General features: G+C 38.2%; 51 protein-coding genes, 1 tRNA gene, 3 pseudogenes, 1 riboswitch and 1 other annotated feature (1 of these 57 running past the window's edge). Of the genes and pseudogenes, 6 read left to right on the top strand and 49 right to left on the bottom strand.

Features of this window, described 5'->3' with window-relative positions:
- From cpoA to HT711_RS01675, 15 genes and pseudogenes are all read right to left on the bottom strand, one after another.
- On the bottom strand, positions 1 to 770 hold the 5' portion of the coding sequence (gene cpoA / locus HT711_RS01740; protein ID WP_173249710.1) for an alpha-galactosylglucosyldiacylglycerol synthase. It extends 274 nt beyond the left edge of the window; only the first 770 of its 1044 coding nucleotides appear in the window; its start codon is at positions 768 to 770; its stop codon lies beyond the left edge, outside the window.
- A 115-nt stretch (positions 771 to 885) separates the two neighbouring features.
- Positions 886 to 1215: a metal-sulfur cluster assembly factor gene (locus HT711_RS01735; protein WP_173234024.1), complete on the bottom strand. Its 330-nt coding sequence runs from the start codon at positions 1213 to 1215 to the stop codon at positions 886 to 888.
- A 13-nt stretch (positions 1216 to 1228) separates the two neighbouring features.
- Positions 1229 to 2338 carry an RNA polymerase sigma factor RpoD gene (gene rpoD, locus HT711_RS01730; protein ID WP_000201900.1) on the bottom strand — a complete coding sequence of 370 codons (1110 nt, stop codon included), beginning with the start codon at positions 2336 to 2338 and terminating at the stop codon, positions 1229 to 1231.
- A gap of 2 nt (positions 2339 to 2340) precedes the next feature.
- Positions 2341 to 4101 (bottom strand): DNA primase, encoded by a 1761-nt coding sequence (dnaG, locus tag HT711_RS01725; RefSeq protein ID WP_173249709.1) that lies wholly within the window; start codon positions 4099 to 4101, stop codon positions 2341 to 2343.
- 89 nt (positions 4102 to 4190) lie between these two features.
- Positions 4191 to 4949 (bottom strand): ABC transporter ATP-binding protein, encoded by a 759-nt coding sequence (locus HT711_RS01720; protein WP_173234020.1) that lies wholly within the window; start codon positions 4947 to 4949, stop codon positions 4191 to 4193.
- Positions 4946 to 5812 carry an ABC transporter permease gene (locus HT711_RS01715; RefSeq protein WP_173234018.1) on the bottom strand — a complete coding sequence of 289 codons (867 nt, stop codon included), beginning with the start codon at positions 5810 to 5812 and terminating at the stop codon, positions 4946 to 4948. The genes HT711_RS01720 and HT711_RS01715 overlap by 4 nt, the downstream gene beginning before the upstream one ends.
- Positions 5813 to 5880: 68 nt before the next feature.
- Entirely contained in the window at positions 5881 to 6885 is a 1005-nt protein-coding gene (gene trpX, locus HT711_RS01710; RefSeq protein WP_173234016.1) for a tryptophan ABC transporter substrate-binding protein, read from the bottom strand.
- 263 nt (positions 6886 to 7148) lie between these two features.
- Positions 7149 to 7367: a binding site (T-box leader), on the bottom strand.
- Between the two features lie 96 nt (positions 7368 to 7463).
- A complete protein-coding gene (gene ppc / locus HT711_RS01705) occupies positions 7464 to 10160 on the bottom strand; it encodes a phosphoenolpyruvate carboxylase (protein WP_173234014.1) in 2697 nt (898 codons plus the stop codon).
- Positions 10161 to 10184: 24 nt separating this feature from the next.
- Entirely contained in the window at positions 10185 to 11408 is a 1224-nt protein-coding gene (locus HT711_RS01700; RefSeq protein WP_050242906.1) for an FtsW/RodA/SpoVE family cell cycle protein, read from the bottom strand.
- A 143-nt stretch (positions 11409 to 11551) separates the two neighbouring features.
- Positions 11552 to 11866: pseudogene (locus HT711_RS01695) on the bottom strand (transposase family protein); the annotation flags it as partial.
- Between the two features lie 182 nt (positions 11867 to 12048).
- Entirely contained in the window at positions 12049 to 13218 is a 1170-nt protein-coding gene (locus tag HT711_RS01690) for a hypothetical protein (RefSeq protein ID WP_173218370.1), read from the bottom strand.
- Between the two features lie 23 nt (positions 13219 to 13241).
- Entirely contained in the window at positions 13242 to 14312 is a 1071-nt protein-coding gene (locus HT711_RS01685; RefSeq protein WP_173218368.1) for a hypothetical protein, read from the bottom strand.
- A gap of 346 nt (positions 14313 to 14658) precedes the next feature.
- Entirely contained in the window at positions 14659 to 15093 is a 435-nt protein-coding gene (locus tag HT711_RS11190; protein WP_240147173.1) for a hypothetical protein, read from the bottom strand.
- Positions 15086 to 15943: a hypothetical protein gene (locus HT711_RS01680; protein ID WP_240147172.1), complete on the bottom strand. Its 858-nt coding sequence runs from the start codon at positions 15941 to 15943 to the stop codon at positions 15086 to 15088. The genes HT711_RS11190 and HT711_RS01680 overlap by 8 nt, the downstream gene beginning before the upstream one ends.
- Positions 15944 to 16018: 75 nt before the next feature.
- Positions 16019 to 16363, bottom strand: a complete 345-nt coding sequence (locus HT711_RS01675; protein ID WP_001127479.1) for a hypothetical protein — start codon at positions 16361 to 16363, stop codon at positions 16019 to 16021.
- A 184-nt stretch (positions 16364 to 16547) separates the two neighbouring features.
- On the opposite strand from HT711_RS01675, the gene HT711_RS01670 reads away from it, so the two are divergent.
- Entirely contained in the window at positions 16548 to 16919 is a 372-nt protein-coding gene (locus HT711_RS01670; protein WP_173218366.1) for an AbiH family protein, read from the top strand.
- Between the two features lie 609 nt (positions 16920 to 17528).
- Here HT711_RS01670 and HT711_RS01665 read toward each other — a convergent pair.
- The 21 genes and pseudogenes from HT711_RS01665 to HT711_RS01565 form a co-directional block, all read right to left on the bottom strand.
- Positions 17529 to 18293: an ATP-grasp domain-containing protein gene (locus tag HT711_RS01665; RefSeq protein WP_050252851.1), complete on the bottom strand. Its 765-nt coding sequence runs from the start codon at positions 18291 to 18293 to the stop codon at positions 17529 to 17531.
- 62 nt (positions 18294 to 18355) lie between these two features.
- Positions 18356 to 18544, bottom strand: a complete 189-nt coding sequence (locus HT711_RS01660) for a hypothetical protein (protein ID WP_000179769.1) — start codon at positions 18542 to 18544, stop codon at positions 18356 to 18358.
- 321 nt (positions 18545 to 18865) lie between these two features.
- Positions 18866 to 19432 (bottom strand): hypothetical protein, encoded by a 567-nt coding sequence (locus tag HT711_RS01655; protein WP_050971352.1) that lies wholly within the window; start codon positions 19430 to 19432, stop codon positions 18866 to 18868.
- Between the two features lie 464 nt (positions 19433 to 19896).
- Entirely contained in the window at positions 19897 to 20640 is a 744-nt protein-coding gene (locus HT711_RS01650; protein ID WP_050971353.1) for a CPBP family intramembrane glutamic endopeptidase, read from the bottom strand.
- Between the two features lie 261 nt (positions 20641 to 20901).
- Positions 20902 to 22350, bottom strand: a pseudogene (gene gtfA / locus HT711_RS01645) (sucrose phosphorylase).
- An 8-nt stretch (positions 22351 to 22358) separates the two neighbouring features.
- Complete coding sequence (locus HT711_RS01640) at positions 22359 to 22679, bottom strand: PTS lactose/cellobiose transporter subunit IIA (RefSeq protein ID WP_173218364.1); 321 nt, start codon at positions 22677 to 22679, stop codon at positions 22359 to 22361.
- 13 nt (positions 22680 to 22692) lie between these two features.
- A complete protein-coding gene (locus HT711_RS01635; RefSeq protein ID WP_173234012.1) occupies positions 22693 to 24006 on the bottom strand; it encodes a PTS sugar transporter subunit IIC in 1314 nt (437 codons plus the stop codon).
- 10 nt (positions 24007 to 24016) lie between these two features.
- Positions 24017 to 24319: a PTS sugar transporter subunit IIB gene (locus tag HT711_RS01630; RefSeq protein WP_001020606.1), complete on the bottom strand. Its 303-nt coding sequence runs from the start codon at positions 24317 to 24319 to the stop codon at positions 24017 to 24019.
- A gap of 12 nt (positions 24320 to 24331) precedes the next feature.
- Positions 24332 to 25762 carry a 6-phospho-beta-glucosidase gene (locus HT711_RS01625; RefSeq protein ID WP_173218360.1) on the bottom strand — a complete coding sequence of 477 codons (1431 nt, stop codon included), beginning with the start codon at positions 25760 to 25762 and terminating at the stop codon, positions 24332 to 24334.
- 148 nt (positions 25763 to 25910) lie between these two features.
- Complete coding sequence (locus HT711_RS01620) at positions 25911 to 26663, bottom strand: MurR/RpiR family transcriptional regulator (RefSeq protein ID WP_023932686.1); 753 nt, start codon at positions 26661 to 26663, stop codon at positions 25911 to 25913.
- Between the two features lie 8 nt (positions 26664 to 26671).
- Positions 26672 to 27394: a MurR/RpiR family transcriptional regulator gene (locus HT711_RS01615; protein WP_173218358.1), complete on the bottom strand. Its 723-nt coding sequence runs from the start codon at positions 27392 to 27394 to the stop codon at positions 26672 to 26674.
- A gap of 528 nt (positions 27395 to 27922) precedes the next feature.
- Positions 27923 to 29278: a 23S rRNA (uracil(1939)-C(5))-methyltransferase RlmD gene (gene rlmD / locus HT711_RS01610; RefSeq protein WP_173218356.1), complete on the bottom strand. Its 1356-nt coding sequence runs from the start codon at positions 29276 to 29278 to the stop codon at positions 27923 to 27925.
- Between the two features lie 73 nt (positions 29279 to 29351).
- Positions 29352 to 30326: a DUF1002 domain-containing protein gene (locus HT711_RS01605; RefSeq protein WP_042751122.1), complete on the bottom strand. Its 975-nt coding sequence runs from the start codon at positions 30324 to 30326 to the stop codon at positions 29352 to 29354.
- 73 nt (positions 30327 to 30399) lie between these two features.
- Positions 30400 to 31014 (bottom strand): cell wall hydrolase Pmp23, encoded by a 615-nt coding sequence (gene pmp23 / locus HT711_RS01600; protein WP_173249708.1) that lies wholly within the window; start codon positions 31012 to 31014, stop codon positions 30400 to 30402.
- Positions 31014 to 31988 (bottom strand): nucleoid-associated protein, encoded by a 975-nt coding sequence (locus HT711_RS01595; protein ID WP_173249707.1) that lies wholly within the window; start codon positions 31986 to 31988, stop codon positions 31014 to 31016. The genes pmp23 and HT711_RS01595 overlap by 1 nt, the downstream gene beginning before the upstream one ends.
- Before the next feature lie 7 nt (positions 31989 to 31995).
- On the bottom strand, positions 31996 to 33252 hold the full coding sequence (gene glyA / locus HT711_RS01590; protein WP_173249706.1) for a serine hydroxymethyltransferase: 1257 nt from the start codon (positions 33250 to 33252) through the stop codon (positions 31996 to 31998).
- Positions 33253 to 33312: 60 nt separating this feature from the next.
- Positions 33313 to 33744: a GNAT family N-acetyltransferase gene (locus tag HT711_RS01585; protein WP_173234003.1), complete on the bottom strand. Its 432-nt coding sequence runs from the start codon at positions 33742 to 33744 to the stop codon at positions 33313 to 33315.
- A 1-nt stretch (position 33745) separates the two neighbouring features.
- Complete coding sequence (locus tag HT711_RS01580) at positions 33746 to 34348, bottom strand: L-threonylcarbamoyladenylate synthase (protein ID WP_173234001.1); 603 nt, start codon at positions 34346 to 34348, stop codon at positions 33746 to 33748.
- The gene (prmC, locus tag HT711_RS01575) at positions 34332 to 35168 is read right to left on the bottom strand and encodes a peptide chain release factor N(5)-glutamine methyltransferase (protein WP_173233999.1); all 837 of its coding nucleotides are present in this window, start codon (positions 35166 to 35168) and stop codon (positions 34332 to 34334) included. The genes HT711_RS01580 and prmC overlap by 17 nt, the downstream gene beginning before the upstream one ends.
- Positions 35168 to 36247: a peptide chain release factor 1 gene (gene prfA / locus HT711_RS01570; RefSeq protein WP_173233997.1), complete on the bottom strand. Its 1080-nt coding sequence runs from the start codon at positions 36245 to 36247 to the stop codon at positions 35168 to 35170. Before prfA ends, prmC begins: the two co-directional genes overlap by 1 nt.
- On the bottom strand, positions 36244 to 36834 hold the full coding sequence (locus HT711_RS01565) for a thymidine kinase (RefSeq protein ID WP_173233995.1): 591 nt from the start codon (positions 36832 to 36834) through the stop codon (positions 36244 to 36246). Before HT711_RS01565 ends, prfA begins: the two co-directional genes overlap by 4 nt.
- Positions 36835 to 36956: 122 nt before the next feature.
- Here HT711_RS01565 and HT711_RS01560 point away from each other — a divergent pair, with 122 nt between their 5' ends.
- Positions 36957 to 37139, top strand: a complete 183-nt coding sequence (locus tag HT711_RS01560) for a 4-oxalocrotonate tautomerase (RefSeq protein ID WP_001117401.1) — start codon at positions 36957 to 36959, stop codon at positions 37137 to 37139.
- 137 nt (positions 37140 to 37276) lie between these two features.
- Complete coding sequence (gene mnmE, locus HT711_RS01555; protein ID WP_173233993.1) at positions 37277 to 38650, top strand: tRNA uridine-5-carboxymethylaminomethyl(34) synthesis GTPase MnmE; 1374 nt, start codon at positions 37277 to 37279, stop codon at positions 38648 to 38650.
- A 46-nt stretch (positions 38651 to 38696) separates the two neighbouring features.
- On the opposite strand, the gene dapA is transcribed toward mnmE, so the two are convergent.
- From dapA to HT711_RS01535, 4 genes are all read right to left on the bottom strand, one after another.
- Entirely contained in the window at positions 38697 to 39632 is a 936-nt protein-coding gene (dapA, locus tag HT711_RS01550; protein ID WP_173233991.1) for a 4-hydroxy-tetrahydrodipicolinate synthase, read from the bottom strand.
- Positions 39633 to 39687: 55 nt separating this feature from the next.
- Positions 39688 to 40764 (bottom strand): aspartate-semialdehyde dehydrogenase, encoded by a 1077-nt coding sequence (locus tag HT711_RS01545; RefSeq protein ID WP_119947698.1) that lies wholly within the window; start codon positions 40762 to 40764, stop codon positions 39688 to 39690.
- Between the two features lie 354 nt (positions 40765 to 41118).
- A tRNA-Thr gene (locus HT711_RS01540) sits at positions 41119 to 41191 on the bottom strand.
- Positions 41192 to 41290: 99 nt separating this feature from the next.
- A complete protein-coding gene (locus tag HT711_RS01535; RefSeq protein WP_000737071.1) occupies positions 41291 to 41800 on the bottom strand; it encodes a QueT transporter family protein in 510 nt (169 codons plus the stop codon).
- A riboswitch (PreQ1 riboswitch) is annotated at positions 41798 to 41894 on the bottom strand. It overlaps the preceding gene by 3 nt.
- 28 nt (positions 41895 to 41922) lie before the next feature.
- Here HT711_RS01535 and HT711_RS01530 point away from each other — a divergent pair.
- Together HT711_RS01530 and mscL are read left to right on the top strand one after the other, a co-directional pair.
- Positions 41923 to 42354, top strand: coding sequence for a GtrA family protein (locus HT711_RS01530; RefSeq protein WP_173233989.1), 432 nt, complete (start codon positions 41923 to 41925; stop codon positions 42352 to 42354).
- Positions 42355 to 42435: 81 nt separating this feature from the next.
- Positions 42436 to 42813, top strand: a complete 378-nt coding sequence (gene mscL / locus HT711_RS01525) for a large conductance mechanosensitive channel protein MscL (RefSeq protein ID WP_000916792.1) — start codon at positions 42436 to 42438, stop codon at positions 42811 to 42813.
- 40 nt (positions 42814 to 42853) lie between these two features.
- On the opposite strand, the gene hemH is transcribed toward mscL, so the two are convergent.
- Positions 42854 to 43948 (bottom strand): ferrochelatase, encoded by a 1095-nt coding sequence (hemH, locus tag HT711_RS01520; protein WP_173233987.1) that lies wholly within the window; start codon positions 43946 to 43948, stop codon positions 42854 to 42856.
- A 154-nt stretch (positions 43949 to 44102) separates the two neighbouring features.
- Here hemH and pepT point away from each other — a divergent pair, with 154 nt between their 5' ends.
- The gene (gene pepT / locus HT711_RS01515) at positions 44103 to 45326 is read left to right on the top strand and encodes a peptidase T (RefSeq protein ID WP_173249705.1); all 1224 of its coding nucleotides are present in this window, start codon (positions 44103 to 44105) and stop codon (positions 45324 to 45326) included.
- A gap of 53 nt (positions 45327 to 45379) precedes the next feature.
- On the opposite strand, the gene HT711_RS01510 is transcribed toward pepT, so the two are convergent.
- The 8 genes and pseudogenes from HT711_RS01510 to HT711_RS11030 form a co-directional block, all read right to left on the bottom strand.
- Positions 45380 to 48910 carry a pneumococcal-type histidine triad protein gene (locus HT711_RS01510; RefSeq protein WP_173233985.1) on the bottom strand — a complete coding sequence of 1177 codons (3531 nt, stop codon included), beginning with the start codon at positions 48908 to 48910 and terminating at the stop codon, positions 45380 to 45382.
- 210 nt (positions 48911 to 49120) lie between these two features.
- Positions 49121 to 52213, bottom strand: a complete 3093-nt coding sequence (locus tag HT711_RS01505; RefSeq protein ID WP_173233983.1) for a pneumococcal-type histidine triad protein — start codon at positions 52211 to 52213, stop codon at positions 49121 to 49123.
- Between the two features lie 7 nt (positions 52214 to 52220).
- Positions 52221 to 53138, bottom strand: coding sequence for a zinc-binding lipoprotein AdcAII (gene adcAII, locus HT711_RS01500; protein WP_173233981.1), 918 nt, complete (start codon positions 53136 to 53138; stop codon positions 52221 to 52223).
- 142 nt (positions 53139 to 53280) lie between these two features.
- On the bottom strand, positions 53281 to 54672 hold the full coding sequence (locus tag HT711_RS01495; protein ID WP_173233979.1) for an amino acid permease: 1392 nt from the start codon (positions 54670 to 54672) through the stop codon (positions 53281 to 53283).
- Between the two features lie 120 nt (positions 54673 to 54792).
- On the bottom strand, positions 54793 to 55359 hold the full coding sequence (gene sdbB / locus HT711_RS01490; protein ID WP_173233977.1) for a thiol-disulfide oxidoreductase-associated lipoprotein SdbB: 567 nt from the start codon (positions 55357 to 55359) through the stop codon (positions 54793 to 54795).
- An 11-nt stretch (positions 55360 to 55370) separates the two neighbouring features.
- Positions 55371 to 56078, bottom strand: a complete 708-nt coding sequence (gene ccdA2 / locus HT711_RS01485; RefSeq protein ID WP_173233975.1) for a thiol-disulfide oxidoreductase-associated membrane protein CcdA2 — start codon at positions 56076 to 56078, stop codon at positions 55371 to 55373.
- Between the two features lie 229 nt (positions 56079 to 56307).
- On the bottom strand, positions 56308 to 56724 hold the full coding sequence (locus tag HT711_RS11035) for a transmembrane domain-containing protein (RefSeq protein WP_345890033.1): 417 nt from the start codon (positions 56722 to 56724) through the stop codon (positions 56308 to 56310).
- A 480-nt stretch (positions 56725 to 57204) separates the two neighbouring features.
- Positions 57205 to 57546, bottom strand: a pseudogene (locus tag HT711_RS11030) (DUF1542 domain-containing protein); the annotation flags it as partial.
- Positions 57547 to 57671: the final 125 nt, after the last annotated feature.

Here is a 57671-nt window from a genome sequence, read left to right as displayed (position 1 = left end):
AGTTCATTGTAACTAGGCAACAAGAAAAGATCCGCCAAGGCATACAATTCACGCATTCGCTCTGGCGACACAATGCCTGGAAAAATCAAATTTTTAGGGGGATTCTCCATGATTTTCTTGTAGCGCTCATAACCATCTGTCATGCCACCAAAAGAGAAACCACCTGCCCAGATAAAGGTAATTTGCGGCAATTCCTCAGCCAGACGGATAAAGTCATCAATCCCTTTGCGTTTCTGAACTTGACCAGCACCTACTACGATAAACTGATTGTCACTAAGACCTAGCTCTGTTCGCAGTCTCACTACCTCTTCTGGTGGAAGGGGATGCCATTTTTCCTTGTTGACAAAGTTAGGGATATAGGTCACTTTCTCACGTGGAATACCAGCTGCCACCAAATCCTCGATAAACATCGGATTGACCACAACCAAGTGCTCCATCCGGTTGTAAAAAGAAAATACATAGCGTTTCACAATCCCCTTTAAGAAAAATGGAATTTTCAAACTCCCCTCAAGTGTATCAGGCAAGAAATGCACATAGCCAATTTTCCTTCCTGAGCGTTTCTTTTGAAATGTTGATAAATAATAGGGAAAATCAATGGTATGAAAGTGAGTCACATCTGCCTCGATTGGAAGATTTTCTGTAACAATCAATTGGTCCTTGGCATCACGATGAAGAAGACGAACTAATTCACGGTAGGCACCTGAAACTCCTTGTCCTGCTACTTTCTCACTTGAACTCAACATATTGATGCGTAATTTCTTTTTTTCCATAACTACTATTATATCATTTTCTTTGAATAAAATCAGCAAAAGAAAGGAGAGACTAGAGGAAAAGAAGGAGAAATTTCCTCACTTTTCCAACGGTCTCTCACATGCTTTTATATGTTTACTTAATGCCTAGGGCAATGCGGGCATAGCGACTCATTTTTTCAACTGTCCAGGCTGGATACCAGACTAATTTAACCTCAGTATCCGTTACTTCTGGAACCTCTGTCATGGCATCATAAATCTGATCCGTCAAAAGGTCTGCTAGGGGACAACCCATGGTTGTCAAAGTCATATCAATCTCTGCTTGCCCTGTGTCGCCGTCAAAACGAATCTCATAAATCAAACCAAGATTGACAATATCGATTCCCAACTCAGGGTCGATGACTTCTTCTAAGGCTGATAAAATTCGTGTTTTGATGTTTTCAATTTGCTCTTCTGTATAAGCCATATTTTCCTCACTCTTAGTCTTCAATAAAATCACGAAGCGGTTTGCTGCGACTTGGTTGGCGTAGTTTTCTCAAAGCCTTTGCTTCAATCTGACGGATACGCTCGCGAGTCACGTTAAAGACTTTACCCACATCTTCAAGGGTACGCATTTTTCCATCATCTAGCCCGAAACGGAGACGTAGAACATTTTCTTCACGGTCTGTAAGAGTATCCAAGACCTCATCCAACTGCTCACGCAAGACGATACGAGTTGTGTAGTCCACTGGATTTTCAATCACTTCATCTTCGATAAAGTCCCCAAGGTGGCTATCATCCTCTTCACCGATTGGAGTTTCAAGAGATACTGGTTCTTGGGCAATCTTCAAGATTTCACGAACCTTATCAGGTGTCATATCCATACGTTCAGCAATCTGTTCTGGTGTTGGATCTTGACCTAATTCTTGAAGGAGATTACGCTGTTCACGAACCAGTTTGTTAATCGTTTCAACCATGTGGACTGGGATACGGATGGTACGAGCTTGATCCGCAATAGCACGAGTGATAGCCTGACGGATCCACCAAGTTGCGTAAGTTGAGAACTTGAATCCTTTAGAATAATCAAACTTGTCAACCGCCTTCATCAAGCCCATGTTCCCTTCTTGAATCAAGTCAAGGAACTGCATACCACGGCCGACATAGCGTTTGGCAATAGAAACAACCAAACGAAGGTTGGCTTCCGCAAGACGTTGTTTGGCTTCAATATCACCAGCTTCAACAGCCAGTGCCAATTCTTTTTCCTCTTCATTGGTCAAGAGAGGTACGACTCCAATTTCTTTCAAGTACATACGGACAGGGTCATTGACCTTAGCCGAAGTTGACCCAATCAAATCCTCATCGCTGAGTTCTGGTTCTTCTTCATTACTAAGAACACGCGCACTTGGATTTCCTTCGTTATCTGTGATCGAAATTCCTGCATCCTGAATTCGTTGCAAGAGATCTTCAATCCCATCAGCGTCCAAGGTAAAAGGAATGACAAGACTAGCATTGATTTCATCATCTGTTGCTGTCCCTTTTTGCTTATGATTACGGATAAATTCTGCTACTTGTACGTCAAATGTTGTTACTTCTTTTTGTTTTGTTGCCATTATTACTCCATTCTTCTCTTTTGGGAAATTAAACGTTCCAATTCTTCTAGGGCTGTATCTGTATCTCCTACATGGCTAGCTTCCTGCACCTTCTTTTTGATTCTCATATTGTCCTGATTCAAGAGAGCCTTGTTTCGAGTCATTTCTACTTCACTTAGTTCCTGCGGTGACATCTCAGCAGGTAAATCCTGAGCTAAAATTTGGTACCAAGCTCTTTCAACTTCCTCTGTCTGTTCTGCTAAAACTTCTGGAGGAAGATTGCCATACTGACCAAGCAAGTCATATAAGACCTGAAATTCAGGTGTATCAAATGCAAAGTCTTCTCGCAAGCGGTAATCGTTCAAAACAAGAGGAGATTCCATCATTCGATAAAGTAGATGGGCTTCTGCCCTCATAATAGCCGATAACTGCTTGGTGACAGGCATAGTGATTGGCATCGGTCTGGAAATTCCTTCCATGCGATTCTGCCTTTGTGCCTGACGACTCTCATTAACAATCTGCTCAATCTGAGCATAATCAAAGGACGCCAGACTGTCAGCTAAAATATGAATATAGCTGTTTTGAGCAGTGATAGACTTTTCTTGAACAATCAAAGGAGCTATTTTTTCAATAAACTCAATCTGAGCCTGTAGATTTTCACTATTTTCAGGCTTGTACTGGTGAATGTAAAACTCAATCGGACTAATACGAGTTTTCGTTAATAGATAGGCCAAGTCTTCTGGTCCATTTTTTTGTAGATATTCATCAGGATCCAAGTTATCAGGCATGCTGACGATTTGCACAGGCATACCACCAATTTCATCCAATGCTTTCAAAGTCGCGGCTTGCCCAGCCTTATCGCCATCGTAAACAAGGACTAACTTCTTGGTTAACCTTTTCAGATGCTCAACATGCTCTCGACTCAAGGCCGTTCCCATGGACGCCACAGCATTTTCGATTCCAGCCCGATAGGCTGCAATGACATCCATGAATCCTTCCATGAGGTAAATCTCACTGGCTTTACCAGAAGATTTTTTTGCCCTATCCATATGATATAATTCGTAACTTTTGTTAAAAATTGCAGTCGATCGGCTATTTTTATACTTAGAAGTTTGTGAATCCGTTTTCTGCCAGATACGACCTGAGTAGGCAATAACCTTTCCCTGATCATTGGTCAGGGGAAACATAATGCGATTGTGAAAGGTGTCTACAAATTGATTGGCATCTGAGAGGTAAAATAGTCCCGAATCCAAGAAATCCTCTTCACGATACTGACCAGCCAAACGTTGATAGAGATAGTTTCGTTCTGGAGGTGCTAAACCAATCCGAAAATGCTTGAGCACTTCATCTGTCAAACCACGCTGATAAAGGTAGTTTCTGGCCTCCTCCCCCATGGTCGTTGTCATGAGAATAGCATGATAAAATTTGGCAGCATCTTCGTGCATATCATAAAGAGCTTGGTGGGGTGAAGCTGGCTTCTGTTCACTATAAAGCGGTTTTTCCACCTCTATACCGACACGCTGACCTAAGATTTGGACAGCCTCCATAAAGGGAACCCCTTGGTACTCCTCAATGAATTTAAAGACATCACCTGAGCGACCACAACCAAAACAGTGGTAAAACTGCTTGTCCTCTACAACGTTGAAAGAAGGTGTTTTTTCACCATGAAAAGGACAGAGCCCTAGATAGTTCCGTCCTGCCTTTTGTAAAGAAATCACATCTCCTATGACTTCCACAATGTTGGCATTGTTTTTGATTTCTTCAATGACTTGTTTGTCAACCATACACAATACCTCCATGTTATCATAGTTTACTTTATATAGTATACTTTATTTCAGAAAAAAAGTAAACCATTTCACTCATTTTCCCTACTTTATTCAAAGAGTTGATAATAATCAGAGATTTTCATTTTTGCTTTATCTTCTTGTTTCAAATCTTGGATAATTCGTCCTTCTTTCATGACAATTAAACGATTGCCATATTTGAGAGCATCTTCCATATGGTGGGTAATCATAAGCGCTGTCAGCTGGTCTTTCTTGACAAATTCATCCGTCAATTCCATGAGGGAAACACTGGTCTTTGGATCAAGAGCTGCAGTATGCTCGTCTAGCAAGAGTAATTCAGGTCGCTTCAAGGTTGCCATCAAGAGACTCAAGGCCTGTCTTTGTCCACCTGATAAGAACTCAATCGGTGTATTCAAGTGTTTCTCAAGACCGTTTCCCACTTTTTCAATAGTTGTCTGAAATTCATCCTTGTAGCTAGCCAGACGTCTCGGAAATAGTCCACGCTTTTCACCACGAAACTTGGCAATCAAGAGATTCTCTGCCACTGTCATACGAGGAGCTGTCCCCATCTTTGGATCTTGGAAGACACGAGACAGATACTTAGCGCGCTTTTCTGGTGAAAACTTGGTAACATCCTCACCTAAAATACGGATAGTTCCACTGGTTAGTGATAAGGTTCCTGCAATAGTGTTAAAGAGGGTTGATTTACCAGCACCATTTCCACCCAAAATCGTGATAAAATCCTGTTCAAAAATTTCTAAGGAAACATCATTTAAAATAATCTTTTCTTCATCAAAGCCATTTTTAACGACTTTGGTTGCATTTTTTAATTCTACAATGGCTGTCATTTGCTTAACTTGGCTCCTTTCAAGATTGTTTGCTTAAATGTTGGAATCATGAGGCAGACTGCTAAAATCACTGCACTATATAGACGAAGGTAACTTGTATTAAAGCCAAATGCGATAACTGCCCACACTAAGAATTGATAAGAAATAGAACCTACAACGATGGTAACCAAACGTTCTGCCAAGCTCAAACTCTTAAAAATAACTTCCCCAATAATCAAACTTGCAAGCCCCACAACGATAACCCCGATTCCTCGAGACACATCAGCATAACCTTCTTGCTGTGCAATGAGAGCGCCTGCAAGAGCAATCACACCATTTGATAAGACCAAGCCCATAAGCTCCATGCGCCCAGTATGAATCCCGAAACTTCTAGCCATATCAGGATTGTCACCTGTAGCAATATAGGCTTGTCCGAGTTTGGTGTCTAAGAAAAAGAGCATGAGAGCAATAACAATACTCACAAAGATGAGACCTGTCAAGAGTTGATTCAAATCCGAATCAAAAGGTAGAACATCCTGAATTTGCTTGGTTCCAAGCAGGCCTAAATTGGCACGTCCCATAATCAAGAGCATGATTGAGTGACAGGAAGTCATCACCAAAATCCCTGATAGCAAGGTTGGAATCTTCCCTTTTGTATAAAGAAGTCCTGCTACCATTCCAGCCAAACACCCTGCTCCTACAGCAAGCAGTGTCGCTAAAAAAGGGTTCACGCCTTTAGTTATCAAAGTGACAGCAACAGCTCCCCCAAGAGGAAAGGAACCTTCTGTCGTCATATCTGGAAAGTTCAAAATCCTAAATGTCATAAAGATCCCCAGACCTAAAATAGCCCAGACAAATCCTTGAGAAATAATGGAAACAATCATATTTTATTTAATCCTTTCTATATTCATCTTTTTAAAAAATGGGAAGAGTCTCCTCCTCCCTACCTTATTTATTCGATGACTTGCCCTGCTTCTTTTAGAACAGAATCAGGAATCGTAATACCTAGTTCTTGTGCTATTTTTTTATTGATGACTGACTTACCAGTTGAAAAGACATTGACTGGGGTATCAGCTGGTTTTGCACCTTTCAGAACTTGGGCAATCATTTTTCCAGTTGCCACACCAAGGTCATGTTGATCAACTACAACTGATGCCAAACCACCTACTTCTACCATAGCTGTCGCACTTGGATAAATCGGTTTCTTAGAACTTTGATTGCTAGAGACAACCGTTGGAAATCCTGATGCAATGGTGTTATCAATTGGAACCCAAATAGCATCTACCTTGCTAGTCATAACAGTGACAGTTGAGGCAATTTCATTTGTTGAAGGAACTGCAAATGTTTCCACTGTCAGACCTGCTTTTTCAGCATAAGCCTTAAATTCTTCGACCTGTGTTTTTGAATTGTCTTCGCTACTTGAGTAAAGAGCTCCGATTGTTTTCACATTCGGTGTCAGAGCTTTGATGAGTTCAACTTGTTGTTGAGCTGGATTGTGGTCAGATACCCCTGTAACGTTGCCACCTGGTCTTTTCAAATCTTTAACCAAGTTAGCACCAATTGGGTCTGTAATAGCGGCCATGATAACAGGTAGGTCTTTTGTGGCACTAGCCAAACCTTGGGCTGCTGGTGTTGCGATACCAACCACAAGGTCATTCCCATTTGCAACCAATTGTTTACTCATTGTCGCAACCTTACTTTGGTCACCTTCTGAGTTCATAAAATCGATTTTAACTTGATCATCTTTATATCCTTCTTCTGCAAGTCCATCTTGGATCCCTTTATAAATCAAGTCAAGGGATGGATGGCTCACAAATTGAAGCACACCAATCTTGGCTATTTTCTTCTCATCCTTATTATTCTGAGCTTCTGATTTATTCATTGAAGAATAAATTAAGCTTCCTGCTACTAAGACTGCTAATGCAGCGATAATTCCAATTAAACGTTTATTTTTCATTCTATTTCCCCTTTTATTCCTTTAAAATACTTCACTTATCTAATACTCTTCGAAAATCTCTTCAAACCACGTCAGCGTCGCCTTACCGTAGATATATGATACTGACTCTGTCAGTTCTATCCACAACCTCAAAACAGTGTTTTGAGCAGCTTGCGGCTAGCTTCCTAGTTTGCTTTTTGATTTTCATTGAGTATAAACAAGCGACGCCATCGTTTTCTTTCCATACTAACCTCCATCAAAAAAGTCCTCACACAAAAAACTTGTGTGAGGACGTCGATGCGCGGTACCACCTCAATTATAGGGAATTTCCCTATCGCTCTGTCTCGCAATAACGAGATGCACTGTAAGGTGTGCTCACCGAATTTTTATGATTTCAAATTCTAAATAACATTCAGCCCAATTTTCATCATCATCACTTATCTGTTTTCAGCTACCACAGACTCTCTAAAAAGTTTATTATGATTACTTTTCTGAATGTTTAAATTATATCATTTTTCAACTACTTGTCAAGACTCTTTTAGCATTTTTTTGAAAGATTCAAAAACTTCCCCTATAGAAAAGAGGAAGTTTGATAGGTATCAACCTGAATTACGCAATCCTGTCGCAATTCCGTTGATGGTGATATGAATCAATCGTTCTTGATCACTGGACAATTCTCCACGACGTTGGCGTTTAATCAACTCTAACTGAATATAGTTGAGAATATTAAAGTAAGGCATACGGTAATCCAGACTAGCTTTTAGATATGGATTGTCAGCTAAGAGTTCGTCATGTCCTTCAATAGCCAAGATAACGTTCTTAGTAACTTGCCATTCATTTAAAATAGTCTCATAGATGGCCTTAACTTGCTCGTCTTCACAAAGTTTAGCATATTCAAAAGCAATATTCATATTTGATTTTGACAAAACCATATCAACATTTGAAAGAAGCGATTGGAAGAAAGGCCAATTTTGGTACATATCTCGTAAAATAGCAATATTATCTGGATTTTTATCGATAAATTCCTTGAAGCTTGAACCAACCCCGTACCATCCAGGGAACATAACACGACTTTGTGACCATGAGAATACCCAAGGGATGGCACGCAAACCACCGATTTCAGTAATCGTCTTACGAGCGGCTGGACGAGAACCGATATTAAAACTTGAAATAGCCTTGATTGGACTTGACTCAAAGAAATAGTCATAGAAATGCTCATTACCAAAGACCAAATCACGGTAGATATCGTAACTACGGTCCACTACTTGATCCATAATAGCTTCATAACGATTTGAGGTATTGGTATCGCTCTTCTTCTGCGTAATCATACGGTTAATGGCTGCAGATACTAGCATTTCAAGGTTATAGTAAGCGGCGTCTTTGTTACCGTATTTATTGCCAATTACTTCACCCTGCTCCGTCAAGCGGATACGATCCTTGATAGACTTGAGCGGTTGAGATGTGATGGCTTCATAGGTTGGCCCACCACCACGACCGACAGTCCCACCACGGCCATGGAAGAAGGTAACCTTAACGCCAAATTCATCTCCAATAGCAGTCAATTGTTGTTGAGCCTTGTAAAGGGTCCAACATGATGACAAGTAACCGCCATCTTTGTTACTGTCAGAGTAGCCAAGCATGATTTCTTGGTAGTTATTACGTGAAGCAATCCATTTTTTGGCAAGGCTAAGAGAAAGATATTGTCTCATTGTTTCCTCTGAATGATCCAAGTCTTCAATTGTTTCAAAAAGGGGAACAATCTGAACACGCGCCCTTTCCGTATCCACCAGTCCTACTTCTTTTAATAGAATAGCTAATTCTAGCATATCAGAAAGGCTGGTTGCATGTGAAATGATGGTCTGACGGATGACATCATCTCCCAACTTATCTTTCAAAACACGAGCCGTCTTAAAAATAGCTAGTTCTTTTGCTAATAATTCTGATTTCTCTGCGTGAGTCGCAGAAAGAATTCGGGGATCTTCTTCTAACTCTTTCAAGAGAAGGTCACATTTTTCTTCTTCGCTCAACTCGCTATATCGAGAATGAATTCCTGCTGATTTCAAGAGTTCTGCCACACAGGCTTCATAGACGCTAGAGTCTTGTCGCATATCAATTGATGCTAGGTAAAAACCAAATATCTCTACTGCCTGCAATAATTCCACAAAATCACCTGAAATCAAGGACTCGCCCTTATTTTCTAGTAGAGAATCTCGAATGGCAATCAAATCCTTGTAGAAATCATTGGCGGTTTCATAACGAGTCCCAACTTCCTTATCCTCAATCAGATAGGTTTTAGTTGCCTGGATTTTTGATTGAATATCAAACAAGGCACGACGGTAAAGCTCTTTTTCGCGGTAAATCGAATTATCCTTAGACTGACGAGCCATTTCTCTGACTTGCTTACTTACATTGACAATACTAGTTGAAAGAGAAAATTCACGATAAAGTTGGTAAATCTTTTCATCATAATAGTTCATGATGACTTCACACTGAGTGAGTGCAGACTGCTTCAAGGTCTCTGCTGTAACAAAGGGATTCCCATCACGGTCTCCACCAATCCACATTCCCATCGTGATCGGTTTAGCCTGTTTTAAATTCAGCCCATGGGCTTGCGCTAAGCGCTTATACTCCGTCGTCAAGTGAGGTACAGCTTTCAAAAAGGAGCTGTTGTAATATTCCATAGCATTCGTGATTTCGTTAGTCACTTTTAATTTTTTCTCACGAATCATGTCTGTCTGCATGATAATTTCGATATAACGGCGCAAATCATTGTGCCATTTTTCTTTATTGATCAACCCCAACTTAACATCACGGTATTTACGCAAAAGACTATGAATATGATTTGTTAAATCCAACATACTTTTGCGTTGCACTTGTGTTGGATGGGCTGTCAAAACAGGGACAACATTCAAGTGTTCTAGGATCTCAACGGCATTTTCTTTTTCAGCAACCATTTTGATCGTTGTAGATAATTTACCTAAATAGTCCTGATCAATATTATTTTGATGATTGATTTCATAAGCTAAATCCACATCCTCTGAAATATTAATCAAAAGAGGTAAGATTGAAAAATAGCGTGAAATATAGACCATTTCATCATTTGATAAGCTAGTCACTAGACGGTTTAGACCTTGATAATCTTCCTGCGTTGATAATTCTTTCAACTGCATGATTTTTTCAAAGGTCTCTGGGGCAAGCATGTTTTTAGTGATATCTTCCAGCAATTCTGTTAGAATCAATACTTCTTCTTGCACAACACTTTTATTACTATAATTTTCTAATTTTTGAAGAGACATAGACTATCCTTTCTTTATTCTACTTCACAGAAGGTTCATTGGTTGATTTTCCAATTCTCGGTACAACTTAGCGCGTTTTTCACTGGCATCAATATTTAAGACAAAGGCTACTGCCACTGATAAGACTAGAAGACTATTTCCACCCTGGGATAAGAAGGGGAAAGTCACTCCTGTAGATGGAATCAAGCCCGAAATCCCTCCGATATTGACAAATACCTGAACCAACATCATCCCTCCGACACCGAGTGCAACCATAGCATTGAAAGGATTCTCCGCTCGGATACCGACCAAGATAATCCGCAAAATCATGAAAAACAAGAGAGCTAAAATAAGACTGGCACCAACAAAGCCAAATTCTTCAATCACGATAGAAAAGACAAAGTCTGTATGAGCTTCTGGTAAATAACCTCGTTTTTCAATCGAATTCCCAAGACCTAGACCAAACCAACCGCCATTGACCATGGCAAAATAAGAATTAGATAACTGGTGACCCGCATCCGCACGATCGGCAAAAGGATTAAAAAAGGCACTAAAGCGCTTGGCCACATAGCCAAATACTGGAATTTTTGAAAAGGTCTCAACACCGATTAGGCTGATAGTGGTCAAGACAAAGACAGAAGCGGCAGATACGAGCGCCAGAATGGTTGAAAACCAGCGATAAGCGATTCCACTAACTGTATACATAATCAAGGAAACCAAGACTAAAATAGTCGCATTTCCTAAATCAGGGAAAATTCCCAAACTTCCAATCAGAACCAGGAGAACGAATCGCCAATCATTAAAAGCACGGGGAAGCCATTGATTTTGAGTCAAAACTTGAAAATCATAAATAGCTATTTCTTCTTGCTGTTTGGAGAATCGGTGAGCCAAATACCAAATAATAATGATTTTTAAGTACTCAGCTGGCTGAATAGTTACTCCTGCAACCGAAATCCAACCGTATGCCCCATTTACGGAAATACCAATAAAACGAGCCAAGAACAATAAAAGCATTTCTATCAATATAACTAAAATGATTAGTCGCTCATTTCTCAAAAAATCTAGTCTCAATTTATAAATTAAGGCAATCAGTATCAAACTAACAATCCAAAAGATTCCTTGGTTTCGAACCAATTGCAAGGCGCTCTTGCCTTCTTCGATTAAAATAGCGCTGGTGGTCGAATAGACCACAATCAAGCCCAAAATAGATAAAAGCAAGTAAGGAATCAAGATGGAATAATTTAATAAGTGCCTCTTACTAATCTTCATAGTATCACCACTCTACTAGGATACAGATAAATCTGTTCCAAATTCCGTTTTATTTTCTAGTTTTGATTGCTATTATACCATTTTTTCAGAAAGAAAAAAACTCTTACCTTACAATCCTTCGAATTTTACTGTTTTTACAGAATTAAGGCAGAATTTGAAATCGTAAAACCATTTTGAATAAGAGTTGCTTCAATCCATTGACTCCGACTAATTATGTTGCTTTCGTGAATGCCAAAATCAGCCGAAATTTGTTCATAAGTGCGCTATTCTCGCATGTATTGAATAGTTACCTTGAGGAGATCGTCTAGGCTTAATTTGGATTTTCGTCCACCTTTTGCGCGTTTACGTTGATAAGCTGTTTTTAACACAGATAACATCTCTTCAAAAGTCGTGCGCTGAACACCTACAAGGCTCTTGAAACGGATATCGCTTAATTGTTTACTTGCTTCATCATCCATAGTTTTATTGTCTTGTATTTTTGTTTCGCAGAAAGTCTATTATCCCTTTCGTTCCAAGGTTTTTACGCTTTTTCAAGCAATCCTACACACTCCACGTGTGGTGCTAGCAAACTTCTATATTATAGAACGAAAGTATGTAAAAGTGATTTTGGAATAATACTATAGAACGGAACTATTAAAATTTATTTAGTAAGGAAATCCCCTAACTCACTGACCAATCCTTGCTTTATAGAACAGAAATCAATACTCTGAACTTTCGTCTCACGTAATGTAATTTTTTCTGCAGTAGTATAAAAATCTAATTCATCTTGAGTGAAGAAATCTAGTGCATCATATCGACGTATAGGTATAAGTTTTTCATTATAATAAACCAGCATTTTAATCGGATTGACTCGTAATACCTCAGCCACTCCAGAATCCGCAGTTGCGAAATAATGGAGATAAATCACATCTGAATTTTCAATACAATTGAATAAAGTACTTTGTTCCAATAGTCTTATATGAAAAATATCCCATGCTGTATTATGTATTTTATCAATTAACTTCTTAGCCCCTAGCTGTAACTTTTTAAATATTTCTTGAACAGCACTATCATTTTTCAAAAAAAGTATTAATAAAGTCATTTCCAATTCTAAAAATACGCATAAATCCTCAAAACAATAGCGTTTAAACTCAGCTACTTTAGCTTTTGTAGAAAGATTTTTTGTATTTTTCAAAACGAATGCTTTCAATATATAGCAACATACTGCCTCATACTGTTGTATCACCTCATCATTGCTTAGGTAGTTTTCTGCATCTTCCCAGATTTCTTTCATCCAAATATATTTATCTGGTTTTAGAGTCTGAGGCACATTAGATTGAAATACTTCAAAATTAGTGCTATCAAAATAAACATAACTTTCAATCATTTTGGCTAATAATTCACGATTTATTGGGGTGGTATATCTTTCCATTAAAGCATTTGAAATATTATTTGTTAGACGCAACGATTTAATTTCGTGTAAAAATTTAATTAAATTCTCCTTATCTGGGACATTTCTTCCTCTATATAAATCATGTATGTAGGTAAAAATGTTTAAGTCATAATTGATAATTCTGGCAACGGGTAAGAAATTATCCTTAGCATTCACAGTATTTTTATCAATAACCCAAATTTTTTGGTAATCTCCCAAACCAATCAGATTAAACTTTCCATAGCTAAATGATTTGCCTATATTACCAAAATTTGACTTTTCTTCATCAAATAGAAAAACTCTACACTCATGAAGGTTCCATCTATTGAAAACTTCTATTTTCTGTATGGTCGTTTCACACTTAACTAGCTCCTGAATAAAAGGATATATTTCAAGCATAGGTGTTTAACCTCCAAAAATATTTAGTTGTCTTGTTCATAACGAATAACTTCTTCCCAATAATCATACTCATCACAAATATACAACATTGCATTAAATAACTTCAAAAACTCTTGTTCTTCGATTTCTTTCTCCCACCGACCATGACTAATCATATGTCGATTTGGTTCATCAAGTGTAAATCTATTAGTATCTTTGAAGAAACTATACAGCCAGTGCATCAGTCCTACATCGCTAAACGACTTATCAATAAATATATTATCAATTTCTTTAATCGCTCGGTGACCTACTGGTATTTTTTTCTCTAATGAAGTCATTTCTGAAATTCTATTTAGTGCACCATCAATTGCCAAACTTCCCAGAGTGTATGCTGCATAAAAGTTTCGATTAAAGTAGCAATCAACCATTGATCTTACAAGAGGAGCTGAATAACACGCTGAATTTTGTAAGTCAATAATAAAATCCTCATTTTTTAGTTTATCCCTAAGCAGCTCTAACCATTCGTCCTCCAAGGTATTCCATTCCTCAGCAAGTAAACGTTGATAAACATTTCTATCACGAAAATAAATAACCCATCCATTTTCTGCCAGCAGTTGAACTCGAGAAATAATCTGCTCAATTTCTTCTTGTGTGTAAATCGAAGGCAGTGACTTTAAAAGTTCATTAATGCCACTAAAAGTCTTTGAATAATCAATTTGATAGCTAGCAATTAAATTTTTAGCAGACTCTGCAATGTTTTGAATTGCTTGCAAGTGTGTGCTTGACAACATCTTATTGTACGAATCAATCACTTCTAACATAACATTAATAACGCTTTTGTCCACTTGAATTGATGAAGGCAGACTTAGTAAAGAAGTTGTCAAATTAGTAATATTCACTAATTTAGCTGAACTTAATACATTTGAAGTTGCAGTTAATTCTGAAATAATGTTAGCATTTACAGTTGCTTGAAAGCTACTAAAGGTATCAGCCAAAACAGAAATAGGTGTAGTATTTTGTCCCAATTTTATCTTTTCAGAGAGGTTTGTTGAGCTGTCTATGGGAATTTTTTTAGAGTCTATTTCAACTTTCTTCACTTTAATACTATCAATCATTTTGTCCCCCAAAAACAGCTTATTCATATTGTTTATTATACCACTAAAACTATAAAAAGACCTTAGCCATTAAGAAGTTCAACTTGAACAACCACTTTGATACAAATTGTTCCTGAACAATAAAAATTTTGTTTTCAAAAAATCTTACTATTTTAATTTATAGAAATAACAAGCAGTGATAGTGACTAAACATAGTGCAAGAAAACTTCTAAATTATAGAACGAAAGTATATACTATCTTGTATTAAAGACCTATTTATAATAAATGTGTAAAATGATTTATTATTAGTTTAGTTAATCATTTACTCTAATAACACTACACTCTGTGAAAAACTAAAAACACAAATTTACCAGTAGTACCTTTTCTCACTTAGATATTGTTCTTTTTCTTCTCTAGAATTTTCATGATTTCTGATTCCTAATAATTCATCTGATGAAGAAACTATTGGGTCGATCCAGTCAGCCTTGGATCTAATCCAATCAATTTCCTCTTTACTAAGTTTCCCTACTATCTCCAGTTTATCAGCCATCAGTCTTAAATCATTTGCTGTTTGAAAATCTTCTAGCATATTCAGAAGAGACATTGTCCGCTTCTTCTCTTCTTCGATTCTATTTTGTAATTTTCTTTTTCGCTCTTGCTCCTCTTCGTATAGTCTTGCTTTCTCTTCACGTTCAAGGCGTAAGTTCTTAACTTTATAATGCTCTTGGTAAATTAAAACAATTATTTCTGGGATTGATTGTTCAAGTGTGAATTCTTTAGTATCTTTAATGTATTTACCCATCTATTATCTTAAATCGGAATTTTCCATTTGGTATATAGTCATACTTCTTTATTCTTGGTTTAAAAGCATATCCATTAAACTTAACGCTATCATTGTACTCTGCTAGTTCTTTAGCTTCTTCTTTTGTTAATTCATGACTTACTTTGTCTGTTGATTCTATAACTTCAAAACGAACAATATCCTTATCAATTTGAATATCCCAATTTGAAGTTACATTATCACCAATTCTTTCAATTACAGTAACTAGTGTATCTAAAAAGCGATATAAACGTGGAAGAGAATTGAGTGAAATATTTTTTACAAATTTAGGTTCTTTTAAATCATTATATCTGTGCCTAGAATCAAAGTAGAGATAGGAAGCAGCTGTTTCCCTCTTATTCCACTCTGCGATTTTATCTCTTAGATTAGCTACAGATTTATGTAATCTCTTATTTGGAGCCTGGTTTAGGTTTAAAACTGCTTCAATAATACGTTCTATTTTATCGTCCTCTATAAATGATAATGAACTTCTTATACTAGTTGTATCAAGTTTAACAGTATCTTCGTTTTTATCCTCCGTACTATCTTCTTTATGTTTACTAGGTTTTATTCTATTGTTCTTTAGACTTTTTCTATCAATATGAACCTCATTTACGTCATTTTGTGGTAATGGAATAATAAGTTCACTTAAATCTTGTCCAGTATTCTTACGATACCAATAACTACCATTTGGAATTGGGATTTCAAATTCTTTGCATTTCTTGAGTAAGTCTGAATAGCTTAAATCATATTTCAATGAAACTTGTTTTGCACTTATTTCCCAGATTACTTCATAGAGTTCTTCTCTAGAAAAGGTCTTTATCATCTTCATTTGAAACACCTTTACCCTTATATTTCACATCACCATTTTTATATTTACCAAGCGAAAACGCAAATTCAAAAACTTCTAATTCTTCACTTCTGCATTTTCGCTTAATATAAAAAGTAAATCTTGTTTTAAACCGTTAAATTCCTCTATAATTTTATCTAAACTAGTTTCAATATTTTCAACACGGATCTCAGATAGCTTACCGTGATTGTATGAAATCATTCTTTCAGCAATAATATGATATGACCAACTCTCAGTGAAACGTCTGTCTCTTTCTTCGTTATGAATAGCAAAACCAATTGGAAGAAGATTATTTCTAAGACCTATCGCAACTGCTTGTGAACTTATACCTAAATAATCACCAGCAATTTTTAATGTGATTTTATTTAATTTTCTAATATCTTCATCGGTATATTTCGGCATGTTAGTACTCCTTTGTTATAATTGCAAATGCAATATTATCTAATTTAAAATATCTTGATGGGCTACTTCTAGTTGTTTTCGCTACCAATCAAATTAATAAGTTCCACATCTTAAAATATGTAATATAAGTCTACTACTATTTATCTCAATAAGTTGGTATAATATATTTCAGGAGGTAGAAAACTTGAATACACTTTTTATTATTGGAAATGGGTTTGATATGGCCTATAAATTAAACACAGGATACAATGATTTTAGAAAGTTCATAATAGACACTTGTAAAGAATTTGGTAGTAAATTTGACTTTAATAATGCTATTAATAGAATTGAACTTGAAGGTTTTCAAAATTTAACTATCCCTGAAGTCGATGAAGACAGCAAAAAATCATTTAAAGATGGCGGATATTATGGGTCTAACTATCATGAAGGTAATCTAGAAGCTTATGAATTCTTTTTCACTCTAACCGAATATGCAAATCATGATAAAAATGTCGATAATATTACATGGAATGAATTTGAAAAAAACTTTCTAAGATACCTTTCAAACAAATTCTAAAGGATAAAAACATCTGTTTAACAAAATTAAATGATTTAGTTTGTGTATATAAATTATGTCAAAATGCTGCCTTCTTTGATTGGATAAACTCAAAAATACAGAATCCTGAAAAAATCAAAATTAGAAGCAAACTCATTGATTCGTATTCAAAGGCTGCTTTTTATTTGGTCTTTAATTGCACTACTGTTTTAGAAAGAAAATATAGATTTTTTTAATAGCCTATTCACTTTGGAAGAAGTCTATGATTTCGGTCTAAATATTGTACCATCTGACATACCTGATATTCCGTATTTGAAAGAGATTATTAAACATACTGATTCAAATACAAAATTTTATGTCAACGACTATTATCTTACTGAGCAAAATAAGAACGACATACAGAACAACCTAAAAAATTGGGGATATAATGGTGTGGTTCAATTTATTAATATGATGTAAAATTTAAGACTCTAAAGGCAAAAAATATCGATTGTTTCCATACTTCCTGCTTTCCTAATCAACTTTCAAATATATAGCGTTTTCATTATTTTCTTAATCTATTATATCATTATTCAAAACAAAAAACTGCAACTTACTCGTTGCAGATACACAGATTTAATTCTGTTCTTTTTAGAAACTTATATTTTCATTTTCAGGCATAGTAAAGACATCGTTTTTTTCAAAATAAGGTTTTACCATTTCTTTCCATCTAGCTTTATGAAAGTTGATTGAGTTTAAAGGAGATAGGCCATAATTTCCCAATGCATAACCATCATTTACTTCAACAACAAGTGTTCTGCCATCACTAGTAACACCAATATCTAGTCCATAAGCTATTGGCGCATCTTTCCAACATGATATGGCTTTATCAATTACACTAGGATCAAATTGTGCATGATAATCACCTGTATAGGGTCGAACATCTAATACGCTACCATCTAAAACAAAACAACGCCATTCTGCTATGAATTCTGCAACCTCACTAATCCATATAGGATAGTCAAAAGGTAGACCAATACCTATCAAATCACGGGTTCCGTTAACAACTCTTCCAGTAAAGACTTTTGAACCAGCTTTAGGCTTAATAAATTTTCCCCAATTATCAGGTATATTTACAATCTCTCCTAAAACACCTTCATAAATCTTTCGACCATAAAAGTCTTTAAGCTCAATAGGATAGTCATAAACCGGAACATTTAACCCCATCATTTTTAGCAATGCTCTAGTCTCCATTATATAATCTACAACTATATCTTCACTTGTTAACTGTTCTATTTCAGAAAAAGATTGATATAAAATAATTTCTTCTCCTTGTAAGTAGGCACCTACTTGAGCATTGTATTTATTAATTGAAACTTCACTTGGTAGTTTGCTTTGTCTAATATAAACAACCATTTTATCACTCCTGCTTCACTAGTGTTGCACCTGTTTGTAAAAAAATAATAGCATTTTTGCTGTTATTTTTTTGAGTAAATAGCTCCCATAATATCATCGAAATAATCAACAGTATTTAGGAGTAATTCTATAACCTGGGACTTTGTTAGTCGCATTCCTCTTCTATCTCTAGCATCTTCTACTAAATTTTCAAGTTTCTCTAGATTTTTATCATCCAAGCTAATCATTATTCTATTTTTATCGGTTGCCATTTTCTTCACCTCTAGTTAATTCTATCATAGGTGTAACACTTGTGTCAACTCGCTTTTATAATACATTAGTTTAAAAGTGGAGAGAATTTTTAACACAGTAACTTTAAATCTTTAGTATTAAAAAATTTTCACAGTATTTATAGAAATAAAATCTATCTCAAATAAGTTATCAAATCTAGTATAAATTATGAGCGGCTACTCTAATACTTTCCCTCTAAACAAGAAGAAGGCTTACACTCAAGGGTTTTCTTAACCCCCTTCGTTACAACGTTTTGACGCTTTTACTAGCAAAGGTACATACTCACAAGGAACTTTGCTTGACTATTGAATCTCTCCCACCTCTTCTTTAACATATCCTTCTACATCTTCAATCTCTACAAACATTGAGTCTAAATGTGATAAGAAATGCCAATCTTCGGCACCTTTTTTTCTGTAGAGAATCGCTTCGCCGTCTTCACTTCCGAAAAAGCTTCTGTCGATTTCATATCCACGGCTTTCTAAGAAGTCTTTTGCTTTACGATAGTTCGTTTCTCTTGTTTCGACATAGGCTTTAACTTCATGGTTGTTAACGACATATGCATCGATTTTTGAATATCCTTCGATTACTCTATCGTTTTTGAGGGATAAATTTGAAATCTCTTTCCAAATAATGTCTACATTTTCCTCAGGATCGAACATAAATTTAGATAAAGGAACAATATTTCCGTTAAAAATAATTTCCATATAATCCGGTATGTTTTTAGGATTAAAATACTCCACTTCAAAACCATCTTCTGTTTCCAGAGTGTATCCCGGAATTTGAGCTACAAAGGCTTTCCCATCTTTTATGGAATCAAATGCGACTAAATCTTTAGAATAATTATTTTGATATAACTCTAATATAATCATTTATAACCTCATCTAAATTATCCGTAGATTGATTTTTCAGAATATAATACTGATTAGTTACCCTTAGGATATAGTAAATTCTTTTTTCCACCTTCTTAAAACATCATTTCAAGGCTACACACTCAGCGGTTCGCTGTTACCGTATCGTTTCGTCGTAAACTCCTTACTCTACGACAGCTATCCCATTGGCAGACTCAAAAGGTTCACCGAACATTTTGAAGATTAACTTCGTTTAACTAACAAACTTACACACTCAACATGTGTTAATATTCTTCTTTTATACTAATAAACAAAAGGCAATGAAAATCATTTTAAAATGATACTGTGGAACGGAAAGATTTTCGCCAGTTGCAAAAGAAACGACATTCATCATTCCACTTGAAATTACAACAGAAAATTCTTTAACATCGATTATCTAGATAGACCGATTGTTACCTTCAATAATGGATATACTGATCTAAATTTTAAAATGTTGTTTCCTTACTAATCCTATTACTCGCCAATATTGTATAAATTAAATAAGTAATAAATATGATAATAAAAATAAGATTAATTTTTAACACAAAATAGAGATTTAACAAATTTGCGAATGCATGAAATAATAGACAGTACCCCACAGATTTCGTTTGACGATAAAGAAGCCCTAAAACAAAACTTAAAAATAATGTATATATAAAAAATAAAATAAAAGGAAATCCTTGATGGCTTTCTCCAACTATAAACCATAAAGGCAGATGCCAAATCCCCCAAATTGATCCTACAATCAAATTAGATTGCCAATAAGTATATTTTTTATCAAGTAACGGTTGTAATATACCTCTCCATCTTAATTCTTCATGTCCACCACCAAAAAAAATTAATTGTATAAAGAATAGCGGCATCAGATAAATTGATACTCCGTTTAATTCTAAGGAAGATACAGAAAATAGTATCAAAATTGCTAACAAATGAATAATGAAATAAATACTACTATTTTTTCTTTTATTAAATACAAAATGTTTAAATTTTATATTATTACTTTTCAAATAAAAGCCACTTGCAATAGCTGGACCAAGTGCACCTACTATATGTAACATTCTCCCTATAAATGTTTCTAATCCCAAAATATGAGATTGCGTAAAGATGGCAAGAATCCCCCAAGCTATATAAGTAATTCCAAATGTACAATAAAGATAATTTTTTAAATTCCTTTTATCAATTTCTGTCATTTTATCTTCCTAATCTTGATTATTTTATGAATAATATTTTTATTGCTTCTTAGTTGCTCTCGGTTATAACTACCTATATTCTATCACAAAAATAGGAGCAGTTTAATTGACTGTTCCTGTTTTTTTATTACAAATATTCTCGAACAATTATCGTCACAACAGAATATAATTCATAGTTTACGTTTAAGTACTATTTTGTTACTAACTAGCTAACAAAAAGAGTGAGGAAATCAAACGTTTCCACCACTCTTTTGTATTCTATTATAGATAAATCGATGTTCTTTCACTATCTATTTTCTCTGTAATTTCAAATGATTTATCTTTCAGATTAGCTCTTAATTCTGCCACTGTATTGGCATCGGTATTGGTCCAACTGATGTGGATAGTATTAGCGTCTTCCATATCAACAGCAAACTCTCCATCAAATGCTGCGCTGGTATTACGGAATTTGAGCAGATCGAACAAGGACTGGACAAACTGGGCGTTGAACTTCTCGCTCAATTTCTTCCAAATCATAATAGTGACGGTTGATGTTGCGGCCTTCTTTGGTTGATTCGAGCAATTCGATATCATTTTCTCCTGACAACAAGCCAACGTAGTAAATCTGCGGAATACCTGGTGCAAAACATTGAAGCACACGTGCCAAGAGATAGGCTTGGTCATCATTTCCTAAAGTTGAATAGTAGGTACAATTTATCTTATAAATATCCAAATTGTTGTAGGCCTCTGAGCTGTAAATCTTTTTGACATTTGCTCCTTGGGTATAGAGGGCTTCTCTTGTCGCCTCTGTTTCAACATCTGTTAGCAAGTCCTTGACATCGACCACTCCGATACTATCGTGCGTGTCCAAGGTTGTAAATTGCTTGCGAGGGCAGATTTCCATCCAGTGAACAAGACGGTTGACATTACCTGAATAAAGAGCATGAAGAACCAGCATTGGAAGGGCAAAGTCATAGACATAGTGGTCTTGCTAAGCGATTTTTTGCTGAATGGTGTAATGTTCATGAATTTCTGGAAGAATTTTCACTCCTTTTGGTGCCAATAGCTGACGCGGAAAATGAAGCATTTCCCAAATATCTGGTTCAACAAAGAAACAGTTAGTGCCGATTTTCTTATTGGCGTAGGCAAAGGAATCCAAGCGAATAATGGAAGCTCCGTGGTCCGCCAGCTGTTCCAGATTTTCCTGAATAAAGCGACGAGTTGTTTCTGTTGTCACATCGAGGTCGATCTGTTGCTCATCAAAGGTACACCAAACTTTTTCCTCACTACCATCAGCAAACTTGGCAATGCGATAGGGAGCACGTGGCTTCCGTTTGTAAATCAGGTCTACATCTTCCTGAGTCGGCCCACTGTTTGGCCAAAAGTTTTTGTAGCGGATAAACAAATCCGCATAGGCAGACTCATCTTTCTTTTCTAGGAAATCAAGGAAAAAGGCGACTTGGCTGAGATATGGTTAATCATGAAATCAAACATGAGGTAGTAGTCTTGACTGAGTGCCTCAATATCGCTCCAATCTCCAAAAGCCTCATCAACCTTGGTATAGTTCATGGGTGCAAACCCGCGGTCGCCTGACGATGGAAAGAAGGGAAGAATGTGGACACCACCGACCACATCTTTCAAAGGGCCTTCTAAGACCTACTTCAAGTCTTTCAGATTTTTTCCAAGACTGTCTGAATAGGTAATTAACATTGCTTGATTTTTTACTTTCATAACTTGCTCTATTTACCTTCCTCAAAGCGTTTATAGACTGCTATAAATTCCTCAGCAATCGTTCGAAAACCTTCTGCACTCATTAACTGATCCTCAGCATGCATCAGAAGTAGACCTGTTTGGCTTAATGCCCCATTCATTTCTTTTGTCAAAAGTGAGTGGTGAGCATTGTGTCCCTGTACAAATGCTTCTTCGCCTTGTTTAATTCTATCTTTAGCCTGCTCGAATTCACCCTGCTTAGCCAATTGAATAGCATTGATGTACATAGATTTTGCTGTTCCTACATAGGTGATAATTTGAAAACACACTTCGAGTACTTTTTCGTCCATTTTAATACCTCTCTTACCAATCTTCATCTTCTAAATCGCTTGTTTCTTGTATTACAGCTTGTAAAGCTTGTTTATCCATCTGTTTAATAAACGGATAATAAACAAAGAAAGACATAACCAAAATAAGTGTTTGCAACAAGGCTGTTTTCCAACCACCGATGATAAATCCTGAAATAATTGGAGGACAAGTCCACGGAACTTGAACGGCACCATACATAGGTGTCAGTCCAAAATAAATCGCTGAATACTGGATGATACAAGATAAAATAGGCGTTAATATAAAGGGAGTTGCTAAAACTGTATTCATTACAATCGGCAAACCAAAGAGCACCGGCTCATTGATATTAAAGATGGCTGGAACCATTTCAAGACGTCCAAGAATTTTTAGTTGTTTTGATTTTGCAAATGCAACCATGTAAACTACCAAACCAATCGTAATCCCGGCACCTGTAACATTGATAAATTGATCAAAAAATTGAATCGTCACAATATGACCGCCATTGGCTAGATTTAATTCTAGGCCCTTATCTAAAATGGCTTGGTTTTCCAAAGCATTCGCCTGTAGCAAGCCACTCATGATGCCACCAACTACAGTTGAGCCGTGAACCCCAAACATCCATAAGAATGGTACAAGGAAACACATAAGCACCGCACCAAACAATGAGTCAGTCAAGCCTTGCATTGGTGTTTGAATAAGATTATAAATCACTTCAATCGTTGTGACCTTAAACAATTGTTCAACAAGTCCGACAAAGATCGTTGCCGCTGTGATGATAACAGTAGCAGGAATCAAGGCTGAAAATGCGTTGGCTACACCAGTTGGTACGCCATCTGGCATTTTGATTTTGATATTTTTCTTCAAAAACCAAGAATAGCTTGCTCCTACAATCAAACCAACGATAATGGCACCAATCATCCCTTTCCCGGAAGTCCAATCCTTCAGAATAATGTTACCAACTACATCCCCATTTTGAGAAATCAAACTGGAAGGCTGGATTAGCAAGAAAACTGCTAGGGCAATGACACCTGCCCCAAGCGGCTCCTGTTTTTCTAGCTTAGCATAGGTATACGCAATCCCAATGACTGTTACAATCGCACTGATATTAAAGGTTGCACCAATTGCTTGATTGAGAACAGGGGTAATACCACTAGTTTCTAACATCGTTGCTAGAGCTGGAACTGGAAGATTGGCCAAGATAAGAAAGATGGAGCCAACAATCAACAATGGCATAGAGAAAACAATACCATCTTTTATCGCTGTTACACCTTTGGTATTGACAAAGGCCATCATCCCATCAACAAACTTTTTAATCAGTTTATCCTTCATCATCTTCTCCTTATTTTTTCATCATGTAAGCTTGTTTAAGAACTGCCATACCGTTTGCAGTGCCATAATCAGCCATTGCAATCACTTCTACAGGAACATTGTGAGAAGCACAAATTTCTTTTGCTTTTTCAAGTTGGAAACCAACCTGTGGGCCTAATAGAGCCACATCAATATCTCCAACTCTTTGTTCCAATTCACTGATGGAATAAGCTGCAATTGTTGCATCTTTCCCTTTTTTCTGAGCCGCTTCTTTCATTCGCTCAACCAAAATACTTGTTGACATACCTGCTGCACAAAACAATCCAATATTCATTTTAATTACTCCCTATAATTCGTTTCCATTTGATGTAATCACTTTTTGATACCATGTAAAGGAATCTTTCTTCATTCGTTGCAAAGTTCCTTCGCCATTATTATTCTTATCGACATAGATAAAGCCATAACGCTTCTCCATTTCACCTGTACCAGCACTAACAATATCGATACAGCCCCAAGGGGTATAACCAATGACATTTACGCCATCTTCTTCAATCGCTAACATCATTTGTTCAATGTGTTGTTTGAGGTAATCAATGCGGTAAGAATCATGGATTCCATCAGGCTCTACCTTATCATAAGCACCGAATCCATTTTCAACTATAAAAAGCGGACAATGATAGCGATCGTATAAAAGATTTAAGCTATAGCGTAATCCCTCAGGATCAATCTGCCAACTCCAATCGCTTGATTCAATATAGGGATTTTTCTTAGTATAAACATCTTTGAAAAGTTCTTCTGTTTCCTCAGATGCTGTAGCAGTCACTGTATCACTCATATAGTAACTCAAGCCAATATAATCTACACAACCTTCTTTTAGAGTTTCTAGATCTTCTGGTAAAATATCCAGTTTGATATTATTTTTTCGACAAAAGGCCTCGATATAGTAAGGACGCTCTCCAAAAACATGAAGATCTCCATAGTGAAATAAACGATGCTCCATTGCCTTCTGGCTAGCAAGTATATCTTTTGTATCACATGTATTCGGATAAAATGGTACCATTGCCAGCATACAACCAATTTTGAAATTTTTATTGATTTTCCGACCCAATTGTACAACTTTTGCAGAAGCCACTGACTGATAATGGATAACCTGCTGTAGTACCTCAACTGGATTTTCATCTTCTTGATAAATGACACCAGAATTAGTCCATGAGCACCAAGGAACATTAATTGCACCTTGATTATTGATCTCGTTAAAGGTCATCCAATACTTAACTTTGTCCTTATATCGTTCCATGACGACTTCCGCAAAACGAACAAAGAAATCAATCAACTTGCGATTACGCCAAGCACCATACTTAGTAACTAGATGATAGGGCATTTCAAAGTGACTGAGTGTGATGACCGGTTCAATTTGACGAGCTAGCAGCTGATCAAATAAATCATCATAAAATTTCAACCCTTCTTCGTTAGGTTCTTCTTCATCTCCATTTGGGAAGATACGAGTCCAGGCAATCGAAGTTCGAAAACACTTAAATCCCATCTCAGCGAATAATTGTATATCGTCCTTATAGGTTCTGTAAAAATCTATTGCATCATGATTCGGATAATATTCGTCAGGTAAGACGCCATCAGTAATCTGTCGAGAGTGGCTAGCACTTCCAACCGTCATCACATCGGCTATCGAAATGCCTTTTCCACCTTTATCATATCCTCCTTCAATTTGGTGAGCAGCAACTGCCCCACCCCATAAAAAGCCTTCTGGTATTTTTGCCATTTTACCAATCCTTTCTGTATTTTGTACTAGCGCTATGAACAAGTCTATTTTATAACATACTGTATCTGCTGACAATAGATATTGAGATAGAAAATAAATGTACAGTCGAACAATATTTGTTACATAAAAAAAACAAGAGTTTTCACTCCTATTTTTTTAAATAAACTTGGTAACGTAAGGATTCTAAAAAATAGACAACTGGAATCTGAGTGGTCAAATTAGTGGAACGTAGCGAGGAATCTGCGTAGGCAACTGGCATAAAGTAGGATAAATTTATATCCGATAGCTGTGATAAAGTGGAAATATCTGTATTTGTCAGACTAACAATCTTAGCATTTCTTTCTTTGAATCCCTGTACCAGAGTTAGAACTTCTTCTGTCTCACCGCTGACACTTAGAGCAATAACCAAAACATCCTCCAAATTAGAATGATGCAATTTCAGAGAATAAAATGGGTTAGTAATAGCAAAGCTAAGAATACCGATTCCAGAAAAAAGATATGAGCCATATTCTGCCAAACTTAGACTAGTACCCACCCCTAAAAAGATAACTTGTTTGGCTTGAACGATCAAGTCTGCTATCTCTGATAGTTGTTTTTTTAAAGCTTCATCTTGGACACTAGTCTGTAAAAATTGTATTGCTGGAATATCAATAGGAAAGTAGTGACGATGTTTATTTTCCTTATCTTCCGACCTTGACAAGGCATATTTTAAATCATTGTAGCTATCAAATCCCATCTTTTTCGCAAAACGAATGATGGTTGTTGTCGATAGATTTATAGATGTCGATAGCTCTCTGATAGTCATCGTAGCAACTTTATCTCTATGTTGCAATATAAAATTATACACGCTTAATTCACTATTATTTAGCCCTTTTACTTTATGATAATCAAATAAATTCATAGACACCCTTATGCTTTTGTAGTATATAGTTGTTTCATTAACATTTCAATAATGAGAATAACAGGTACCTGCGTCGTAATATTAAACCCATTTAAAAATAATTGAGGAACATGATAGGTTATGGAGCAATCAGATAGCCTTGACAATGTTGATTCCAATGTATTTGTGATGGCAATAACTGGACAACCTTTTTCCTTTAATTTTTGTACAATTTTCAATGTTTGAGAAGTCTCACCAGATTCGGATAAGGCAATGACACAAGTTTTTTCCATACTGTTTTGTAGCACTGGTTGCCAAGGATCTTCAATACACATACTAAATTTGCCAATATTTGAAAAATAGCGCGCTCCATATCGACCTAAAGTTCCAGAGGAACCAATTCCGACAAAAACAATCTGTTCAACTTTCTTTAAGATTGCCACAGCCTCCATAATCAGCTGTAAAAAAGTATCTTGCTCAGTATAATCAATGAATAGCTTCAAAGAATGATTGTCTTGATTGTTTAAAATAATTTGCTCATTTTTTAAATATTCTTTATAAGCAATCTTAAAATGGCTATATCCATCAAATCCTAGATGCTTGCAAAATCGTTGTACGGTTCCAACTGATACATGTGCAAGTTGGGACAATTCCTTGATTGTCATAGAGGATATATTTTCATTTTCTAAAATAGTTGTATAAATAGCATTTTCTAAGTCGTTAAAACTTGCTACAACCTCATAACTAAACATATAATTCCTTTTTCTATCTCTATTGATTTGCTTACAATGTAACAAAAAACTAATAACCAAAGTGTTCTACACTAAAATAATGGAGAGCATAAGGCTATAAAACCAAGTCAGCATTAAAATCTATTAGAAAACCAGACGAATCAGATTTGTCTAACGAGACATGGTTAAGAGAAAATACTTTAAAACAGTATTGCCTTATGTCCTAGATTATATCATATTTTTGAGCATACTTTGAGTATTGTTAGTTAATTGACTTAAAAGAAACATAACAAGAGCTTATCTCTATTAAATTGTCTCAATTTCAATCGCCCATTCTGGAGATATGTAAGGTGGGGACGTTTCTATTCCCACAATCTCCTTGTCAATGGAAACAAACACGTACCCACAGGGTAAATGGAAATAGAAACTGATAATTTCTAGCTATCACTTCTATTCATTCCAAAAATTTTCTCACTCTGATACTTCCCCACGCCAATACAAAAAGCCTTGCAATCAAGGCTTTTCGTTATCCCTTTCATTCAAAGGTTTCTAGGTTTTTACGAGCAGAGCAACACACTCCACGTGATGCGTCTGAGGAAAAAGATCCACCGGCTGGACTTTCTTCAACTCGTATCCCAATTCTCGGTAGAGTTTGATATCACGCGCCATGGTTGCGACATTGCATGAGATATAGGCGATGCGGTCTGCTCCTGTTTGAGCGCTTGCCTTGATAAAGCTTTCTGTGAGACCTTTTCTTGGTGGGTCCACTAGGATAAGACTTGGTTGAATCCCATCTTTAAGCCAATTCTTCATAGCATTTTCAGCTGTGTCACAGACATAGTGGGCGTTTGAAATATTGTTCAGCTGAGCATTTTTTTTACTATTCTCAACCGCTTCTGGAATGACTTCAACACCGTAGACTTCTTTGACATGCTTGGCGACTGATAAACCAATGGTTCCAATACCAGAATAAGCATCAATAACCACGTCATCTTTTTTTAACTCTGCAAAGTCAATGGCTGTTTGATAGAGTTTCTCCGCCATTTCAGTATTGACCTGATAAAAGGCTGGTCCAGCGATTTGGAAGTCATTTCCCAACATCTGGTCCGTAATATAGTCTTGACCATAAAGAGTGCGCCACTCCTTACCAAAAATCGCATTGGTATTCTGGTCGTTGATATTTTGCATGACAGACACAATCTCTGGGAACTGCTTGATAACTTGTTCAATCAATTGGTCAACACGAAAAACTTTTGGACGAGTTGTCACCAAAATAACCATGATTTGCCCTGAATAGTGTCCGCGACGCACCACAAGATTACGAATCAAGCCAGCTTGTTCCTTTTCATCATAAGGTTTCAAATCATAACGGCGGAGCAAGTCACGTAGGGCTACTACTAGCTCGTCAATCACAGGATCTTGGATAAAGAAATCTTCTAGAGGCATGAGGTCATGCGAATTCTTACGGAAAAATCCAGTTTCCAAGACACCATTAACACGACGAACAGGCACCTGTGCCTTGTTGCGGTACTTGACTGGATTTTTCATACCCAAAGTTTCAGCAACCTCTATATCAGTAATTCCAGCAATCTTGTATAGACTGTCCTTGACTTGCTTAGTTTTAAACTTGAGCTGTTCTGGATAAGAAAGGTGTCCTAAATCCGCGATTCCTGAACGCAGGTAAGCCAAATCTAGATCTTGATTACGGTGTGGTGACTGGACAAGGTATTTTTCAACTTTTCCAAAGCCAATCTTTTTATTGACCTTGAGGACACGCATGAGAATTTTTTCACTCGGTAAAGCATTCTCTACAAAAAAGACCAAACCATCCACCTTGGCCACTCCTGCACCTTCATGGGTCAAGTCAACAATTTCAACTTCTACAATATCATTTTTCTTTAACATTCTCTTCTCTTTCTATTGGCCGACAAAAAAGACGGCAACGTTACGGTTACCATCTATTATACCATGATTTTTCTTAAGAACCAAAACTCTTGAAGAAGTTGACAATGGCTTGCCAGAGGGAGCTTAAGAAGTTCCCACCGTCCTCTAGCGCCTTATCCGCATCAAAATTAAGGTTGATATTTTTAAAACTGTCGCCAGCTTGTGAAACAATACTTTGTTTAAGGTCATTTAGGGTTTTAGTGAAATCTGCATTGCTGAGGATATCACTCTTTGAGAGATTCAAAGCAAAATTGATGATGATATTGATTTGGTTTCCTGTTATAACCTGATCAAGTTTGTAATTTTTCAAGGTATCTTCAACAATTTTACGGACATCTTCCTCTGTCAGATTTCCCTTGCTTTCTTTAGCTTTGGCGAGTCCTGACTTGATATCGGCTAGGGCAACGTTTAATTTATTAGCATCATAGCCTGATTTGTCCTTATTTTCAGCATTGATATCTGACAAAGCCTTTAGCTCTTCTTGAGCCAAATCTTTATTGGCCTGCGGCACCTTGGCTCCATTAGCTTCTAGCGAATAATAAATCCCTGCTAAAGCACTTTCTCCTGTAACGGGAATAGGGGCTGCTACAGTGATTTTGGCGTGTTCCACTCCTAAAGTTACGGCTGCATTGCGGTACATATCCTGCGTCACCTTAGTAATGTTTTCTGGTGTTTCAATCTTTACCTCAAGTGGTGATTTGTCACCTAGCTTTTGAATCTTGGCTGATGAATACAATTGTAAGCTAGAGTCATTGGCCACATTCATGATTTTAGAATAGACATCAGGTGTCATAGTCTTGAGTTCTTTAGTATCTGTTGAGGCATTGTAGCCTAGTTTTTTTAGAGTTTGATTTTTTTGATCTTCAGACAATGAAGAACCTAGGACATATTCAGGTTGAACATAGGTTTCATCGATGACTTTTTGAACATCTGTTGCTGCATGGGCGCTATTCATAGCTGTTACTGCCCACAAGACCGCAGCACTGGTCAGAAAGAGTTTCTTTCTCATAGGGATTTTCCTCCTTTACCTTTCTAGAGTAATATATCTATCTTAAAGAAAACTTATAACAAAAACACCTGGGCTAGCCAGATGTCGAAAAGAGAGTGAAACATTTGATGATGTAAAGGTTGAGTTGCACCTGTCTAGAATAATAATAGTTTCCTCCATTTACATAAAGTTCTGCACCGTGAAAAACGGAAATGGGGTGAATATAACTATAAGTCTTTCCAGTGGTATTGCCAAGCAAGGGAGCAACAGTCTCACGAGAGTACTGTTTGGCCAGAGCCAAGGTATTTTCCTTGCCATTTTGGGCGATAAAATCGATATAGGCAGGTCCAAAATTATAGGCTTGAACAGCTGTCCAGACATCTACCCCCTTCTTCTGGGCCAGATAGAGATTGTCTGTCAGAGTTTGCACACCTTGTCGAATGCTAGAAGCATTATCATTGATGGTGTTGGTGGAACCACTTGCAGACTCACTAGACTGCATAACATCGCCTTCTTTTCCTTTTGTTTCGGTATAAATCATAGCGAGCACAAGCTCTTCGTTTGCTGGGGTATCTTTTTCACTCAAGATTTCTCGCACCATGGGTTGATAGGTCATAACTTGCTTAACATCTTGGTGAATGCGGTAAGCTTTATATCCAGCAAAAAGGAAGACTGCTAGTACAAGCACTCTTCGAATTCGTTTAAACATTATTTACTTTGAATATCCTCGATATTTTTGATTAAGATAGAGTAGGTTCCATTATCATTTTGGATAAACTCAACAGACTCGGCGTCTTGATAGACGTTATTGGGAACGATGAGCTCAATTCCATTTGACAAGGAAAGTTTTTGGTTTTCAAATTTTTTAAGCTGACGACTGGCATCAATTTCATCAAACTGAACTGGTTCTGGTACTGCTTCTTTGACTTGGTCAATAAAGCTTAGACGAGCTGTCATGTTGTTATCAAAAAGGTCGTTAGCCAATTTCTCAGGCGATAATTCATTGCTTTCTTCCAGATTGTTAAAAATAGCTGATTTGACCTTGGATTGAAATTGAAAATCATCTGTGTTAAAAGATTCGGCAATTCTCTGGGCTGTCTTTTCCAGTTCCTTGATGGATTTCTTGGGTGAAATCTTAGGGGCGACGGCAAGAAGATTTTCTGAAAAATAGTTCAAGAAAGCCCCGTTGTACTTGATTCGTTTTTCAATCAGATGATACTTGCGACTCTGAAGATTGACCACCAAGGCTTCGTCAGCACCCGTTCCAAATCCAGGCAGGTTATTCTGAGTCAGCTTGATTGGATTATCAACTTCTCCACCGAGGTGAGTCAAGGTCTCACGCAGAGCAATTCTCAAGAAAGCGAAATGTTCCACACCTTCTTTAGAAAATTGCACAAAAATCAAGTCATTGGTCTTGAGATTTTCTGAAATGCTGAACTCCTCTTTCCAGAGATTAGCCAGTGTTACTGATGTCTCCAACAAATCGTCTGTGATATGATTGAAGAAGGGATTTTCTTCCTCGAAAATCCCAGTCTTGGCTTCATCTGAATACACACGTTCAATTTTTCTACGCAGGTATTCTTCGATTTTTGGAGTAATATTGAGAAACTTATCCGCTAGGAACAGCTCGGTATCAGCCGGACTGAACTGGTGAATAATGGCTTTCTTAATATAAATGTCCATAAAAGTTTTAGTCCTCGTATAATGGGAAGGCGTCTGTCAACACTTTGACTTCACTTCTCACTTCTTCTAAGACAGCTTCATTTTCTGCATTCTTAAGGGTTTTAATGATGAGTTCAGCCACTTTGCGACTTTCTTCTTCACCAAATCCACGTGCAGTAATGGCTGCTGCTCCGATACGAATACCACTTGTCTTGAATGGTGACAAGGTTTCGTAAGGGATTGAGTTTTTATTTAGGGTAATATTGACTTCATCCAGCAAGTTTTGGGCAACTTTTCCGTTTTCTACAACTTTAGTCACATCCACTAGGAAGAGGTGATTTTCAGTCCCGCCAGAAATGATACGGAAATCAGTGTCTTGCAAGAAAACATCTGCCATAGCCTTGCTGTTCTTGATAACATTAGCAGCATATTCCTTGAAGGCTGGATCTAATACTTCTTTGAAAGAAACAGCTTTAGCTGCTACAACATGCTCCAAAGGGCCGCCCTGAATACCAGGGAAAATAGCTGAATTGATTTTCTTAGCTAAGTCTTCATCATTGGTCAAAATCAAACCACCACGTGGTCCACGAAGGGTTTTGTGGGTCGTTGTTGTAGTGATATGAGCGTATGGTACTGGGCTTGGATGTAGACCAGCAGCAACCAAACCAGCGATATGAGCCATATCTACCATGAGCTTAGCACCAACGGCATCTGCAATTTCACGGAATTTTGAAAAGTCGATAATTTGAGAATATGCTGAAGCACCTGCTACAATCAGTTTTGGTTTTACTTCTTGGGCTTGTTTCAAGATAGCATCAAAATCCAAGAGTTCCGTTTCAGGATCTACACTATAAGAAACAAAGTTGTAGGTTTGACCAGAAAAACTAACAGGAGCTCCGTGGGTCAAGTGTCCACCTGCTGCCAAATCCATCCCCATAACGGTATCACCTGACTCAATCAAGGCCATGTAAGCCGCACAATTGGCTTGGCTTCCTGAGTGAGGTTGGACATTGGCGAATTTAGCACCGAAAATTTCTTTTGCGCGTTCAATAGCTAGAGATTCTACCACATCTACTACATCTGTTCCACCATAATAACGGTGTCCTGGGTAACCCTCGGCATATTTGTTTGTCAAGATAGACCCTTGAGCTGCCATAACAGCCTTGGAAACTACGTTTTCCGAAGCAATCAACTCGATATTATTCTGTTGGCGTTCTTCTTCTTTGGCAATAGCATTCCAGAGATCAGCATCGTATACTTTAAAATCATCTTTGTCAAAAATCATAGGTCTTCTCCTTTATTGTGTGACTAGTCCATTAGTTTGATTTTACAATAAGAAAATAAACTAAAAGATGCGAATAAACCGTTTCTGCATTTTATCACAAGTATAACCAACTTTTTCATAAAATGCATGAGCACCCAGACGATGATCGGCAGAGTTTAAACGGATAAACCCATAACCACGTCTTTTTGCTTCTTGATCCAACCCTTGCAGTAAGCTTTTACCAATACCTTGATCTTGCGCTTGAGGTGAAACTGCTAAGGATAAAATATTAAATCCTGCTTTAGAATAAAGTGATTCATAGACCTCAGCGTGGACATATCCAAGCAACGCATGACTAGCTTCATCCTCATAGCCAAGAAGGAAATGATGGGAATCCTGAGATAATCTAGCTAGTTGACTAGCTGTATCCTCTTGACTAAAAGAATAACCCAAAGCATCTTGGTTGATGTCACAAATAGCTTTCACATCAGTTTCTATTAAATTTCTTAGCATTTCATGCCTCCTCCAAAGAAATCTCTGGCAACCGAGCAAGAATATCTTCTCGCTTAATGGCCCCTTGGCGTAAGATTTTCACCTTGTCTCCAGACAAATCTATAATAGTCGAATCTTGTCCAGTTAGAAAAGCATCGTCTTCCAGACCCAGAACCTCTTGGTCAAAATCCTTCAGAATTTGTTCAAAGGTTACTCCACTTGCCTGACCTGAGATATTGGCAGACGGCCCAATCAAGGGACCTGTCTTTCGAATCAAATCAAGCGTGATGGGATGACTGGGAATTCGAAATCCAACAGTCGCGAGACCAGAATTGACCCAATAGGGAACTCGGTCATTGGCTTCGAGAATAATGGTCAAGGGACCTGGTAAAAAGGTCTCTACAAGTTTTTGTAGATAAGTTGGCTGATTCTTAGAAAAGTGCAAGATGTCCTCGAGAGAGGCGATATTGAGATTGAGGGCCTTATCTCTAGGACGACGTTTGAGCTGGTATACATGATTAACTGCTTTTTCATCTAAGGCCTTAGCAAAAAGACCGTAAACTGTCTCTGTAGGTAAAACGACAGCTCCACCATTTTCCAACTCTTGTTTAATCCTGTCCATCATCAACCACGACCATCCTATCTTGACCAAATTGGTCCTTGAGTGTTCGTACTCGCTTTTCAGTAAGATGTTTCCTAAAAAGTTCAGGAACACTTTGACCTTGCTTGTATCCAATTTCAAGGTAAATCTTGCCACCGTCTTTGAGATAGTCTGTTGCATCTTCCGCAATTCTACGGTAAATAGCTAGGCCATCCTCGTCTGCAAAGAGAGCTAGATGAGGCTCCGAATGCAAAACATTCAGGCCGACCTCTGACTCATCTTCACGAGAGATATAGGGTGGATTGGAAACAATTATATCATATTTTTCAGAAATTTCTGTAAAACAGTCAGATTTTTTTAAAAATATTTGAAGATTTTGATTTTTAGCATTTTCGTTAGCTAAATCTAAAGCATTTTGGGAAATATCTGCTGCTGTCACTGACCAATCTGGTCTATTTTTTGCTAGAGCGAGAGCAATAGCTCCACTACCTGTTCCAATATCCAGAACAGAAAGATTCCTCTCAGGATTTTCAGCCAGGATAAGCTCCACCAACTCCTCTGTTTCTGGACGAGGGATCAATACTCGCTCATCCACTTTTAACTGCATTCCATAAAAATCTGCCTGTCCAATGATGTACTGGGCAGGTTTATGAGCTGCCAACTGTTGGAAAATTCCTTTTACAAATTGTTCTGCTTCTTCTGTTACCTCTTTCTGGAGGGCAAAAACAAAGTCCGTAAAAGATAGATTTTTCAGGCTACGATAGACAAAAGAGAGGCTTTCAGCTTCCTCTCCTTGTCTTATCAACTCTTCTTCAAAATCTGAAAATAATTGAGCTAATTTCATTATTTGTTTAATTCTTCTAATTTTTGTGTTTGGTCATAAAGCACCAAGGCGTCCACAACTTCGTCCAATTTACCAGATAAAATCGTATCTAGTTTTTGGAGGGTTAAGCCGATACGGTGATCTGTAACACGGTTTTGTGGGAAATTATAAGTACGAATCCGTTCTGAACGGTCACCAGTACCGATTGTTGACTTACGCTCAGCGTCTTGTTCATCCTGAGCAATTTGTGCAAAGTGGTCAGCAACACGCGCACGGATGATTTTCATGGCCTTCTCACGGTTCTTCTGCTGAGTACGTTCTTCCTGCATTTCGACCTTGATATTGGTTGGCAAGTGAACGATACGAACGGCAGTCGCAACCTTGTTGACGTTCTGTCCACCAGCACCAGAGGCGTGATAGATGTCGACACGAAGGTCTTTTGGATCAATGTCGTATTCAATCTCTTCAACTTCAGGCATGACAAGAACTGTCGCTGTCGAAGTATGAACACGACCTTGACTTTCTGTCACAGGGACACGTTGCACACGGTGGGCACCTGATTCGTACTTGAGTTTAGAGTAAACCGACTGACCAGAAACCATAGCAACCACTTCTTTAAAACCACCGACACCATTCATAGAGGCTTCCATGACTTCAAAGCGCCAACCTTGGGCTTCCGCATACTTTTGATACATGGTTAGCAAATCTCCAGCGAAAAGTGCCGCTTCGTCTCCACCAGCTGCTCCACGGATTTCAAGGATGATATTCTTGTCATCGTTTGGATCCTTTGGAAGGAGCAAGATTTTCAATTTTTCTTCGTATTCTTCTTTTTCAGCCTTGGCATCTTTGAGCTCTTGCTTGGCCATTTCTTCCAAGTCCGCATCTCCACCTGATTCCTTAATCATCTCTTCAGCATCAACGATGTTTTGAAGGACTTGTTTGTACTCACGGTAGGCTGTTACGGTATCACGAGTTGAAGCTTCTTCTTTTGAAAGCTCCATAAAACGTTTGGTGTCAGAGACCACATCCGGGTCACTCAGCAATTCTCCTAATTCTTCATAACGGTCTTCTACAGCTTGTAGTTGATCATAGATGTTCATTTTTCTTCATTCTCCTTATTGATTTCAGGGGCAAAATAATGTTTACGGCAAACCGAGATATAGGTTTCATTACCACCAATCTGGATCTGTTCTCCATCGTAAACGGGCAGTCCATCCTGTGTACGCAACACCATGGTCGCCTTTTTCTTGCAATACTGACAGATGGTCTTGATTTCGTCAATCTTGTCTGCTAAAAGCAAGAGATACTTGGAACCTTCGAACAATTCATTACGAAAGTCATTTTTCAAGCCAAAAGCCATGACGGGTATGTCTAACTCATCAACAACACGAGCTAGATCATAAACATGATGACGTTTGAGAAACTGGGCTTCATCGACCAACACACAGTAAGGTGTTTCTGGTAGGTCTCGGATAAATCCAAAGATATCCGTCGTTTCTTCAATCGCAATGGCAGGGCGTTTCATGCCAATACGACTCGACACATAGCCAACACCGTCACGAGTATCAAGAGCTGAGGTCATAATCACAACACCTTTTCCTTGCTCCTCATAGTTATAGGCCACCTTGAGAATCTCAATCGTCTTACCAGAGTTCATGGTCCCATAACGATAATACAACTGTGCCATGTTTCTTGCTTCACGTCCATTTCTAAATTTTTGCTACATTCTAGTATATCATAATTTTCTTAAGCTTTAAATGGCAAAATGTGGTAAAATAGAAGAAATCAAAACTAGTGGAGGAAGCCATTATGCCATTTGTACGCATCGATTTATTTGAAGGACGCACGCTCGAGCAAAAGAAAGCTCTTGCTAAGGAAGTAACGGAAGCGGTTGTCCGTAACACTGGAGCCCCTCAATCTGCTGTCCATGTCATCATCAACGACATGCCAGAAGGAACTTACTTCCCACAAGGGGAAATGCGCACCAAATAAGTTAGCTTAAGCAGAATTGCTTAGGCTTTTTCAATCTCCAAGTAACATCCATTGAAGAAATAGCCTAAATTTGTTACAATTTGAAAAGAGACTTGGAAAAATTTCCAAGAAAAGAGCTATTAATTAAAGGAAACATTATGATTACACGTGAATTTGATACCATCGCTGCTATCTCTACTCCACTAGGTGAAGGGGCTATTGGTATTGTCCGCCTGAGCGGAACAGAAAGTTTTGCTATTGCGCAAAAGATTTTTAAAGGAAAAGACTTGAACAAGGTTGCCAGCCACACTCTCAACTACGGTCACATCGTTGACCCTCAGACAGGAAAAGTCATGGACGAAGTCATGGTTGGAGCCATGAAATCTCCAAAAACCTTCACTCGTGAAGATATTATCGAGATTAACACTCACGGTGGGATTGCCGTGACCAATGAAATTCTCCAACTAGCTATCCGTGAAGGAGCTCGATTGGCTGAGCCTGGTGAATTTACTAAACGTGCCTTTTTAAACGGTCGCGTAGACTTGACACAGGCTGAGGCAGTGATGGATATCATCCGTGCTAAGACTGACAAGGCTATGAACATTGCAGTTAAGCAATTAGACGGCTCCCTTTCTGACCTGATTAACAATACCCGGCAAGAAATCCTCAACACACTTGCCCAAGTTGAGGTTAATATCGACTATCCTGAATATGACGATGTTGAGGAAGCTACTACTGCAGTTGTCCGAGAGAAGACAATGGAGTTTGAACAATTACTAACCAATCTCCTTAGAACAGCCCGCCGTGGTAAAATCCTTCGTGAAGGAATTTCCACTGCCATCATCGGACGCCCGAACGTTGGAAAATCCAGCCTCCTCAACAACCTCTTACGTGAGGACAAGGCTATCGTTACAGACATTGCTGGTACCACACGTGATGTCATCGAAGAATACGTCAACATCAATGGTGTTCCTCTCAAATTGATTGATACAGCAGGTATCCGTGAAACGGATGACATTGTGGAACAAATAGGTGTTGAGCGTTCGAAAAAAGCCCTCAAGGAAGCTGACCTAGTACTACTAGTGTTAAATGCTAGTGAACTGCTGACAGCCCAAGATCGCCAACTTCTTGATATTAGCCAAGATACAAACCGCATTATACTTCTTAATAAAACCGACCTGCCTGAAGCGATTGAAACTTCGGAACTACCTGAAGATGTTATCCGTATTTCAGTTCTTAAAAACCAAAATATCGATAAGATTGAAGAGAGAATCAACAACCTCTTCTTCGAAAATGCTGGTTTGGTTGAGCAAGACGCTACTTACTTGTCAAATGCCCGTCACATTTCCTTGATTGAGAAGGCCGTTGAAAGCCTACAAGCTGTTAACCAAGGTCTTGAACTAGGTATGCCAGTTGACTTGCTTCAAGTTGATTTGACTCGAACTTGGGAAATCCTCGGAGAAATCACTGGGGATGCTGCTCCTGATGAACTCATTACCCAACTCTTTAGCCAATTCTGTTTAGGAAAATAAGAAAAATCCATGATCGTTCTTACGGTCATGGATTTTATTATCTTTATTAGTAATCTGGTCTTAAGACACCTGTTACAGTTGCCTTGGTCGCTTCGTAGTCGCCATCTACGACAACCTTGATAATACGTTTGGCATCTTCTTCTGGTGCTGGAACTAGAGGTAATCGAGTTGGTCCAGCTTCAAATCCCATATAGTTAAGAACGGCCTTAACAGGAGCAGGACTTGGATAAGAGAAGAGGGCATTGACTTTAGGAATGAATTTACGCTGAATAGCCGCTGCTTTTTTCATATCGCTTTCCGCAATGGCAGTAAACATCTCGTGCATTTCATCCCCATTTGTATGGGATACAACAGAAATAACCCCATCCGCACCAAGGTTCATGGCATGGAAAGCATCTCCATCCTCACCAGTATAGACCAAGAACTCTTCTGGCTTATGCTCAATCAAGTAAGCCATATTGGCCAAGCTAGTACATTCTTTGACACCAATGATATTTGGATGGTCAGCCAAACGAAGCATGGTTTCTGGAGTTAATTCAACAACCACACGCCCTGGAATGTTATAGATGATAATAGGCAAATCTGATGCATCTGCAATAGCCTTAAAGTGCTGATACATTCCTTCTTGAGAAGGTTTGTTGTAGTAAGGAACAATAGCAAGACCAGCAGCAAAACCGCCAAATTCCGCTACTTCTTTGACAAACTCGATCGAGTCTCGCGTATCATTGGTACCTACACCCGCAATCAAAGGGACACGTCCATTGACAATCTTTTGTACAGCCGCAAAGAGTTCCAACTCCTCATCGTGGGTCAAAGTTGGACTCTCAGCAGTCGTTCCTGCGAGAAGAATACCATCTGTATGATGGGCCAATAAATGCTCAATCAAGGCTGGAATAGCATCAAAGTTGATGGAACCATCCTCGTGGAAGGGAGTAATAAAGGCCGTGATGATTTTACACTCTTTTAAATCTTGATAAGACATGAAAACACCTCTCTATTTCAAAGAAGGAGTTCATCTGAACTCCTAAACGATATGACTATTTTAATTCAAATTTCAATTTGGCAGTTGGACGAACCAATCCACGTTCGTGGAGAGTTTCAGCAATCTGAACTGAGTTCCAAGCAGCACCTTTGAGAAGGTTGTCTGAAACAACCCACATGTGAATTCCTTTTTCAGCATCCAAGTCTTTACGGATACGACCAACAAAGGTATCACGTGAACCTACTGCATTGATGGCTTGCGGATAGATTTGATGAGCTACATCATCTTCAAGAACAGCGCCTGGGAAGGCTGCGATAGCTGCTTTGACTTCTTCTATTGGAGCCACTTCTTTTGTTTCGATGTAAACAGACTCAGAGTGAGCTGACAAGACTGGAATACGGACACATGTTGCCGATACTGCAATGCTATCATCTTCCATGATTTTCTTAGTTTCCTTGGTCATCTTCATCTCTTCGTATGTGTAATCATTGTCAGTGAAGACATCGATTTGTGGAAGAGCATTGAAGGCGATAGGATAATGTTTCTTGTCACCGCCTGAAGGCAAGATTTCCGCATGCAAATCACGTGGTTTCACCCCATCATTCAAGACTTCACGAAGTTCACGTTGTGTTTCAAGAATCGCTCCCATACCAGCACCTGAAACTGCTTGGTAAGTTGAAACAATGATACGGTCCAAGCCCCATTTTTGGCGAACTGGCTCAAGAGCTACCATCATTTGGATTGTTGAACAGTTAGGGCAAGCAATAATCCCGTTGTGGGCATCAAGTGCATGAGCATTGACCTCTGGAACAACCAAAGGAACATCTGGATTTTGACGGAAGTAAGATGTGTTATCTACTACTACCGCGCCAGCTTTAACTGCGTATGGTGCATACTTAGCTGATGTAGAACCGCCTGCTGAAAAGAGAGCAATGTCAACTCCTTCAAAAGCTGTTTCAATCGTTTCTTCAATCGTAATGTCTTGGTCTTTAAATTTCAAAGTCTTGCCTGCTGAACGTGCAGAAGCAAGTAAACGAATTTTATCGATTGGAAGTGTTGATTCTTCCAACATTTTTATCATCTGAGCACCGACAGCACCTGTCGCGCCGACTACAGCAACTGTATATCCCATACATAACCTCTTTCGGAATTTTCTAAAAATTTCTATAATAGAAGTATTATACTACTTTTTCCATGAATTGCAAAGCTTTTTCATCATTTTTTGGAAAATAAAAATCCCCAATCGCTAGACTAGGGACTAAGAGGCATCTTCATGTGATGAGCAGGTTCACACAACTCATCAAGGTCCGCTCCTGCGTTATGACCTCCTTATGCTCAATAGTAGTCCAAAGACTACCTATCGACTCATCGCATCTTCTATTCTACTAAAGAGAATGACTTTTGTCAACAGCCAAAACGCCTTAACTTCATTTATACAGGTCGATAAGAAAAACCTTGATCTCCCAAGGTCATTTTGTTTCTATCATGCTAATTGCCGGGATTGAACCGGCGACCTCATCCTTACCATGGATGCGCTCTGCCAACTGAGCTAAATCAGCTTACTTGAAAAGTATACTATAATCAGAAAAGCTTGTCAAGTTTCCTTAGAAATTTTCTATAAGAAAAAGCCAGGTAAAGGCTACCTAGCTTGTCTTCTTCTATTTGCTTAAATCGATTCGACGACCAATTTTACCGATAATAATCGCTCCAATAATCAATGAGGCAAATTCACCGATCCCTGTTGTAAACCAAGTAAGGAAGAATGGTAATTCTGCTACAATATTTAACTCTGCAGCGATGGTAAACATGGAAATTGAAAAGAGGATTGAGAAGAAGAAATGATCTTTTCGAATCAATCCGTTAAAGAGGTAATCCTTGCTGTATTTTGCAAAAAGCCAAACACCTAAACTGAGGAATACTAAGGTTGAACCACCACCAACAAAGACATCTAGCAGTCCGAAGCTAAAGAAATTAGCAATCATACAACCGATAGTAACTCCGATGATGTACTTGGGATTGTAAAAAGCCATAAAGTTCATCATTTCTGAAATACGGAACTGATAAGCACCATAGCTAATGGCATTTAGAGGCGGTGTGACAGTCAAAACGACATAGATAGCAGCGACGATTGCAATATCTGCAACATCACGAATAGTTAATTTTTTCATCTTTTCTCCTTTGGCGGTTATCCGCGTGTAATATGCTTGGTGAAAGAAGCTAAGCACCAAGGGTTGACTCAATCAACCTTACTAGTATAGCACAATAGCCTGCTTTATGCTATACTTAAAGCATGAAAAAACCTATTCAAAATTTTTTTAACAATGAAATCTTAGCCTATCTCTTTTTTGGCCTTGCAACAACTCTAGTTTCGATTCTCTCACGACTAGTCATTTATCAGCTAACTCATCAGGAACTCCTTGCTACTGCCCTAGCAAATATTATTGGTATCCTCTTTGCCTTTATCACAAATGATACGATTGTATTTAAGCAAGCAAGGAAGAATCGGCTTATTCGTTTAGTGAAATTTTCTCTTGCTCGCCTTTCTACTTTTCTGTTAGATTTACTATTTACTTTTCTGTTTGTGACTCAATTCCCTCATATCATAGGGCAATTTGTAAATGAAGACATTGATAAGATAAATACTATTGAAACAATAATTGCACAAATACTCATTATTATCATCAATTATATCTTGAGCAAGATCTATATTTTTAGAAAATAATGCTCCATTTATGAGCCTTTTAATTGCCTTCTATAATGATTTAGGATACAATGAAACACGAAACGTTGAAAGGAAAACAATATGTTAAAAAATCTAAAATCATTCTTGCTTCGAGGAAATGTTATTGACCTTGCTGTCGGTGTTGTCATTGCCTCTGCTTTTGGTGCTATCGTTACTTCACTTGTAAACGACATTATCACTCCTCTTATTTTAAATCCCGCTTTGAAAGCTGCTAAAGTCGAACGTATCGCTCAACTGTCTTGGCATGGAGTCGGCTATGGTAACTTTTTAAGTGCTATTATCAATTTTATCTTTGTCGGTACCGCCCTCTTCTTTATTATCAAGGGTATTGAAAAAGCACAGAAACTGACTGGTATAAAGGAAGAAAAAACTGACGAAAAAAAACCAACCGAATTGGAAGTACTTCAGGAAATCAAAGCTCTCCTTGAGAAAAAATAATCGTTTAAAAGGATCTAGCGCAAAGCTAAATCCTTTCTCTTTACTCTTTGGGTAACTTGCCTGCTTTTTCAAGCATTTTCTTGATAAGATAAGGCATCTTGACATTCTCCCGACCTTTTTTCTCAATCAATTTTTTCACAAATTCTGGCATTTGTAAATCTTGAGATTCGGCTAAGATATTTTTAGTCTCATCTGAAGGCACTAACTCATCAAAGGTTTCTTCTTCTGGGAGAAATTCCTTAAACTCTTGATGTTCATTGGCTCTGACTGTATTGACCAAGGCATCAATTAAACGAGAATCCGTATTTGGCATTGGTGGACGATGGTAGGTCACACCCAATTCCTGACATAAGTCATAACATTCCACATCATTGTCAAACAAGACTTCAATATGCTCGCTAATGAAGCTGATAGGAACAAAAATATAATGGTCTGGATGTTCTGTCTGTTCTCTGAGATACTCCAAAACATCTGGCTTAATCCATGGAATACCGATATCACTCTCACTCTGCCAAGTATTGGTATATTGTTCTGAACTCAAGCCTAGTTTTTCAGCGACTAGCTTGCTATTTTCAAAAATTTGATCGATATAGGGATCGCCAAAATCCAAGGCAAAAATGGGCACACTGTGGGCTGAAAAGATGACTTTAAAGCTATCCTGCTTTACTTCTTCTTTTAAAATCTTAGCAATTTCATCAGCCCAATAGTTTAAGAGCGCTTCTTCTTGATACCAATCCTTAATAACTAAAAATTGAATTTGTTTGCTTTCTAAAAATTTCTCATAACCCATGACAGAGTAAAAAGAATAATGAGGCTCCAAAATCAAGCAAATACACTGTTCAATACCGTCTGCTTCCATCTGACCAATCACATCTGGAATAAAGGGTCTGGAAAATTTATTGGCAAAATAGACACTATATTCATTTCCCAATCTAGCTTCTACCAAGGCAACCTCTTCACGCGTAATTCTTTGCAGAGGAGTGCCTCCAATTCTTACATAATTATCATAGAGAGTTTGAATCTCGTGGTCTTGAGGTCTCACTCCACGACGAATATTTGTGAAAAAATCAGCCACACCTTCAAAGGTAATCTCTTCTGGCGAACCGAAAGTCATCATTAAAATTGCTTTTTTCATAATCGCTTCCTTGTGATATTTTTATCAAGTTTATTTTATCATTTATCCATTAATAAGTAAACGCCAACATAGCGAATTTCCCTAACTTCTGTCTTTTGTTTTTCTCTCTTTTCTATGATACAATGGAAAAAATGAATTCAAAAGGAGTTTTTTTATGACTTATCCCAATCTCTTGGATCGCTTCCTAACCTACGTTAAGGTCAACACGCGCTCTAATGAACACTCTACTACTACTCCAAGTACACAGAGTCAGGTTGACTTTGCAACCAATGTTCTTATCCCTGAAATGAAACGTGTTGGATTACAAAATGTTTATTATCTACCAAATGGTTTTGCAATTGGGACCTTGCCAGCCAATGATCCATCTTTAACACGTAAGATTGGTTTTATATCGCACATGGATACTGCTGATTTTAATGCTGAAGGAGTCAATCCACAGGTAATTGAAAACTACGATGGTGGTGTGATTGAACTTGGAAATTCTGGTTTTAAACTGGATCCAGCCGACTTCAAGAGTCTTGAGAAATATCCAGGACAAACGCTCATCACAACCGACGGAACAACCTTGCTGGGGGCTGATGACAAGTCTGGTATTGCTGAAATTATGACAGCCATTGAATATCTAACTGCTCATCCTGAAATCAAGCACTGTGAAATTCGTGTTGGTTTTGGTCCAGATGAGGAAATCGGTGTTGGTGCTAATAAATTTGATGCAGAAGATTTTGATGTTGATTTTGCTTACACTGTTGATGGTGGCCCACTAGGTGAGCTTCAGTACGAGACCTTTTCAGCAGCGGGGGCTGAATTGCATTTCCAAGGCCGTAATGTCCACCCTGGTACTGCCAAAGGGCAAATGGTCAACGCCCTTCAGCTAGCAATTGATTTTCACAATCAACTTCCAGAAAATGACCGACCTGAGTTAACGGATGGTTACCAAGGTTTTTACCATCTAATGGATGTGACAGGTAGTGTCGAGGAGGCGCGTGCAAGCTACATTATTCGTGATTTTGAAAAAGATGCCTTTGAAGCGCGTAAAGCAGCTATGCAGTCTATCGCTGATCAGATGAATCAAGAACTTGGTAGCGACCGTGTCACCCTAAACTTGACAGATCAGTACTACAATATGAAAGAAGTCATTGAAAAAGATATGACTCCAATTACCATTGCTAAAGCCGTTATGGAAGATCTGGGTATCACGTCTATTATCGAACCAATTCGTGGAGGAACAGACGGCTCTAAGATTTCCTTTATGGGAATCCCAACCCCTAATATCTTTGCTGGCGGCGAGAATATGCACGGACGTTTTGAATACGTTAGCCTTCAGACTATGGAACGTGCAGTTGATACAATCATTGGTATCGTAGCTTATAAAGGCTAAAAAGACGAGGTAGCTCAGCTACTTCGCCTTTCTTTTTATTCTACTGGTTTTTCTTAGTTTCCAGTACTTGTTGTAGATTCTGTTGTTTCCTTTTCTGAAGCTAATTCAGCAGGTTTAGAATCTCTTGTATTGCTTGGTTTGTTTTCGTCGCTAGCAGTTTCACTGTTAGATTCTGCAGTTGCGTTTGGTTGGTTCTCAGCACTGGTGTTAGCACCATTTGCTTCAGCATTTCTTGCTGGAGTTGCTTCTTCACTTGCGCTAGCTTTTGACTGGATTTGGTGATTCAAGACCAGAATAGCTTTTGTCAATTCAAGTAAAGCTGCTTTGTCTTTACTCTTAGCAGAAAGTTGATCTAGTAGAGCATCCACCTTATCAAAGTCCTCATCAGAACCATTATTACTTTCTAAATAAGAGTGAAGCGATATGAGAATATTGTAGAGTTTTTGATAGAGTACAAGTGTCTGAGGATCTTGTTCAGCATTTTCCTTTTCTTGTTGAAGGGCGCTGGCGATACGAGTCAAGACATCTTTTATCTGGCTGTTTACTTCATCCAAGTCTGCATCAGCCTTGTTTGTAGCAGCTTTGAGATTTTCTACTTCTTCTTCCAAGGATTGTCTGATTCCTTCTTCTTGGATTTGCTCTAAGAGTTGAGTTGCCTTGCTCAAAAGACTTTCTACTTCTTCCTTGCTAACATGATTAACATGCTCTTCTTTTTTAAGATCAGGATAAAGATCTTTCAGGAATTCATAAATTGCTTGCTTAGCAGATTGACTATCAACTTTTTCTTTATCTAAAACTGTTTCATTTACTTTTGTAGAAGCTGACTGATTTTTCAAAGCATCTTCTACTTCTTGTTTTGTTTGATAAATGCTTGGGAACAATTTATTCAAGTCCACAGCCTTACGGAAGGATTGGGATTGATATAAAGTAAAAGTCAAATTAGCTACTTTATTACGAAGCTCATCACTTAAACGACCATCGTTTACATGCTCATAGAAGTACTTGATATATTTCACTGTTGTATCACCAGTACGATCATTAAAGTCTTGTAAAGCTTGCAGTTGTGATTCAACCGCTGCTAAACCAGCCTCATCTTTAGCTAACTTAGCTTCTTGAAGTTTAACGAGAAGGTCTTTCTTAGGAAGCCCATAAGAGTCTGTATCCAGTGTGTTGATTTTATCAATCAAGACCTGATATTTCTTATCTAAAGCACTTGTTTCAACAGGTTTGACACTTTCATCGATATGGATATATTGCTTATCAAAGAGATCAAGTGTCGCAAGATAACCCGCTGTAGAGTTAGTTGCCAATTTCTTCATGTTTTCAGTAAACTGACCTAAGGCTAACTCAATCTGTCTTTGTTTGATTGGATCTTCTTTATAGACGTTTCGACTTTCAGCTAGAAGTTGATCTACTTTTGCCAAAACTGCCTTCTCATCAAAAGCTCCAGGTTGATAGTTGGATTGAAGAGCTGGAATCTTGTTTTTCAAAGCCACTTCATAGCCCTTGGTTTGAACCTTGATGTAGTGATTGTGGTCGCCATGAGGAATGACAAAACTACCGTTTTCAACCTGCAAACGATAAGGAGACACACCATCACGTAAGGCAGTCGTATAAAGTTCATTTAGGAAATCAAGTTCTGGATTTCCAGTTTGGAGTGGAAGTCGAACATGTTCCTTACGAACAGCATAAGGATGAATATGAGTTGGATCGTAGGCTTGGTCTGGATTTCCAAAAACAAAGAATCCGTTTGAAATTCTAATCGCTTCAAGTGGAACCCCATAGGTCTTAGAAATGTAAGCAATTTTTTCTTCATCGCTAGCATCTCTTGAGAAAGACTCTACCGTTTTAGCAAGAGGTTTTACAGGCTCTGCATCATGATGTGTTTTCAAATGGTCCTGTGCAGCCTTAATTTGTTCTGCTGTCAAATCCTTCTTATAGAAGTAATGATTGTGGTCCCCGTGACTCATAACAAATCCTTGATCATCTTCACTGATGACACGATCAGCATCAAAATCATGGCCATGTTCGTCATGGTGATGACCATGTGCATCTTCATCATGATCGTCATCGGCATCATGAGCTGGACTTGGTGTTGTTGTATTTGCACCTTTCAAGTGGTCTTGCGCTGCCTTAATTTGGTCTGCTGTCAAATCCTTCTTGAAGAAGTAATGGTTGTGGTCGCCGTGACTCATGATAAATCCTGCTTCATCTTCTCTGATAATTCGATTGACATCAAAATCATGACCATCTTCTTCATGTTCCACATGTGAAACACCAGGATTGGCTGAAAGAGATGGCGAAGGTGTTGTTAGACCATTGTTTGGAAGAGTCGGTTGCCCAATTACGGTTGATTTTGGAATGTAATGGAAATGATCACCATGTCTTACAATATAGGCTGTAGCAGTTTCTTCGACAATATCTTTAGGATTAAAGATATAGCCATCAGATGTTGAAGAGATAGGCTTATTTGTAAGTAATGAGGCATGATTCAAAGTAGATGGACTACTTGAAAGACTTCCTAGACTAGACGCTACTTCATGAGGTTTTTCATTTGTAGAGACCGTAGAATCAGTCCCGCCTATAGGCACCATTCTAGCAATCTTTTCTTCTAAGGCAGAAAGCTTGCTGTAAGGAATAAAGTGATAATGGTCGCCATGCGGAATCGCAACTCCATTTGCCGTACGGCTGATAATCTTAGCAGGGTCAAAAACCAGACCATCTGATTCACTGTAACGTTGGTCGCTAGGTGAATCATAGAGTTCTTTCAATAGACTTTGGAGATTTTCAACTTTGCTTTCTGACTTGCTAGTTGAGCCTTGTGCTACAGATTGCGTGTTATTGTCACTAGCTGCTGAAGAATAGCTTAACTGACTCGGTTGAGTATTTTTCCCAGCTAGATGAGCTTTTGCTGCTGCTAATTCACTAGCAGACAAATCACTTTTTGGAATGTAGTGATAGTGACCTCCGTGGGGAACGATATAAGCATCACCCGTATCTTCGATAATATCAGCTGGATTAAAGACATAACTATCATCTGTCGTATAACGTCCCTGAGACCTTGCTACAGCAACATCAGAGCTGACCTTCTCATTATCTTTGACATGTTCTTGTTTTTGACGATTGATTTCATCTTTGGTTCGAACATTATCAGCATGAGCTGCATCTTTCAGGTAAACATAATATTTTCCATCGACCTTGATGATATAACCACCCTTGACCTCATTGACAATATCTCCATCCTTAAGTTGATAGTTTGGATCCTTCATCAAGAGTTCTTCACTAAAGAGGGCATCATAAGGAACTTTCCCATTATAGTAATGATAGTGGTCACCGTGTGACGTCACATAGCCCTGATCTGTAATTTTGATGACAATTTGCTCAGCCTGAATTCCTTCTTTTTGGCTGACCTGGTCTGGTGTCAAGTTTTCACTTTTCTGACTGGACTGACTACCATCCACATAAGAGACACGATTATTGTCCTTATTTTCCTGCGATCGATGCTGGTTTAGTGCATATGCACATAGACTCAAGGATACGATAACAGCTGATCCGGCTGCTATATACTTTTTACTGAATTTCATAAATCCCTCATTTCAATAAATGATGAAGCTTTTTCTCAACTTCTTTTTCTCGGTTAAACAATTTTTCTAAACTGGTTATTTAACCATTTAATTAACCAGTAAATAGTTTACCTTTTTTAAGTTTATCTGTCAAGATTTTTATATCATTTAAAAAAATAAAAGCCAGTATTACTACTGACTCTTACATCATCTTGATTTAATAGGATAAACTTATGCTTCTGGTTTCGTCGTAACTGACTCACTACCTTTTAACAAAGCAAGTAATTTTTCTGCCTCTGTCATGATGTCATTATTATCCATGGTTTGCAGGCTCAAGTTACCTCGTAAACTAGCCAGGGTTTCAGTCGCAGTAGCTTTCAGACTAGCATCCGTTACTTTATCAAGTAAAGCTTCTACTTCTTTGAGTTTGGCTTCCACTTTTTCAGTCTCTACTTGATGGACTTCTGGCTCTTCTGTAGTATCTTCAGCTTCTTCCTCTGTCTCGTCTTCATCAGTGCTCGGTTTATAAAGATTATCTGCTGAAGGATTTAAACCAGCGTGATTCTCTTTTTCATCAGATTCAGAGCGAGTTGGCTCACTTACTTCATCATGTTCCTTATTTTCATCAGGTTTACCGTCTTGGTCTGCCTTATTTTTACGAACATGGTCGCTAGCATTACCCCAACCATTATCTGAATGAGGACGTTGGTCCGGATGTTCAACGTAGTATTTTACAGTCGCAAATAAATCTTCTAAGGTATAACCCTCAGGTGCCTTATAGAGTCCTTCGTCAAACCATGCAAACTTAAGATTATGATAGTGATCAAAGTGAGGAATTATAAAGTAACCATTCTGTACAGCTACAGTATACTGTAAATGATTTGGTATTTTTTCTAATGGTACCTTGTTCTCAGCTGTTACGCGGTTATAGATAGCTTCTGTCCCTGTTGCCTCTGGTTTTGCTTCAGTAGAATTTGGAGCTTGTAAGCCTTTTTCTTTAGCATAAGCCTGAGCTGCTGCCCTTTCAGCTTCAGATAAGCTGTCTTTTTTAATCCAGTGGCTATGGTTCAAGTGTGGAGTGACGTAGGCATTTCCTGCATCACTTTCAATATCATGTTCGTCAAAAATGTAGCCATCTGAGGTTGTATATTTACCTGCTAATTTCGCTAATTTAATTTCATCGTTTGTATAGGCAATTTGAGCATTTGGTTTGCCAAGGCGTTCTGGGTGGGTAATCGGTGCTAGAAATGCCAATAAATCATCTACCAATTTTACTTTATTATTAGAAGATTCATTATTCAAGCGTTCTGCTAATTTGTCTAAGGCTTGGAAATCAACAGCACGCCCCTTATTTTCAGACAAGGCTTTATGAGCCTGGGTTAACAGATTGTAAGCTTTATCATAAAATTCTTTGTCACGAGAAGAGACGTTTTCTTTCTTCGCAACTAGAGCATGTGTCTCTTGAGTTTTCTTAGACAAGAGATTTTCAATAGCATCAATCTTATCCTTAGCCAAGTCTTTAGCAAAAACATAGTGACTGACACCAGCAATTTCCACAACATATCCTTTTCCAACTTTTCTAACAACCTGTTCTACTGCAAAATTAGTTTGTTTTTTCTCAGTTGACGGTTGAGCTTGCGGTTTTGGTGCTGGTTTCAAATAATGCATTCCTGGCACGACTGCACCATTTTGCCCTTTTAACAGAATCATTCTTGCAATCTTCTGCTCTAAATCAGACATTTGTGAATAAGGGATAAAGTGATAATGATTTCCGTGAGGCACAGCAACACCATTTGCTGTACGATCTGTTATTTGTGCTGGGTCGAATACCAAGCCATCCGATTCCACATGTCGTTCTGACAAAGGTTTGGCATACAATTCACGTAAAAGGCTTGAAATGTCTTCCCCTTGATTTTGATGATAAGTTGGAGTGACAGTTAGATTGTGGTTCTCTGACAAGCTTGGTTGAGCTGGGTTTGCATTATGACTAAAACTTGAAGAAGGACGAGACCCCTGCTTCCCATTCCAATAGGCTTGGGCTGCAGCCAATTCCCCTGCAGACAAAGCGCCTTTTGGTATATAGTGAAAATGGTTACCATGCGGTACAATAAAAGCGTCACCTGTATCTTCAATCACATCTGTCGGACTAAAGACATACCCATCATCTGTTGTATAGGCTCCTCCAGTTGCTCTATTCGGTGCCGGCGTATTGAGATTAAAGTTTGGTTTAATGGTTGAACCTAGTTTATCTGTACTGCTTGGTTTCGTATTATCAGAATGCTTTTGAACTGGCCGACCTCCAATTGGTAGATTTCGAGCCAATTTTTCTTCCAAAGCAGACATTTGTGAATACGGAATGAAATGGAAATGATCCCCGTGAGGAACTGCCACACCATTTGCAGTACGTTTTATAATCTGTGCTGGGTCAAATACTAATCCATCAGACTCCACATGACGTTGGCTAAGTGGCAAAGCATACAATTCTTGAAGGAGACTAGCTAAATCCTCACTTTGACTTTCAGAATCTGTTGCAGGATTTTGAGGAGTTCCAGATTGACTCGTTCTCACACTAGATCTTGTTTCTCCCCTGCTAGAACGATATTCAACCGTACTTAATTGACCGCCTTTTCCAGATAGGAAGGCTTGGGCAGCAGCTAATTCACTAGCAGACAAGTCACTCTTAGGAATATAGTGGAAGTGATTGCCGTGAGGGACAATATAAGCATCACCCGTATCTTCTATAATATCAGAGGCATTGAAGATATAACCATCATCCGTTGTATAGCGTCCTTGGGCTCTGGCTACAGCAACAGCATTATCTGTGCTTGCATTATGATTATGACTGTGTTCCTGCTTCTGACGTTTAATCTCTTCTTTTGTCCGAATATTGTCCGCATGGGCCGCATCTTTAAGGTAAACATAGTATTTACCGTTTACCTTAATGACATAGCCACCCTTGATTTCATTGACAATGTCTGAATCCTTCAACTGATAATTCGGATCTTTCATCAGCAGTTCTTCACTGATGATGGCATCATAAGGAACCTTGCCATTATAGTAATGATAATGGTCTCCATGAGAGGTCACATAACCTTGATCCGTAATCTTGATAACAATTTGTTCGGCGTTGATTCCCTCTCTCTTACTGACTTCATCTGGTGTCAAATTTTCTGCCTTTTGACCAGCCTGATCACCGTCTATATAAGCAACTCGATTAGACTCTTTCTTAGCCTGACCAGCTTGGTACCGTCCAAGTTCATAGGAACAAACACTTAGGGCAAGGACTGCCACTGAACCCGCTACATATTTTTTATTGATTTTCATTCTTTCCTCACTTTAATTCTTCTGCTAAAACACTTATATTTTCTTCAAGATTTTCTAGGTAAGTCTTGTCATTTTGTGGGTCTGCCTCTAAAGGATTCAGAGTTTTAAGACCCACACCTGTTGATTTGACAAGAGTTTCAGCTACTTTTGAAGAAGCGTTACTTTCTGTAAAAATCGTTTTAACCTTATAGGTTTTAACAAATTCCTGAATTTCTGTTAGTTGTCTTGGACTTGGTTCTTGTTCAGGAGAGATGCCTGCAATACCAAGTTGATGAAGCCCAAATCTCTTAGCTAGATAAGAAAAGGCTGTATGTTGTGTTACAAATGTTTTCTGAGTCGCTTTTTCAAATTTAGGCTGAAATTTCTTAGTTAGTTCTTGAGCTTTTTTGATAAAGGCTTGCGCATTTTTCTGGTAAGTTTCTTTATGCTCACTATCCACCTCTGAAAGTTTATCAGCGATAATCTGAGCTTCTTCACCAGCTTTTTCAGGATCTAGCCAAGTGTGAGGGTCATAGAGCGTTTTTTCATCAACTCCATCCCCTGCTTCCACATCTTCTAGCCCTGGGACGCGGTCCAAGGTCATTCCCTCAGAAGCCTCTAAAACCTTAACTTTGGATTTTTTTAGATTTGGATCCAGACTTCCTGCCCAAGATTCGAGTGTATGAGAATGATAAACAAAGACATCTGCATCATAGATGGCCGCGATGTCATTTGCCGAAGGTTCAAAAGAATGAATCCCACTACTTGACTGAATCATCCGAACATCATTCAAGTCACCAGATACTTCCTTAACCATAGCGTAGATAGGATAAAAACTGGTCACAATTTTCATCCCCTTTCCTGTCTGGCTTTCCTTTTGACTACAGGCTCCTAGCAATAATAGAAAAACACTTAACAAGACTAAAAATAAATTTTGTTTCTTCATGAACAACTCCTTAACCATTTAATTAACTAGTAAACATTCTACTCCTAAAAATTTAATCTGTCAAGATATTTTTAGAAAAAATTTGAAATTTCTTTCACATATAAAAATCTGCTGAGTTTCAACAACTCAACAGATTCTCACTTTATTCTTCTATAGTAGAATGCTTATAACCATAAGTGAAGTAAATAATACTTCCTATCAACAAGGCAATCAAGAAAGCAATCCAGGTTTCCATATTATACTGTAACATAAAGGATAAACAAATGATGATTGATAAAATCGGTAATAAGGGTACCAAGGGTGTTTTAAATTCGCCCGCTTTGGGCATTCCTTTTTCTTTCCGTAAGCGAATCAAGCCGTAAGCCAGCATGATCAAGTAGGCCAAGGTACAAATGTTTAAGAAGGCTGCAATACTAGCTAGTGGGAACATTCCTGCTGCTACTGCTGAAGCTAGACCTGTCAAGATAGTAGCATTTTTTGGTACCTTACTTGTCTTCGTTAGTTCTTTAAAGGCAGCAGGCATTAAGCCATCGCGCGCTAAACTGTAAATCATACGCGATAGGGCATAGGTCATCGAAATACAAACTGTAATCAAGGTCAAGATAGCCACTAATGACACATAGTTGGCTGCCCAACTAATCCCAACACTACGAAGGGCAAAGGCAACGGCATCATCGACATTTAGATGGCTATAGTGAACTACACCAGTTAAGACAAGCGTCACCAAGGCATAAAGAATGGTTACGATAGAAAGCGATAAGACAATCCCTCTAGGAATATTTTTTTGAGGAGTCTTGACCTCATCTACAGCCATAGAGATGGATTCAAATCCCAAAAAACCGAAGAACATCAAGGACGCACCAGCCATAATACCAGTACTAGCGCCATAGATTTGTCCAAAACCATAAGGAGCAAAATTACTCCAGTTATCAAGTTTGATATGCCAAATTCCTACTAAAACAAAGAGAGCTAAAGCGGAAAATTTCAAAATCACTAGAATAGAATTAAAGCGTAAGGCTGCCTTGGCATTTAGTAAAACAAGTGAAGTCACCAAGACCAAGACAAGAATAGGCAATAAATCAACAAATGTCCCAGCTTGAGGATTAAAGGTACCATTTAAAGCCTGAGGAAGGGCTATCCCGTATTGAGAGAGCAAGCCTTTAAAATAAGCTGCCCAACCCGAAGCCACACCAGATATGGCTGTCATGAACTCCATCATGGTTAACCAGCCAGCCAACCAAGCTGGAAATTCTCCTAAAATAGAATAGAGATAACTGTAGGCACCACCTGTAGCAGGTACTCGTGAGGCAAATTCTGCAAAAAAGAGAGCTGATAATCCCACACACAAGGCAGAAATAACGATTGAAATCACTAGGGCTGGACCAGCTAGAGTTGAGGCTGCAGTACCTGTTATTGTAAAGACGCCTGTCCCTACCATGGCTCCGATACCCAGCAAAATCAAATCCCATAACTTCAAATGCCTGTGCATCTCCGTTTTATCCAAACTTACATTCTTTGTTCTAAATATATTCATATTTGACTCCTAAATAAAATGATGATTCTATTTTACCATAAATATAGGATATTTGTGAATATTTATAAAATAATTTTCTAAAAAAATCTGACTACATATTGTAATCAGATTTTATCGATTCTAGTTCATTTCTTTAAATGCTGCTTCTGCATCCGCGTTACTGATAACACCAAATTGAATCTTTCCAATCTTTCCTTGACTATCAATCAGGTATTCTGTAGGAATGCTTCGAATTTGATAAGCTTGGAAGGTAGTTGCTTTTGTATCATAAAGAACTGGGATATCCTTATAACCTTGATCTTGGAACCACTGTGGGAATTGCTCAACAGTTTTTTCACCTTGAATTCCTGGTGCAATGACACTAAGAATTTCGAAATCGCGATCTGGTTTCGCAGCTAATTCCATCAACTCAGGCATACTTTTTTTACATGGACCACACCATGAAGCCCAAAACTTCAAGTAGACTTTTTTACCCTTGTAATCAGATAACTTAACTTCTTTACCATCCATGGATTGCAAGGTGAAGTCTGGAGCATCTTTTCCAACAGCAATTTGTTGTACGGACGTTTGTTGTTGCTGTTGTTTTGGCTGTTGTGCCGCTTGAGTCTTTTTAGTTTCTTCCTCACCACAGGCCATCAATACGACTAATGATAAAAGGCTTAAACCAGCAAACATTATTTTTTTCATCTTTTTCTCCTTTATTCAAAAATTCCAGCTAGAACATTTACTTGTCCTAATAGTAACAAAATTCCCATTAAAATAATGAGGAAACCACCAATTTTCTTCAGTAGCATCATATGACGTTTAATTTTACTAAAACATGGCATTACTACACCTGAAGCTAGAGCCAAGACCAAGAAAGGAATAGCCATCCCTAGAGTATAAATCAAGGTATAGATAGCTCCTTGCCAGGCGCCATTGCCTCCAGAAGCTGCAAGCGCTAAAACAGAACTTAAAACTGGACCAATACAAGGCGTCCAACCAAAGCTAAAGGTAATACCGAGTAAAAAAGCTGACCAATAACGATTTGCCTCTGATTTCTTGAAAGTAAAACTTTTTTGAATCTCTAATTTCTTAAAATGAAAAATTTCCATCTGGTGAAGACCTAAAATGATAATAATGGTTCCCATGACATATCGAAACCAATTGGCATAGAGAATATGACCAAAGTAACCAGCGCCAAAGCCTAGAATAAAGAAAATAAGAGAAATACCTGCGATAAAGCAAAGTGTTCGAATCAAGCCTGACCAGAGAACCTTTCTCCCAAATAAAGAAAAGCTTTTTGCACTTTCCTGATCATCCAATAAAATTCCAGCATAGACTGGCAGAAGAGGAAAAATACAGGGAGAAAAGAAGGACAAGACCCCTGCTAAAAAAACGGAGATTGAAAATATTATCGTTTCCAATAAAGAACCAACTTTCTTAAGATTTCTAATCCTATTTTACTATATTCAATTTAATTTGTATGCTTTCTGCTACGCAAAATCGTATCGGGCACTATTGGACTACTCTTTTCTTTTGCTAGTCAAGGTGGATCTTGTCCCCAAAATAGCCAAAAAGCAACGACAAGGGTTACTCGTCGCTGCTTTTGTGAACGAAAATGTCTTTTAGGTCTGACATTTCATAATTCATGTTTTACTTGAGTTTGGCAAGGATTGCTTTAAGCTCCTCTACTAGTTTAGCTTCTGTCTCTGCTGAGCCATTTTCCTCTTTCACGAAATCAAGGGTTTCTTGGAGAAGTTTTTGGGCTTTGGAAAGGACTTTTTTATCCGCTTTTTCTGCATCTAGCTGTCCGAGAACCTTGGTCAATTCCGTGCTTAATTGCTGGATTTCTGACCCTTTCTTACGACGAACCAACCAGAAGGCAATCACGCCTAGGAGAGCAAGTAGACTGACCACAATCACTCCTGCTGGAACTGAGTTTGTTTCAGTCATCTTATCTGAATCCTTACTATCTTCCGTTCCTTGCTTAGCATCTTTCTTGTCCTGTGTAGGCTTGCTGTCGCTAGCATTTGCTTTCACATCTTTGAGAGAGTCCAAGACAGCCTTCACAGACTCTACTGCAGTACGCAGACCTTGCTCTGTCAAGGCACTATCTTCCAGAGCTTTTTGAGCATCTAGGAGGACAGCCTTGGCTGCATCGATTTTCGGATCAGATACTGTTGCCAAAGCTTTCAAGCGTTGGTCTAACTCTTGAGTCAAGGCACGAAGTTCAGACTTGTCAACTTGCTCTTGAGCTGGAGCTTGCGTGCTCGTTGAGCTAGCTGAAGCGCTTGCTGCCACTCTAGGAGCTTGAGTCGGAGCTGAACTTGGAGCTGGAGCAGGACTTGCAGGTTGACTCGGAGCAGTTGGTTGAGACGATTGTGGAGCTGGATCAGATGGAGCTGTTGGAGTCTCAGTAGCTCCTTGGTCTGGCTGAGTAGGAGTAGAAGGTTGAGGTTGAGGTTGAGGCGTAGGAAGCGGACGTGGAGATGGTTGTGGATTGATGTTCTTGATAGCATCGATTCCTGCCACTTTTGCCTGTTCTACATCCTTATTTGTTACGCCCTTGTCCACCGCAATCTTAGCATCCTTAGCTTCTTGATCCACCTGTTGCAATGCTCTTGACTTATCCTCAGTTGTCAAATCAAAACGATTCGAAATTTCTGTTTTCTTAGCAAATGCAGCAGCATTGATTGCAGCTATTGCACTTGCTTTCGCCTTGTTCGCTGTTGTTACAGCTCCAATAGCTGTGATACCTTTGTTTTTCTCTGTCTCTACATTAGCGTTAGTAGTTGCTTGATTGATGGCAGTTTTTGCTTTACCTGCTTCTTGAGTAACTTGGTTCTTCTCTGCTGTTTTTTCGTCCTCAGTTAAACTTGAATCTTGTGTAATCTGATTTGTTTTTTCTGTAACTTTAGCTTCAATTGCAGCTATTGCGCTTGCTTTCGCCTTGTTCGCTGTTGTTACAGCTCCAATAGCTGTGATACCTTTGTTTTTCTCTGTCTCTACATTAGCGT

It is taken from the genome of Streptococcus sp. 1032, from assembly GCF_013277015.1.
Classification (GTDB): Bacteria; Bacillota; Bacilli; order Lactobacillales; family Streptococcaceae; genus Streptococcus.
The sequence above is the reverse complement of the archived record's forward strand: the minus strand, read 5'-3'. Positions and strand labels throughout refer to the sequence as shown.

What these genes read in the sequence shown, in the direction of transcription:
- HT711_RS01735 (WP_173234024.1), bottom strand. Translation starts at nt 1,215, where the DNA reads ATGGCTTATACAGAAGAGCAAATTGAAAACATCAAAACACGAATTTTA.
- rpoD (WP_000201900.1), bottom strand. Translation starts at nt 2,338, where the DNA reads ATGGCAACAAAACAAAAAGAAGTAACAACATTTGACGTACAAGTAGCA.
- dnaG (WP_173249709.1), bottom strand. Translation starts at nt 4,101, where the DNA reads ATGGTTGACAAACAAGTCATTGAAGAAATCAAAAACAATGCCAACATT.
- HT711_RS01720 (WP_173234020.1), bottom strand. Translation starts at nt 4,949, where the DNA reads ATGACAGCCATTGTAGAATTAAAAAATGCAACCAAAGTCGTTAAAAAT.
- HT711_RS01715 (WP_173234018.1), bottom strand. Translation starts at nt 5,812, where the DNA reads ATGATTGTTTCCATTATTTCTCAAGGATTTGTCTGGGCTATTTTAGGT.
- trpX (WP_173234016.1), bottom strand. Translation starts at nt 6,885, where the DNA reads ATGAAAAATAAACGTTTAATTGGAATTATCGCTGCATTAGCAGTCTTA.
- ppc (WP_173234014.1), bottom strand. Translation starts at nt 10,160, where the DNA reads ATGTCTCTTCAAAAATTAGAAAATTATAGTAATAAAAGTGTTGTGCAA.
- HT711_RS01700 (WP_050242906.1), bottom strand. Translation starts at nt 11,408, where the DNA reads ATGAAGATTAGTAAGAGGCACTTATTAAATTATTCCATCTTGATTCCT.
- HT711_RS01690 (WP_173218370.1), bottom strand. Translation starts at nt 13,218, where the DNA reads ATGCTTGAAATATATCCTTTTATTCAGGAGCTAGTTAAGTGTGAAACG.
- HT711_RS01685 (WP_173218368.1), bottom strand. Translation starts at nt 14,312, where the DNA reads ATGATTGATAGTATTAAAGTGAAGAAAGTTGAAATAGACTCTAAAAAA.
- HT711_RS11190 (WP_240147173.1), bottom strand. Translation starts at nt 15,093, where the DNA reads ATGGGTAAATACATTAAAGATACTAAAGAATTCACACTTGAACAATCA.
- HT711_RS01680 (WP_240147172.1), bottom strand. Translation starts at nt 15,943, where the DNA reads ATGAAGATGATAAAGACCTTTTCTAGAGAAGAACTCTATGAAGTAATC.
- HT711_RS01675 (WP_001127479.1), bottom strand. Translation starts at nt 16,363, where the DNA reads ATGCCGAAATATACCGATGAAGATATTAGAAAATTAAATAAAATCACA.
- HT711_RS01665 (WP_050252851.1), bottom strand. Translation starts at nt 18,293, where the DNA reads ATGGTTGTTTATATTAGACAAAGCAAACTACCAAGTGAAGTTTCAATT.
- HT711_RS01660 (WP_000179769.1), bottom strand. Translation starts at nt 18,544, where the DNA reads ATGGCAACCGATAAAAATAGAATAATGATTAGCTTGGATGATAAAAAT.
- HT711_RS01655 (WP_050971352.1), bottom strand. Translation starts at nt 19,432, where the DNA reads ATGATTATATTAGAGTTATATCAAAATAATTATTCTAAAGATTTAGTC.
- HT711_RS01650 (WP_050971353.1), bottom strand. Translation starts at nt 20,640, where the DNA reads ATGACAGAAATTGATAAAAGGAATTTAAAAAATTATCTTTATTGTACA.
- HT711_RS01640 (WP_173218364.1), bottom strand. Translation starts at nt 22,679, where the DNA reads ATGGACGAAAAAGTACTCGAAGTGTGTTTTCAAATTATCACCTATGTA.
- HT711_RS01635 (WP_173234012.1), bottom strand. Translation starts at nt 24,006, where the DNA reads ATGAAGGATAAACTGATTAAAAAGTTTGTTGATGGGATGATGGCCTTT.
- HT711_RS01630 (WP_001020606.1), bottom strand. Translation starts at nt 24,319, where the DNA reads ATGAATATTGGATTGTTTTGTGCAGCAGGTATGTCAACAAGTATTTTG.
- HT711_RS01625 (WP_173218360.1), bottom strand. Translation starts at nt 25,762, where the DNA reads ATGGCAAAAATACCAGAAGGCTTTTTATGGGGTGGGGCAGTTGCTGCT.
- HT711_RS01620 (WP_023932686.1), bottom strand. Translation starts at nt 26,663, where the DNA reads ATGAATTTATTTGATTATCATAAAGTAAAAGGGCTAAATAATAGTGAA.
- HT711_RS01615 (WP_173218358.1), bottom strand. Translation starts at nt 27,394, where the DNA reads ATGTTTAGTTATGAGGTTGTAGCAAGTTTTAACGACTTAGAAAATGCT.
- rlmD (WP_173218356.1), bottom strand. Translation starts at nt 29,278, where the DNA reads ATGTTAAAGAAAAATGATATTGTAGAAGTTGAAATTGTTGACTTGACC.
- HT711_RS01605 (WP_042751122.1), bottom strand. Translation starts at nt 30,326, where the DNA reads ATGAGAAAGAAACTCTTTCTGACCAGTGCTGCGGTCTTGTGGGCAGTA.
- pmp23 (WP_173249708.1), bottom strand. Translation starts at nt 31,014, where the DNA reads ATGTTTAAACGAATTCGAAGAGTGCTTGTACTAGCAGTCTTCCTTTTT.
- HT711_RS01595 (WP_173249707.1), bottom strand. Translation starts at nt 31,988, where the DNA reads ATGGACATTTATATTAAGAAAGCCATTATTCACCAGTTCAGTCCGGCT.
- glyA (WP_173249706.1), bottom strand. Translation starts at nt 33,252, where the DNA reads ATGATTTTTGACAAAGATGATTTTAAAGTATACGATGCTGATCTCTGG.
- HT711_RS01585 (WP_173234003.1), bottom strand. Translation starts at nt 33,744, where the DNA reads ATGCTAAGAAATTTAATAGAAACTGATGTGAAAGCTATTTGTGACATC.
- HT711_RS01580 (WP_173234001.1), bottom strand. Translation starts at nt 34,348, where the DNA reads ATGATGGACAGGATTAAACAAGAGTTGGAAAATGGTGGAGCTGTCGTT.
- prmC (WP_173233999.1), bottom strand. Translation starts at nt 35,168, where the DNA reads ATGAAATTAGCTCAATTATTTTCAGATTTTGAAGAAGAGTTGATAAGA.
- prfA (WP_173233997.1), bottom strand. Translation starts at nt 36,247, where the DNA reads ATGAACATCTATGATCAACTACAAGCTGTAGAAGACCGTTATGAAGAA.
- HT711_RS01565 (WP_173233995.1), bottom strand. Translation starts at nt 36,834, where the DNA reads ATGGCACAGTTGTATTATCGTTATGGGACCATGAACTCTGGTAAGACG.
- HT711_RS01560 (WP_001117401.1), top strand. Translation starts at nt 36,957, where the DNA reads ATGCCATTTGTACGCATCGATTTATTTGAAGGACGCACGCTCGAGCAA.
- mnmE (WP_173233993.1), top strand. Translation starts at nt 37,277, where the DNA reads ATGATTACACGTGAATTTGATACCATCGCTGCTATCTCTACTCCACTA.
- dapA (WP_173233991.1), bottom strand. Translation starts at nt 39,632, where the DNA reads ATGTCTTATCAAGATTTAAAAGAGTGTAAAATCATCACGGCCTTTATT.
- HT711_RS01545 (WP_119947698.1), bottom strand. Translation starts at nt 40,764, where the DNA reads ATGGGATATACAGTTGCTGTAGTCGGCGCGACAGGTGCTGTCGGTGCT.
- HT711_RS01535 (WP_000737071.1), bottom strand. Translation starts at nt 41,800, where the DNA reads ATGAAAAAATTAACTATTCGTGATGTTGCAGATATTGCAATCGTCGCT.
- HT711_RS01530 (WP_173233989.1), top strand. Translation starts at nt 41,923, where the DNA reads ATGAAAAAACCTATTCAAAATTTTTTTAACAATGAAATCTTAGCCTAT.
- mscL (WP_000916792.1), top strand. Translation starts at nt 42,436, where the DNA reads ATGTTAAAAAATCTAAAATCATTCTTGCTTCGAGGAAATGTTATTGAC.
- hemH (WP_173233987.1), bottom strand. Translation starts at nt 43,948, where the DNA reads ATGAAAAAAGCAATTTTAATGATGACTTTCGGTTCGCCAGAAGAGATT.
- pepT (WP_173249705.1), top strand. Translation starts at nt 44,103, where the DNA reads ATGACTTATCCCAATCTCTTGGATCGCTTCCTAACCTACGTTAAGGTC.
- HT711_RS01510 (WP_173233985.1), bottom strand. Translation starts at nt 48,910, where the DNA reads ATGAAATTCAGTAAAAAGTATATAGCAGCCGGATCAGCTGTTATCGTA.
- HT711_RS01505 (WP_173233983.1), bottom strand. Translation starts at nt 52,213, where the DNA reads ATGAAAATCAATAAAAAATATGTAGCGGGTTCAGTGGCAGTCCTTGCC.
- adcAII (WP_173233981.1), bottom strand. Translation starts at nt 53,138, where the DNA reads ATGAAGAAACAAAATTTATTTTTAGTCTTGTTAAGTGTTTTTCTATTA.
- HT711_RS01495 (WP_173233979.1), bottom strand. Translation starts at nt 54,672, where the DNA reads ATGAATATATTTAGAACAAAGAATGTAAGTTTGGATAAAACGGAGATG.
- sdbB (WP_173233977.1), bottom strand. Translation starts at nt 55,359, where the DNA reads ATGAAAAAAATAATGTTTGCTGGTTTAAGCCTTTTATCATTAGTCGTA.